The sequence below is a fragment of the Pseudomonas sp. NPDC089428 genome, from assembly GCF_044749325.1.
Classification (GTDB): domain Bacteria; phylum Pseudomonadota; class Gammaproteobacteria; order Pseudomonadales; family Pseudomonadaceae; genus Aquipseudomonas.
In genome coordinates this window covers 1-55,421 of sequence record NZ_JBIVHT010000022.1, presented here as the reverse complement: position 1 = coordinate 55,421, position 55,421 = coordinate 1, and the positions used below count along the sequence as shown (strand labels likewise).

General features: G+C 64.1%; 55 protein-coding genes and 1 riboswitch (1 of these 56 running past the window's edge). Of the genes, 38 read left to right on the top strand and 17 right to left on the bottom strand.

Annotated features, from left to right (window positions below; genetic code table 11):
* Positions 1-2,144 carry the 5' portion of a ribonucleoside-diphosphate reductase subunit alpha gene (locus tag ACIPZ5_RS25635; RefSeq protein WP_261941256.1) on the bottom strand. Its footprint begins 736 nt before the window's first position, so 2,144 of the gene's 2,880 nt are visible here — the first part of the coding sequence; the start codon lies at positions 2,142-2,144; the stop codon falls past the left edge of the window.
* A 660-nt stretch (positions 2,145-2,804) separates the two neighbouring features.
* Between ACIPZ5_RS25635 and ACIPZ5_RS25630 the strand changes: the two genes are divergently transcribed.
* Together ACIPZ5_RS25630 and ACIPZ5_RS25625 are read left to right on the top strand one after the other, a co-directional pair.
* Complete coding sequence (locus ACIPZ5_RS25630; protein ID WP_400811310.1) at positions 2,805-3,503, top strand: response regulator; 699 nt, start codon at positions 2,805-2,807, stop codon at positions 3,501-3,503.
* Positions 3,500-5,101: an ATP-binding protein gene (locus ACIPZ5_RS25625; protein WP_400811308.1), complete on the top strand. Its 1,602-nt coding sequence runs from the start codon at positions 3,500-3,502 to the stop codon at positions 5,099-5,101. Before ACIPZ5_RS25630 ends, ACIPZ5_RS25625 begins: the two co-directional genes overlap by 4 nt.
* A gap of 3 nt (positions 5,102-5,104) precedes the next feature.
* Here the strand turns inward: ACIPZ5_RS25625 and ACIPZ5_RS25620 are convergent, their stop codons facing one another.
* Positions 5,105-5,806: a 4'-phosphopantetheinyl transferase gene (locus ACIPZ5_RS25620; RefSeq protein WP_400811306.1), complete on the bottom strand. Its 702-nt coding sequence runs from the start codon at positions 5,804-5,806 to the stop codon at positions 5,105-5,107.
* Positions 5,807-5,973: 167 nt separating this feature from the next.
* Positions 5,974-6,768 carry a dienelactone hydrolase family protein gene (locus ACIPZ5_RS25615; RefSeq protein ID WP_400811304.1) on the bottom strand — a complete coding sequence of 265 codons (795 nt, stop codon included), beginning with the start codon at positions 6,766-6,768 and terminating at the stop codon, positions 5,974-5,976.
* Positions 6,769-6,897: 129 nt separating this feature from the next.
* On the opposite strand from ACIPZ5_RS25615, the gene ACIPZ5_RS25610 reads away from it, so the two are divergent.
* The 4 genes from ACIPZ5_RS25610 (at position 6,898) to ACIPZ5_RS25595 (ending at position 11,386) form a co-directional block, all read left to right on the top strand.
* Positions 6,898-7,503 (top strand): porin family protein, encoded by a 606-nt coding sequence (locus ACIPZ5_RS25610; protein ID WP_261941250.1) that lies wholly within the window; start codon positions 6,898-6,900, stop codon positions 7,501-7,503.
* A gap of 124 nt (positions 7,504-7,627) precedes the next feature.
* Positions 7,628-8,305: a response regulator gene (locus ACIPZ5_RS25605; protein ID WP_343599943.1), complete on the top strand. Its 678-nt coding sequence runs from the start codon at positions 7,628-7,630 to the stop codon at positions 8,303-8,305.
* Positions 8,302-9,648: an ATP-binding protein gene (locus ACIPZ5_RS25600; RefSeq protein ID WP_400811303.1), complete on the top strand. Its 1,347-nt coding sequence runs from the start codon at positions 8,302-8,304 to the stop codon at positions 9,646-9,648. The genes ACIPZ5_RS25605 and ACIPZ5_RS25600 overlap by 4 nt, the downstream gene beginning before the upstream one ends.
* Before the next feature lie 415 nt (positions 9,649-10,063).
* A complete protein-coding gene (locus ACIPZ5_RS25595; RefSeq protein WP_060509215.1) occupies positions 10,064-11,386 on the top strand; it encodes a dicarboxylate/amino acid:cation symporter in 1,323 nt (440 codons plus the stop codon).
* Between the two features lie 57 nt (positions 11,387-11,443).
* On the opposite strand, the gene ACIPZ5_RS25590 is transcribed toward ACIPZ5_RS25595, so the two are convergent.
* Positions 11,444-11,938, bottom strand: coding sequence for a SprT family zinc-dependent metalloprotease (locus ACIPZ5_RS25590; protein WP_261941246.1), 495 nt, complete (start codon positions 11,936-11,938; stop codon positions 11,444-11,446).
* Between the two features lie 144 nt (positions 11,939-12,082).
* Positions 12,083-12,682: a Yip1 family protein gene (locus ACIPZ5_RS25585; RefSeq protein WP_186602180.1), complete on the bottom strand. Its 600-nt coding sequence runs from the start codon at positions 12,680-12,682 to the stop codon at positions 12,083-12,085.
* A gap of 263 nt (positions 12,683-12,945) precedes the next feature.
* On the opposite strand from ACIPZ5_RS25585, the gene ttcA reads away from it, so the two are divergent.
* Complete coding sequence (gene ttcA, locus ACIPZ5_RS25580) at positions 12,946-13,770, top strand: tRNA 2-thiocytidine(32) synthetase TtcA (RefSeq protein ID WP_027918067.1); 825 nt, start codon at positions 12,946-12,948, stop codon at positions 13,768-13,770.
* A gap of 4 nt (positions 13,771-13,774) precedes the next feature.
* The gene (locus ACIPZ5_RS25575; protein WP_261941244.1) at positions 13,775-14,446 is read left to right on the top strand and encodes a DNA-3-methyladenine glycosylase I; all 672 of its coding nucleotides are present in this window, start codon (positions 13,775-13,777) and stop codon (positions 14,444-14,446) included.
* Between the two features lie 41 nt (positions 14,447-14,487).
* Here ACIPZ5_RS25575 and ACIPZ5_RS25570 read toward each other — a convergent pair whose 3' ends face one another.
* The 3 genes from ACIPZ5_RS25570 to arsC are packed head-to-tail and all read right to left on the bottom strand — an operon-like array spanning position 14,488 to position 15,849.
* The gene (locus ACIPZ5_RS25570) at positions 14,488-14,901 is read right to left on the bottom strand and encodes a DUF2069 domain-containing protein (protein WP_400811300.1); all 414 of its coding nucleotides are present in this window, start codon (positions 14,899-14,901) and stop codon (positions 14,488-14,490) included.
* On the bottom strand, positions 14,894-15,499 hold the full coding sequence (gene wrbA / locus ACIPZ5_RS25565) for an NAD(P)H:quinone oxidoreductase (RefSeq protein ID WP_400811298.1): 606 nt from the start codon (positions 15,497-15,499) through the stop codon (positions 14,894-14,896). Before wrbA ends, ACIPZ5_RS25570 begins: the two co-directional genes overlap by 8 nt.
* Positions 15,496-15,849 (bottom strand): arsenate reductase (glutaredoxin), encoded by a 354-nt coding sequence (arsC, locus tag ACIPZ5_RS25560; protein ID WP_400811297.1) that lies wholly within the window; start codon positions 15,847-15,849, stop codon positions 15,496-15,498. The genes wrbA and arsC overlap by 4 nt, the downstream gene beginning before the upstream one ends.
* Before the next feature lie 85 nt (positions 15,850-15,934).
* Between arsC and ACIPZ5_RS25555 the strand changes: the two genes are divergently transcribed.
* On the top strand, positions 15,935-16,399 hold the full coding sequence (locus ACIPZ5_RS25555; RefSeq protein ID WP_261941241.1) for a TlpA disulfide reductase family protein: 465 nt from the start codon (positions 15,935-15,937) through the stop codon (positions 16,397-16,399).
* Positions 16,400-16,435: 36 nt separating this feature from the next.
* Here ACIPZ5_RS25555 and ACIPZ5_RS25550 read toward each other — a convergent pair whose 3' ends face one another.
* The 4 genes from ACIPZ5_RS25550 to ACIPZ5_RS25535 all read right to left on the bottom strand — a co-directional run bounded on the left by ACIPZ5_RS25550 (position 16,436) and on the right by ACIPZ5_RS25535 (position 21,364).
* Positions 16,436-16,840, bottom strand: coding sequence for an META domain-containing protein (locus tag ACIPZ5_RS25550; protein WP_313712619.1), 405 nt, complete (start codon positions 16,838-16,840; stop codon positions 16,436-16,438).
* Positions 16,837-17,274, bottom strand: coding sequence for a hypothetical protein (locus tag ACIPZ5_RS25545; protein ID WP_400811295.1), 438 nt, complete (start codon positions 17,272-17,274; stop codon positions 16,837-16,839). The genes ACIPZ5_RS25550 and ACIPZ5_RS25545 overlap by 4 nt, the downstream gene beginning before the upstream one ends.
* Positions 17,275-17,305: 31 nt before the next feature.
* On the bottom strand, positions 17,306-18,295 hold the full coding sequence (locus ACIPZ5_RS25540) for a 2-hydroxyacid dehydrogenase (RefSeq protein WP_313712621.1): 990 nt from the start codon (positions 18,293-18,295) through the stop codon (positions 17,306-17,308).
* A gap of 309 nt (positions 18,296-18,604) precedes the next feature.
* The gene (locus ACIPZ5_RS25535) at positions 18,605-21,364 is read right to left on the bottom strand and encodes a response regulator (RefSeq protein ID WP_343599962.1); all 2,760 of its coding nucleotides are present in this window, start codon (positions 21,362-21,364) and stop codon (positions 18,605-18,607) included.
* Positions 21,365-21,557: 193 nt separating this feature from the next.
* Here ACIPZ5_RS25535 and ACIPZ5_RS25530 point away from each other — a divergent pair, with 193 nt between their 5' ends.
* From ACIPZ5_RS25530 to ACIPZ5_RS25500, 7 genes are all read left to right on the top strand, one after another.
* Positions 21,558-22,274 carry a response regulator transcription factor gene (locus tag ACIPZ5_RS25530; protein WP_400811294.1) on the top strand — a complete coding sequence of 239 codons (717 nt, stop codon included), beginning with the start codon at positions 21,558-21,560 and terminating at the stop codon, positions 22,272-22,274.
* A 3-nt stretch (positions 22,275-22,277) separates the two neighbouring features.
* The gene (locus ACIPZ5_RS25525) at positions 22,278-23,672 is read left to right on the top strand and encodes a sensor histidine kinase (protein WP_400811292.1); all 1,395 of its coding nucleotides are present in this window, start codon (positions 22,278-22,280) and stop codon (positions 23,670-23,672) included.
* A gap of 115 nt (positions 23,673-23,787) precedes the next feature.
* Entirely contained in the window at positions 23,788-24,687 is a 900-nt protein-coding gene (cysM, locus tag ACIPZ5_RS25520; RefSeq protein ID WP_400811291.1) for a cysteine synthase CysM, read from the top strand.
* Positions 24,688-26,046, top strand: coding sequence for a 23S rRNA (uracil(1939)-C(5))-methyltransferase RlmD (rlmD, locus tag ACIPZ5_RS25515; RefSeq protein ID WP_343599970.1), 1,359 nt, complete (start codon positions 24,688-24,690; stop codon positions 26,044-26,046). It abuts the gene before it with no gap.
* A gap of 96 nt (positions 26,047-26,142) precedes the next feature.
* Positions 26,143-28,383 carry a GTP diphosphokinase gene (gene relA, locus ACIPZ5_RS25510; RefSeq protein ID WP_261941233.1) on the top strand — a complete coding sequence of 747 codons (2,241 nt, stop codon included), beginning with the start codon at positions 26,143-26,145 and terminating at the stop codon, positions 28,381-28,383.
* 105 nt (positions 28,384-28,488) lie between these two features.
* Positions 28,489-29,322, top strand: coding sequence for a nucleoside triphosphate pyrophosphohydrolase (gene mazG / locus ACIPZ5_RS25505; RefSeq protein ID WP_085675337.1), 834 nt, complete (start codon positions 28,489-28,491; stop codon positions 29,320-29,322).
* A 26-nt stretch (positions 29,323-29,348) separates the two neighbouring features.
* Positions 29,349-29,888 carry a DUF2058 domain-containing protein gene (locus ACIPZ5_RS25500; protein WP_261941231.1) on the top strand — a complete coding sequence of 180 codons (540 nt, stop codon included), beginning with the start codon at positions 29,349-29,351 and terminating at the stop codon, positions 29,886-29,888.
* Between the two features lie 52 nt (positions 29,889-29,940).
* On the opposite strand, the gene ACIPZ5_RS25495 is transcribed toward ACIPZ5_RS25500, so the two are convergent.
* From ACIPZ5_RS25495 to purM, 4 genes are all read right to left on the bottom strand, one after another.
* Positions 29,941-30,123: a hypothetical protein gene (locus ACIPZ5_RS25495; protein ID WP_085675339.1), complete on the bottom strand. Its 183-nt coding sequence runs from the start codon at positions 30,121-30,123 to the stop codon at positions 29,941-29,943.
* A 204-nt stretch (positions 30,124-30,327) separates the two neighbouring features.
* Positions 30,328-31,038 (bottom strand): DUF3108 domain-containing protein, encoded by a 711-nt coding sequence (locus ACIPZ5_RS25490; RefSeq protein WP_400811289.1) that lies wholly within the window; start codon positions 31,036-31,038, stop codon positions 30,328-30,330.
* 8 nt (positions 31,039-31,046) lie between these two features.
* Positions 31,047-31,700, bottom strand: a complete 654-nt coding sequence (gene purN, locus ACIPZ5_RS25485) for a phosphoribosylglycinamide formyltransferase (protein ID WP_400811288.1) — start codon at positions 31,698-31,700, stop codon at positions 31,047-31,049.
* The gene (gene purM / locus ACIPZ5_RS25480) at positions 31,700-32,758 is read right to left on the bottom strand and encodes a phosphoribosylformylglycinamidine cyclo-ligase (protein WP_261941228.1); all 1,059 of its coding nucleotides are present in this window, start codon (positions 32,756-32,758) and stop codon (positions 31,700-31,702) included. The genes purN and purM overlap by 1 nt, the downstream gene beginning before the upstream one ends.
* Positions 32,759-33,013: 255 nt before the next feature.
* Here purM and ACIPZ5_RS25475 point away from each other — a divergent pair, with 255 nt between their 5' ends.
* The 6 genes from ACIPZ5_RS25475 to ACIPZ5_RS25450 all read left to right on the top strand — a co-directional run bounded on the left by ACIPZ5_RS25475 (position 33,014) and on the right by ACIPZ5_RS25450 (position 40,138).
* Positions 33,014-34,084, top strand: coding sequence for a DUF2066 domain-containing protein (locus ACIPZ5_RS25475; protein ID WP_400811286.1), 1,071 nt, complete (start codon positions 33,014-33,016; stop codon positions 34,082-34,084).
* A gap of 12 nt (positions 34,085-34,096) precedes the next feature.
* The gene (locus tag ACIPZ5_RS25470; protein WP_343599979.1) at positions 34,097-35,170 is read left to right on the top strand and encodes an AI-2E family transporter; all 1,074 of its coding nucleotides are present in this window, start codon (positions 34,097-34,099) and stop codon (positions 35,168-35,170) included.
* Between the two features lie 153 nt (positions 35,171-35,323).
* Positions 35,324-36,031, top strand: a complete 708-nt coding sequence (gene hda / locus ACIPZ5_RS25465) for a DnaA regulatory inactivator Hda (protein ID WP_008092169.1) — start codon at positions 35,324-35,326, stop codon at positions 36,029-36,031.
* Positions 36,032-36,158: 127 nt separating this feature from the next.
* Positions 36,159-36,797: a C40 family peptidase gene (locus tag ACIPZ5_RS25460; RefSeq protein WP_261941225.1), complete on the top strand. Its 639-nt coding sequence runs from the start codon at positions 36,159-36,161 to the stop codon at positions 36,795-36,797.
* Between the two features lie 138 nt (positions 36,798-36,935).
* The gene (locus ACIPZ5_RS25455; RefSeq protein WP_261941224.1) at positions 36,936-37,469 is read left to right on the top strand and encodes a C40 family peptidase; all 534 of its coding nucleotides are present in this window, start codon (positions 36,936-36,938) and stop codon (positions 37,467-37,469) included.
* Between the two features lie 122 nt (positions 37,470-37,591).
* The gene (locus tag ACIPZ5_RS25450) at positions 37,592-40,138 is read left to right on the top strand and encodes a dermonecrotic toxin domain-containing protein (protein WP_400811284.1); all 2,547 of its coding nucleotides are present in this window, start codon (positions 37,592-37,594) and stop codon (positions 40,136-40,138) included.
* Positions 40,139-40,150: 12 nt separating this feature from the next.
* On the opposite strand, the gene ACIPZ5_RS25445 is transcribed toward ACIPZ5_RS25450, so the two are convergent.
* Positions 40,151-41,068: a LysR family transcriptional regulator gene (locus tag ACIPZ5_RS25445; protein WP_261941222.1), complete on the bottom strand. Its 918-nt coding sequence runs from the start codon at positions 41,066-41,068 to the stop codon at positions 40,151-40,153.
* Between the two features lie 124 nt (positions 41,069-41,192).
* Between ACIPZ5_RS25445 and ACIPZ5_RS25440 the strand changes: the two genes are divergently transcribed.
* From ACIPZ5_RS25440 to ACIPZ5_RS25365, 16 genes are all read left to right on the top strand, one after another.
* The gene (locus ACIPZ5_RS25440) at positions 41,193-42,254 is read left to right on the top strand and encodes a tartrate dehydrogenase (protein WP_343599987.1); all 1,062 of its coding nucleotides are present in this window, start codon (positions 41,193-41,195) and stop codon (positions 42,252-42,254) included.
* Between the two features lie 144 nt (positions 42,255-42,398).
* Positions 42,399-42,621: riboswitch (cobalamin riboswitch) on the top strand.
* Positions 42,622-42,739: 118 nt separating this feature from the next.
* Positions 42,740-43,351, top strand: coding sequence for a cob(I)yrinic acid a,c-diamide adenosyltransferase (gene cobO, locus ACIPZ5_RS25435; protein ID WP_343599989.1), 612 nt, complete (start codon positions 42,740-42,742; stop codon positions 43,349-43,351).
* A complete protein-coding gene (locus ACIPZ5_RS25430) occupies positions 43,348-44,643 on the top strand; it encodes a cobyrinate a,c-diamide synthase (protein ID WP_400811282.1) in 1,296 nt (431 codons plus the stop codon). Before cobO ends, ACIPZ5_RS25430 begins: the two co-directional genes overlap by 4 nt.
* Entirely contained in the window at positions 44,640-45,290 is a 651-nt protein-coding gene (gene bluB, locus ACIPZ5_RS25425) for a 5,6-dimethylbenzimidazole synthase (protein ID WP_261941219.1), read from the top strand. The genes ACIPZ5_RS25430 and bluB overlap by 4 nt, the downstream gene beginning before the upstream one ends.
* On the top strand, positions 45,287-46,195 hold the full coding sequence (gene cbiB / locus ACIPZ5_RS25420) for an adenosylcobinamide-phosphate synthase CbiB (protein ID WP_261941218.1): 909 nt from the start codon (positions 45,287-45,289) through the stop codon (positions 46,193-46,195). The genes bluB and cbiB overlap by 4 nt, the downstream gene beginning before the upstream one ends.
* Positions 46,188-47,180, top strand: coding sequence for a threonine-phosphate decarboxylase CobD (gene cobD / locus ACIPZ5_RS25415; RefSeq protein WP_400811279.1), 993 nt, complete (start codon positions 46,188-46,190; stop codon positions 47,178-47,180). Before cbiB ends, cobD begins: the two co-directional genes overlap by 8 nt.
* Positions 47,177-48,631 (top strand): cobyric acid synthase, encoded by a 1,455-nt coding sequence (locus tag ACIPZ5_RS25410; protein ID WP_400811277.1) that lies wholly within the window; start codon positions 47,177-47,179, stop codon positions 48,629-48,631. The genes cobD and ACIPZ5_RS25410 overlap by 4 nt, the downstream gene beginning before the upstream one ends.
* A 1-nt stretch (position 48,632) precedes the next feature.
* Positions 48,633-49,154 carry a bifunctional adenosylcobinamide kinase/adenosylcobinamide-phosphate guanylyltransferase gene (gene cobU / locus ACIPZ5_RS25405; RefSeq protein ID WP_400811275.1) on the top strand — a complete coding sequence of 174 codons (522 nt, stop codon included), beginning with the start codon at positions 48,633-48,635 and terminating at the stop codon, positions 49,152-49,154.
* Positions 49,151-50,206 (top strand): nicotinate-nucleotide--dimethylbenzimidazole phosphoribosyltransferase, encoded by a 1,056-nt coding sequence (gene cobT, locus ACIPZ5_RS25400; RefSeq protein WP_400811274.1) that lies wholly within the window; start codon positions 49,151-49,153, stop codon positions 50,204-50,206. Before cobU ends, cobT begins: the two co-directional genes overlap by 4 nt.
* The gene (gene cobC, locus ACIPZ5_RS25395; protein WP_400811273.1) at positions 50,203-50,760 is read left to right on the top strand and encodes an alpha-ribazole phosphatase family protein; all 558 of its coding nucleotides are present in this window, start codon (positions 50,203-50,205) and stop codon (positions 50,758-50,760) included. The genes cobT and cobC overlap by 4 nt, the downstream gene beginning before the upstream one ends.
* Before the next feature lies 1 nt (position 50,761).
* Positions 50,762-51,490 (top strand): adenosylcobinamide-GDP ribazoletransferase, encoded by a 729-nt coding sequence (locus tag ACIPZ5_RS25390; protein ID WP_400811271.1) that lies wholly within the window; start codon positions 50,762-50,764, stop codon positions 51,488-51,490.
* A 212-nt stretch (positions 51,491-51,702) separates the two neighbouring features.
* Positions 51,703-52,815, top strand: coding sequence for a glycoside hydrolase family 5 protein (locus tag ACIPZ5_RS25385; protein ID WP_400811330.1), 1,113 nt, complete (start codon positions 51,703-51,705; stop codon positions 52,813-52,815).
* A 42-nt stretch (positions 52,816-52,857) separates the two neighbouring features.
* On the top strand, positions 52,858-53,262 hold the full coding sequence (locus ACIPZ5_RS25380) for a MarR family winged helix-turn-helix transcriptional regulator (protein WP_400811269.1): 405 nt from the start codon (positions 52,858-52,860) through the stop codon (positions 53,260-53,262).
* Positions 53,263-53,325: 63 nt separating this feature from the next.
* Positions 53,326-54,528: an MFS transporter gene (locus ACIPZ5_RS25375; protein ID WP_400811267.1), complete on the top strand. Its 1,203-nt coding sequence runs from the start codon at positions 53,326-53,328 to the stop codon at positions 54,526-54,528.
* Positions 54,525-54,647, top strand: a complete 123-nt coding sequence (locus tag ACIPZ5_RS25370) for a hypothetical protein (protein ID WP_343600009.1) — start codon at positions 54,525-54,527, stop codon at positions 54,645-54,647. Before ACIPZ5_RS25375 ends, ACIPZ5_RS25370 begins: the two co-directional genes overlap by 4 nt.
* Positions 54,648-54,693: 46 nt before the next feature.
* Positions 54,694-55,245, top strand: coding sequence for a glutathione peroxidase (locus tag ACIPZ5_RS25365; RefSeq protein ID WP_261941208.1), 552 nt, complete (start codon positions 54,694-54,696; stop codon positions 55,243-55,245).
* The last annotated feature ends 176 nt before the right edge of the window (positions 55,246-55,421 follow it).

Genomic DNA, 55,421 nt, shown 5'->3' with positions numbered 1-55,421 from the left:
CCCTGGAAGGTCTCGTAGGCGCCGCGCTCGTCGGCCAGGTCGCAGGAAGCCTGGATCGCGTAGTAGCTGACCGCTTCCATCGACTTGTCGGCGAACTCGACGGCAGCGTCGGAGCCGTACGGGATGTGCTGCAGGTACAGCGCGTCCTGGAAGCCCATGATGCCGAGGCCGACCGGGCGGTGCTTGAAGTTCGAGTTACGCGCTTGCGGCACCGAGTAGTAGTTGATGTCGATCACGTTGTCGAGCATGCGCACGGCGGTGTTCACGGTGCGTTGCAGCTTGGCGGTGTCCAGCTTGCCATCGACGATGTGGTTCGGCAGGTTGATCGAGCCCAGGTTGCAGACCGCGATCTCGTCCTTGTTGGTGTTCAGGGTGATCTCGGTGCACAGGTTCGAGCTGTGGACCACGCCCACGTGCTGCTGCGGCGAACGCAGGTTGCACGGGTCCTTGAAGGTCAGCCATGGGTGGCCGGTCTCGAACAGCATCGACAGCATCTTGCGCCACAGGTCTTTGGCCTGGATGGTCTTGAACACCTTGATCTTGTTGTACTCGGTCAGGGCTTCGTAGTACTCGTAACGCTCTTCGAAGGCCTTGCCGGTCAGGTCGTGCAGATCAGGCACTTCCGATGGCGAGAACAGGGTCCACTTGCCGTCATCGAAGACGCGCTTCATGAACAGGTCAGGGATCCAGTTGGCGGTGTTCATGTCGTGGGTACGACGACGATCATCACCGGTGTTCTTGCGCAGCTCGATGAATTCTTCGATGTCCAGGTGCCAGGTTTCCAGGTAGGCACATACGGCACCTTTGCGCTTGCCACCCTGGTTCACGGCTACGGCGGTGTCGTTGACCACTTTCAGGAACGGTACCACGCCCTGGGACTTGCCGTTGGTGCCCTTGATGTAGGAGCCCAGTGCGCGCACAGGGGTCCAGTCGTTGCCCAGGCCACCGGCGAATTTCGACAGCATGGCGTTGTCGTGGATCGCGTGGTAGATGCCCGACAGGTCATCCGGCACGGTGGTCAGGTAGCAGCTCGACAGCTGCGGACGCAGGGTACCGGCGTTGAACAGGGTCGGGGTCGAAGCCATGTAGTCGAACGACGAGAGCAGGTTGTAGAACTCGATCGCACGGGCTTCTTTGTCTTTCTCTTCCAGCGCCAGGCCCATGGCCACACGCATGAAGAACACCTGCGGCAGCTCGAAGCGTACGCCATCCTTGTGGATGAAGTAACGGTCGTACAGGGTCTGCAGGCCCAGGTAGGTGAACTGCTGGTCGCGCTCGTGGTTGATCGCCTTGCCCAGTTTTTCCAGGTCGAAGTCGGCCAGTGCCGGGTTCAGCAGCTCGAACTCGATACCTTTGGCGACGTAGGCCGGCAGGGCCTTGGCGTACAGGTCGGCCATCTCGTGGTGGGTGGCGCTGTCGGCGACGTTGAGGAAGCCCAGGCCCTCGGCGCGCAGGGTGTCCATCAGCAGGCGGGCGGTGACGAACGAGTAGTTCGGTTCACGTTCGACCAGGGTACGGGCGGTCATCACCAGGGCGGTGTTGACGTCCTTGATGGCCACGCCGTCGTACAGGTTCTTCAGGGTTTCGCGCTGGATCAGCTCGCCATCGACTTCGGCCAGGCCTTCGCAGGCTTCGCTGATGATGGTGTTCAGGCGCGCCATGTCCAGCGGCGCCAGGCTGCCGTCGGCCAGGGTGATGCGGATGCTCGGGTGCGGCTCGACCACGGACTCGGTGTTGACGCGGGTGGCACGCTCCTTGGCGCGCTGCTCGCGGTAGATCACGTAGTCACGGGCGACTTTCTGCTCGCCGGCACGCATCAGGGCCAGTTCGACCTGATCCTGGATTTCTTCGATGTGGATGGTGCCACCCGATGGCATGCGACGCTTGAACGTGGCGGTGACCTGCTCGGTCAGGCGCGCGACGGTGTCGTGGATGCGCGACGAGGCAGCGGCGGTGCCGCCTTCAACTGCGAGGAACGCCTTGGTGATGGCAACGGTGATCTTGTCGTCGGTGTAGGGGACGACAGTGCCGTTGCGCTTGATCACGCGCAGTTGGCCCGGAGCGGTGGCGGCCAGATCCTGGTTGGAATCGGCGGCCTGCGGCGCCTTGGCCTGCGGGTTCTCGCGAGTTGTGTCGGTTTGCATGGGTGGGTGTCTCCACAGTTTCTATAGTGTTCAGGCGCCTTTTGGGCGCCCACCGTTCCGTCCGCTTGCTCGATGGCCTTCACGGGGATGCGGCATGCACGCGCATCCGCCCGCTCGGGCGTACCGACTTCGGGACAGATCAGGAATATGGGGCAATAACCTGCCGCTCCCTGGCCGAAGTCAAATGCTCAAGGGGCTGACCCCTAAAGCTGTTGCTCTCAATGCTTCCGCTGGAGCGGTTTGGCTGATGAAACCACGTAAAGTTCTGCCAGAAATTTCGCTTGAATTTCTGCGCTGACTCGTGTTGGAGACTGGAGGTCAAACCCAACATCTAGTGGTTCGTTGCGATGGGGATACAAGATAATGCGGTATCAGGCCCTTTGCAAGGCGATCGCCTGTGGATAAGTTGTGCGTACTTTGTGAGTGAATAGTGGGTATTCGCTGTAGGCCTTGTGCCAAGAGGTTTGCACTATTTTTCACAGGGCTGCAGGCCCTAGGCAGAAATTTTCGGGGGCGCACCTTATCACAAGAATCGCTTCAGTCGAGGCTGTGCCAGGCAGGTTGGCAGTGCCCAGGGGCGGCACGTAGTATCCGGGGGTGGTGTTGCCTTTTGGTTAAAGGCCGGTACCGACAGAAAAACAACAAGCAAAGGCAGGGGCCATGGACCAACCCAGCAACCGCATCCTTATCGTCGAAGACGACCAGCGCCTGGCTGAACTCACCGCCGAATACCTGCAGGCCAACGGCTACGAGGTCGCCGTGGAGGGCGATGGCGCCCGGGCCGTCCGGCGCATCATCGACAGCCAGCCGGACCTGGTGATCCTCGACCTGATGCTGCCCGGCGAAGATGGCCTGAGCATCTGCCGCCGCGTCCGCGGCCAATACCCCGGCCCGATTCTGATGCTGACGGCCCGTAGCGACGAACTCGATCAGGTCCAGGGCCTGGACCTGGGTGCCGACGACTATGTGTGCAAGCCGGTGCGCCCGCGCTTGCTGCTGGCGCGGATTCAAGCCCTGCTGCGGCGCAGCGAAAGCCCGGACAGCAAGCGCCACGACCTGGCCTTCGGCCCGCTGCGCATCGACAACCGACTGCGCGAAGCCTGGCTCGACGCGCAGCAGATCGACCTCACCGGCGCTGAATTCGACCTGCTCTGGCTGCTGGCCAGCAACGCCGGGCGGGTGCTGTCGCGCGAGCAGATCTTCACTGCATTGCGCGGGGTCGGCTACGACGGCCAGGACCGCTCCATCGACGTGCGCATTTCCAGGATTCGCCCGAAGATCGGCGACGACCCGATCCACCCGCGGCTGATCAAGACCCTGCGCAGCAAGGGCTACCTGTTCGTTGGCGATGCCCCATGAACCACTCGATCTTCCTGCGCATTTACGGCGGCATGCTGGCCGTGCTGGTGCTGGTGGCCCTGCTGGGCGTGCTCAGCCTGCACCTGGTCAACGAAGTGCGCGCAGCCCAGCACCGCGAGCGCTTGGCCCAGGGCACGTTCAGCCTGATGGCCGACAACCTGGCGCAGCAGAACGACACCGAGCGCAAGCGTTCATTGCTGATGTGGGAGCGTTTGCTGGGCGTGCCGCTGGCGTTGCAGCCCATGTCGGCCCGCTCGCTGGAGGGTGGCCAGCGCGCGCGCCTGTACCGCGGCCTGGTGGTGGTGGAGAAGACCGGGCCGCACGCCGCCCAGGTGCTGCGCAAGGTCGGCCAGGAAGACCTGTTGCTGGTGGCCCAGGTCAAGCAGATCAGCGAGCAGCTGGCGCGTGCCACGCTTTATCTGCTGGCCGATGAACTGGTGCGCTACCCGGTGACCGAGCAGCAGCAGCGCCTGGCGCAAATCACCCAGAGCAAGGGCTTCGGCTTCGGCGTTGCCCTGCAGCGTATCGAGCGGGTCGGCCTGGACGATGACCAGCGGCGCCGGGTGGAGGAGGGCGACACAGTGATGGCGCTGGGCGGCGACGGTGACTCGATCCGTGTGTTCGCCGGTCTGCCGGGCTCGCCGCTGGTGCTGGAGATTGGCCCGCTGTATCAGCTCAACCCCTATCCGCCGCAGTTGCTGATCCTGATCGCCTTCCTCGGCCTGTGCCTGATCGGCCTGGTGGTGTACCTGCTGGTGCGCCAGCTGGAGCGGCGCGTGTCGGGCATGGCAATCGCCGCCACACGCATCGCCCAGGGCAGCCTGGACACGCGCGTGCCGGCCGGTGATGCCGATTCGGTGGGGCGCCTGGCCGCGGCGTTCAATGGCATGGCCGAGCACCTGCAGCGCTCGCTGAACATGCAGCGCGAACTGGTGCGCGCGGTGTCACACGAACTGCGCACCCCCGTGGCACGCCTGCGCTTCGGCCTGGAGATGATCGAAAGCGCGACCACCGAGCAGGCCCGCGCCAAGCACCTGGCCGGCATGGATGGCGATATCCAGGACCTGGACAAGCTGGTTGACGAGATGCTGACCTACGCACGCCTGGAGCAGGGCGCCCCGGCGTTGAAGTTCCAGCGTGTCGAACTGGATGCCTTGTTCGACCGGGTGATCGAAGAGCTGGCGCCGCTCAACAGCAAGGTCCGCTTGTTGCGTGGGGCGTGCCAGGGCAACGATGGCTGCTGGGTCGAGGCCGAACCGCGTTACCTGCACCGCGCGCTGCAGAACCTGGTGAGCAACGCCCTGCGCCATGCCGGCAGCGAGGTGCGCCTGAGCTACCAGCTGGGCCAGCAGCGTTGCCGTATCGATGTGGAAGACGATGGGCCGGGCATCCCGGAAGGTGTCTGGGATCGCATCTTCACCCCCTTCACCCGGCTCGACGACAGCCGTACCCGCGCTTCCGGCGGGCATGGCCTGGGCCTGTCGATCGTGCGGCGGATCATCTATTGGCACGCTGGCCGCGCTACGGTGGGGCGCAGCGAGGCGCTGGGCGGGGCCTGCTTCAGCCTCAACTGGCCGCGCGAGCAGGCGCCGCAGTAGGGCTCAGACGCTTATCAGGCTGAGCAGGTGGCCGTCTTGCAGGCAGAACTGGCCTTCGACTTCGGCGCCGTGTCGCCATTGCGGTGACAGGTCGGTGAGCAGGCGCAGGCGCGCCAAGCCATCGGCGGACCACGCCAGTACCTCGGCGTGCTCGAAATAGAAGCGCTGCCGGGTCAGTGGGTAGAGCGCCTTGAACAGGCTTTCCTTGAGTGAGAAGGTCAGGGTGACTGTCAGGCCAAGCTGGCTGCGGTCCAGGCGCTCGCGTTCGGCGGGCGTCAGGATCTCGCCCATCAGCCGTTCGGCGCGCGCGTCATCGAGCAGCGCTTCCTGATCCAGGCCCAGGCTGCGGCACGCGCCATCGGTTGCCACCACAGCCGCAGCCCAGCCTTTGCCATGGGTGATCGAGCCATGGATGCCTGGGGGCCAGATCGGCGAGCGGTCCTCGTGGGTGCCGGGAACGTAGTCGCGGCCATCCAGGCGCTGCAGCGCAGCACGGGCGCAGACCCGCCCGGCCAGGTATTCCGCCTGGCGTTTGGCCACCGAGCGCTGCAGGCTGGCGCTGGGCACGATGCCAGCTCGCTGAAAGTCATCGGCGTCCAGGTGGGCGGGGTCGAAGGCACAACTGACCAGCACCGCACCGGGTAGCGGGCGGGGCAGGGGCCAGTGGTGCTGGAGCGGGGCGCAGCAGGCGGGGAGTCTGTTCATGGCGGGTATTGTGCCAGCCGTGAGTCCTGTGTGGGAGCCGGGGCTGCTTCGCACCCCATCGCCGGCAAGCGCGGCTCCCACAGGTACTGCATCATGCCTGGGGTCGGTGATCCCCTGTGGGAGCCGCGCTTGCCGGCGATGGGGTGCGAAGCAGCCCCCGGCGTTCGTCACTTGAACACTTGCTTGAAGAACGCCTGCATGTCCGCCCAGGAACTTTTGTCTGCCGCCTCGTTGTAGCCAATGTCAGGCCCACCATGTTCGCCATGGCTCAGGCGGTCCGCATCCGGGTTGGTGAACCCGTGCTTGGCCCCAGGAATACTGACGAACTGATAGTTGACCTTGGCCGCGTCCATCTCTTTCTTGAATGCGTCCACCTGCTGCGGGGTGACCATGCTGTCTGCAGCACCGTGTTCGACCAACACGTAGGCTCGCACAACGCCTGGCTTGGTGACCGGTGTCTGGGTGGCCAGCGCGCCATGGAAGCTCACCACGCCATCAAGCCTGGCGCCGCGGCGTGCGGCATCGAGCACCACCTTGCCGCCGAAGGAGTAACCCACTGCGCCGAGCTTGTGCTTGTCGGTGTAGGGCTGTTTCTTCAACAGGTCCAGCCCGGCGTCGAAGCGCTTGGCCGATGCTGCCGCATCCTTCATCGCCTCGGCCATGAACTTCTGGGCATCCTGTGGATGCTCGGTGTGCTTGCCATCGCCATACATGTCGATGGCCAGCGCGCTGTAGCCCAGCGCGGCAAGGTCGCGGGCACGGCGTTTGGCATAGTCGTTCAGCCCCCACCATTCGTGCACCACCAGTACGCCTGGGCGCTCGCCCTTCACGGCATCGTCGTAAGCGTAGTAGCCGATCAGCGCGGTGCCGTCGGCATCCTGGTAACGAATTTCACGGGTCTGCACTGCCGCTTGGGCGAGGGCGGCGCTGCACATCAGGGTCAGGGCCAGCAGGGCGCGCATGTTCACTACTCCTTGTTTTGCAAACAGATCGTTCAGCCGCGGTTCAGCCAGGGTTCAGCCGCGGTTCAGGGCACCCTGCTTACTCTAGCTTCCAGACCGCAACAGTGCCTTCATCTGGAGTATGACAGCATGAAAACCTTCAATTCCCTGCTCGCTGCCATGGCCGTGTGCGCCGCTGGCATGACCACCGCCCAGGCCGCCGATGACAACTTCGCCAGCCTGACCTACGGCCAGACCAGCGACAAGGTGCGCAAGTCTGGCTTGCTGCAGCGCAACACCGACCACCTGAACGCCGACGGGATCATCGGCAAGGACGATACCTGGGGCGTGCGCCTGGGCAAGGTCAACGACCAGGGCCGCTACTACATGACGTATGACAACGTTTCTGGCGACCACAGCGGCCTCAAGCTGCGCCAGGAAAACCTGCTTGGCAGCTACGACCTGTTCCTGCCGGTGGGCGACACCACCAAACTGTTCGGCGGTGGCAGCCTGGGCATGACCAAGTTGACCCAGGATTCGCCAGGGGCCAGCCGTGATACCGACTACGGTTATGCAGTGGGCCTGCAGGCCGGGGTGATTCAGGAAATCACCGATAATGCTTCGATGGAGCTGGGGTACCGTTACCTGCGCACCAATGCCGCCACTGAAGTGGGTGCCAGCGGCGGGCCGAAGGAAGGTACCCTGCGCCTGACCAGCAGCGCCCAAACTTACCTGGCCGCAACCTACAAGTTCTGACCGGCGAGCCGAGTTATCCTGTACTGGCCTCTTCGCGGGTAAACCCGCTCCCACAGGGACTGCTGTGGAAGCGGGTTTACCCGCGAACGGGCCAGCACAGGCAATACATGAATAGGAGTTCTACATGAAACTGCTGGTGGTCGAGGACGAAGCCCTGCTGCGGCACCACCTCCACACGCGCCTGGGCGAAAGTGGCCATGTGGTCGAAGCCGTGGCCGACGCTGAAGAAGCCCTGTACCAGTCCGAGCACTTCCATTTCGACCTGGCCATCGTCGACCTTGGCCTGCCCGGCATCAGCGGGCTTGAGCTGATCGGCCGCCTGCGCAGCCAGGGCAAGGCGTTCCCCATCCTCATTCTTACTGCCCGCGGCAACTGGCAGGACAAGGTCGAAGGCCTGGCCGCCGGTGCCGACGACTATCTGGTCAAGCCGTTCCAGTTCGAAGAGCTCGAAGCGCGCCTGAACGCCTTGCTGCGCCGCTCCAGCGGTTTCACCCAGTCGACCATCGCCGCCGGCCCCCTGGTCCTGGACCTCAACCGCAAGCAGGCGACCCTGGGGGAGCAGCCGCTGGCGCTGACTGCCTACGAGTACCGCATCCTCGAATACCTCATGCGTCATCACCAGCAGGTGGTGGCCAAGGACCGGCTGATGGAACAGCTCTATCCCGGTGACGAGGAGCGCGACCCCAATGTCATCGAAGTGCTGGTCGGCCGCCTGCGCCGCAAGCTGGAAGGCGAGAGCGGTTTCAGACCGATCGACACGGTACGCGGCCTGGGCTACCTGTTCACCGAGCGCTGCCGATGATCCGCTCGCTGCGGGTGCGCCTGATGCTCGCGGCGGCCGTGCTGGCGCTGCTGTTCATGCTGGCCCTGCTGCCGGCCTTGCAGAAGGCCTTCAGCCTGGCGCTGAAGGAATCGATCGAGCAGCGCCTGGCCTCGGACGTGACCACGCTGATCTCCGCCGCGCGCATCGAACATGGCCAGCTGCAGATGCCCGAATTGCTGCCGGACGAACGCTACAACCTGCCGTATACCGGCCTGCTGGGTTACATCTTCGACCGTGACGGCAACCTGGTCTGGCGCTCGCGCGCCACTGCCGACCGGCACATCAATTACCACCCGCGCTACGACGGGCTCGGCAACGAGTTCGCCCGAATCCATCAGAACGATGGCGAAGAGTTCTTCGTCTATGACGTCGAGATCAAGCTGCTCGGCGGCCAGAGCGCGGCTTACAGCATCGTGGCGCTGCAGCCGGTGAGTGAATACAAGGCCACCCTCGATGGCCTGCGCGAAAAACTCTACCTGGGATTTGGCGCGGCCCTGCTGGCCTTGCTGGCGCTGCTCTGGGCCGGCCTGACCTGGGGGCTGCGCTCGTTGCGTCGGTTGAGCCTTGAGCTGGATGAGGTGGAGTCTGGCGCACGTGATGGCCTCAGCGGCGAGCACCCGCGCGAACTGCTGCGCCTGACCCGCTCGCTGAACCGGCTGCTGAGCAGCGAACGCGAGCAGCGCACCCGCTATCGCGATTCGCTGGGCGATCTGGCGCACAGCCTGAAAACGCCGCTGGCGGTGTTGCAGGGGGTGGGCGAGAGCATGCAGCAGCGTGCTGGCGAGCGCGAGCAGGCACGGGTGCTGCAAAGCCAGATCGAGCGCATGAGCCAGCAGATCGATTACCAGTTGCAGCGCGCCAGCCTGCGCAAGAGCGGCCTGGTGCGCCACAGCGTGCTGTTGCTGCCGGTGCTGGAGAGCTTGTGCAGTACCTTGGCCAAGGTCTATCGCGACAAGCAAGTCGAAGTTGAGTTGGACGTGCTTGCGCAGTCGCGTGTGCCGATGGAGCAGGGGGCGTTGCTGGAACTATTGGGTAATCTGCTGGAAAACGCCTACCGGCTGAGCCTGGGGCATGTGCGGGTGAGCCTGCAGGAGGCGCCCGGCACGCTGGCGCTGTGTATCGAGGATGATGGCCCCGGGGTGCCGGCCGACCAGCGTGAGCGGATCCTCGAACGCGGCGAGCGACTGGACCGGCAGCATCCGGGGCAGGGAATCGGGCTGGCGGTGGTCAAGGATATCGTCGACAGCTACGGCGCTGGGTTGAGCCTCGAGGATTCGCCATTGGGGGGCGCAGCGTTCCGCATCATTTTTCACCTTGATTGATCCGTAACCCGCACCGGGCCTTTTCGCGGGCAAGCCCGCTCCCACAGGTGTCCACAAGATTCAGCATCTGCAGGTGCCCCTGTGGGAGCGGGCTTGCCCGCGAAAGGGCCGGTACAGGAGCGTAATGACAGGGCGGATTCCCGCCATATCCCTTGTACATTTCCCGCCACCGGGCGGAAATCCGCCACCTTTCCTCAGAATATTCGCCCCGTCGTTGGGCATTAAACCCCCGTAAATATTAGCGCTGCACTCAATATGGGCATTTTGGCATCGCCCTTGCTATCTCAGTTGGCAGAGGCCTGCCCAGGCAGCTCGAACACAACGACAAATCCCTCCAGGTGCAGGAGGGTTAGCGATTCAGGTGCCCAAACACCCTGGGAAGGGTGAAGCTGGCACACTTGAGGAAAAATGAGCCATGACGACACGTCAGCCGCTGTACAAATCCCTGTATGTCCAGGTGTTGGTCGCCATCACCATCGGCATCCTGCTCGGCCACTTCTACCCCGAGACCGGCGTCGCCCTTAAGCCTTTGGGTGATGGTTTCGTCAAACTGATCAAGATGGTCATTGCGCCCATCATCTTCTGTACCGTGGTCAGCGGCATCGCCGGCATGCAGAGCATGAAGTCGGTCGGCAAGACTGGCGGCTACGCGCTGCTGTACTTTGAAATCGTCTCCACCATCGCCCTGATCATCGGCCTTGTGGTCGTCAACGTGGTTCAGCCGGGCGCTGGCATGCACATCGACGTCAGCACCCTGAACGCCAGCAGCGTGGCCGCCTACGCCGCCGCCGGCGCGCAGCAGACCACTGTCGGCTTCCTGCTCAACATCATCCCCAACACCGTGGTAGGTGCCTTCGCCAACGGCGACATCCTGCAAGTGCTGATGTTCTCGGTGATCTTCGGCTTCGCCCTGCACCGCCTGGGCAGCTACGGCAAGCCGGTGCTGGACCTGATCGATCGCTTCGCCCACGTGATGTTCAACATCATCAACATGATCATGAAGCTGGCGCCTGTCGGTGCCTTCGGCGCCATGGCCTTCACCATCGGCCAGTACGGCGTGGGTTCGCTGGTGCAGCTGGGCTACCTGATGGCGTGCTTCTACATCACCTGCCTGCTGTTCGTGCTGGTGGTGCTGGGCGGTATCTGCCGTGCCCACGGCTTCAGTGTCCTCAAGCTGATCCGCTACATCCGTGAAGAGCTGATGATCGTGCTGGGCACTTCTTCCTCGGAATCGGCCCTGCCACGCATGCTGGCCAAGATGGAGCGCCTGGGTGCCAAGAAGTCGGTCGTCGGCCTGGTAATCCCGACCGGTTACTCGTTCAACCTCGACGGTACCTCGATCTACCTGACCATGGCTGCGGTGTTCATCGCCCAGGCCACCGACACGCACATGGACATCACCCACCAGATCACCCTGCTGCTGGTGTTGCTGGTGGCATCCAAAGGCGCTGCGGGCGTTACCGGTTCGGGCTTCATCGTTCTGGCTGCCACCCTGTCGGCGGTCGGCCACCTGCCGGTTGCCGGCCTGGCGCTGATCCTCGGTATCGACCGCTTCATGTCTGAAGCCCGCGCACTGACCAACCTGGTCGGCAACGCCGTGGCCACCGTGGTCGTGGCCAAGTGGGTGAAAGAGATGGACGACGACAAGCTGGCCTCGGAACTGGCCTCCGGTGGCGCACCGCTGGAATTGTCGGTACCTACCGATGACCTGGGTGTCGCAGAAACCCCGGTTCGTTGAGCCTGATGCGGTAATAAAGAAGGCGACCCTCGGGTCGCCTTTCTTTTGCCTGGCTCTTTATTCGACGCGGGTTTCGCCGCTGTATACCAATATCTCCCGGCAGCGCCGGCACAGGTAGCGCCGCCCCTGGCGCACCAGTTTGTGCCGCTGCGCGGTGAACGGGAAATCACCTTCCGGACATGGGCAGCGGTAGATGTAGCGGGTTACCACCCGCCGCTGCACTGCATAGTTGTGGCAGCGATTGGGCGGCAGTTCATACACCCCGCGCATGATCAGCTGCCATTCCTCGCCATGGGCCTGGATCCGCTCGCCAAACAACTGATGGGCCACCAGGTGTGCCACTTCATGGGCCACGGTCTGGCGCAGGAAGTCGTCCTGGTTCTCGCGATACAGTTGCAGGTTGAAGCGCAGCAGGTTCTCGTGCAGGTGGGCGACGCCGGCCTTCTGGCCGCGCAGCTTGAAGCTGATTTCCGGGCGTGGGAAGGGGCGTTTGAAGAAGGCTTCGGCTTGCTGGTAACAGGTTTCGACGCGTTGTTTGAGCAGCTCGGGCATGGCGGGGTGGTTCTCCTGACCGGGCATTATGCCGCAAGCATGGCGCAGCTGCCGAGCCGCCGGTCAGCAGGCGGTATCAGCTGGCAGACAAAGGCCGCCTTGCGGCGGCCTCTGGCTTGATGCCCTATGTTGGCTGGATCTGATCTAGTTGGTGTATACGGGCCCCACGCCCAAACCCCAGATGATCACGGTTGCGGCCATGATCGCCACCAGTACCACGAGGCCCACCGCCAGCACCGAGCTGGAGAACAGGAAGCCTTCATCTGACGGTATGTTCATGAAGGTCGGCAAGCCGACATACAGCAGGTACACGGTGTAGCAAATGGCAGCGGTCCCCACCAGCATGCCCAGCCACAGGTGCGGATAGAGCGCCGCCAGGCCGCCGAGGAACAGCGGGGTGGCGGTATAGGTGGCAAAGGCGATGCATTGCGCCATGGATGGGTTGGCGTCGTAGGTGCGGGCCATCCAGTGAATGAATGCCCCCATTACCGCGACGCCGGCGAGCATCGCCAGGTAGGACATGATGCTCATCCAGATCGCGCTATCCATGGTCAGCATCACCGCCGGTCGGCCGCCGATCACCCAGCCTACCTGGGTGGTGCCGATAAAGGCCGAAATGGCGGGAATCGCCGCCAAGATGAGGGTATGAGTCAGGTACATGTGGCTGATGCTTTCTTCTTCGCCACGAATCTCCCGCCATTCCTGGTCGGGATGGGTAAACAGCCCCACAACGTGATGAATCATGCCGGTCACTCCTCTCAATATTGCCAATCGCCCCCCACATGGAGCGCAAGCGGCCCGAGGCCAAGGCACCGAAGCAGAACGGTAATGTGGCCTTATGTCGCAGTATAGGAAGCCAGTCCCCGCACAAAGCCGGCTTTTTAGAGCAAATTGCGCTGTCAGGGCCGTTGTTGATTACCTTGAAGTCTTTATCGGAATCCCTACAGGTGCGCGTCGTTTGTGCGTAAAATAGCCGGCTTTTGTCACACCTCGCGGATCCAAGCGCTATGGGCACCCTCTCGGTCAACCAGAACAAACTGCAAAAACGCCTGCGTCGTCTCGCTGGCGAAGCCATCACCGACTACAACATGATCGAGGATGGCGACAAGGTCATGGTCTGCCTGTCCGGCGGCAAGGACAGCTACACCATGCTCGACGTTCTGTTGCACCTGCAGAAGGTGGCACCGATCAAGTTCGAGATCGTCGCGGTGAACATGGATCAGAAGCAGCCAGGCTTCCCCGAGCATGTGCTGCCGGCCTACCTCAAGGAACTGGGCGTCGAGTACCACATCGTCGAGAAGGACACCTACTCGGTGGTCAAGGAGCTGGTGCCCGAGGGCAAGACCACCTGCTCGCTGTGCTCGCGCCTGCGCCGTGGCACCCTGTACACCTTCGCCGATGAAATCGGTGCGACCAAGATGGCCCTGGGGCATCACCGCGACGACATCGTTGAAACCTTCTTCCTCAACATGTTCTTCAACGGCGCGCTCAAGGGCATGCCGCCAAAGCTGCGCGCCGACGATGGCCGCAACGTGGTGATCCGCCCGCTGGCCTACTGCAGCGAGAAGGACATCCAGGCCTACTCGGACATGAAGGAATTCCCGATCATCCCGTGCAACCTCTGCGGCTCGCAAGAGAACCTGCAGCGCCAGGTGGTCAAGGACATGCTGGTGGAGTGGGAGCGCAAGCACCCGGGCCGTACCGAGAGCATCTTCCGCGCCATGCAGAACGTGGCGCCGTCGCAACTGGCCGACCGCAACCTGTTCGACTTCACCAGCCTGAAGATCGACGAGAACGCCACCCCGCGCTTCCTCGACGTGGTGAACATCTGAGGCCATGCGCGATTACCAGTGGCTGCACGCGTATTGCCTGAACCGCTTCGGCTCGGCCCAGGCGCTGGAGGCGTTCTTGCCGCAGCCGCGCACGCCGGCGCAGTTGCGCGAGATCGCTGACGACCGCTATCTGTCGACCTTGGCCCTGCGCGTGTTCCGCGCCGGGCTCAAGCACAGCCTGGTGGATGCCAAGTGGCCGGCGTTCGAGCAGGTGTTCTTTGGCTTCGACCCGGAAAAGGTCGTGCTGATGGGCGCCGAGCATCTGGAGCGGCTGATGCACGACGAGCGCATCATCCGCCACCTGGGCAAGCTCAAGAGCGTGCCGCGCAACGCGCAGATGATCCTGGACGTGGCGAAGGAAAAGGGCAGCTTCGGTGCGTTCATCGCCGACTGGCCGGTGACCGATATCGTGGGGTTGTGGAAATACCTGGCCAAGCACGGTAACCAGCTGGGTGGGTTGTCGGCGCCGCGCTTCCTGCGCATGGTCGGCAAGGACACGTTTATCCCTACCGAAGACATGGCGGCGGCGTTGATCGCGCAGAAAGTGATCGACAAGCAGCCGACCAGTCAGCGCGACCTGGCTTTGGTGCAGCAAGCGTTCAATCAATGGCACGAAGAGAGCGGTCGGCCGCTGTGCCAGTTGTCGGTGATGCTGGCGCATACCGTCAACCATTGAGTTTTTGCAGTGCTTTCTTCGCGGGCAAGCCCGCGAAGAAGTTAACTGCCTTCGCCTGCCATGCGCCGTTCGAACTGGAACTTCCAGCGCACATACAGCAACCCGGCAATGAACAACCCCAGGCTCACCAGCACTTCGACCCATCCAAACACCGCCCGCGCCGGGTCGAACGCCGCCAGCACACCCTTGATGAAATAGATATTCACCACGAAGCAGGTCCAGGCATGTGCCCGGGCGCTGCCCATCAGCATGCCCGGCAGCAACAGCAGCAGCGGCACCAGTTCGATTGCCAGGATCACTTCGACCCGTGCCCCATGCAGGTTGGCGAACCACAGGTTGTTCACCACCAGCAGGGCGATCAGGCCGAGGAAGAACGCCAGGCTCAACGCCCGCGTCAGGCGCAGACGCGGCACCAGCCATTCGAGTGGCGGCAACACCTTGGGCTTTTTAGCCACGCGCGGCCTCCAGGGCCTTGGCGGTGGTCGCCAGGCGTTGGCCAAGGGCACGGCACAAAGCGATTTCATGTGGGTCCAGCTCGCGCTTGCCATCGGCGCCGGCATGGTGGCTGGCACCGTATGGGGTGCCGCCTCCACGGGTCTCCAGCAGCGCCGATTCACTGTACGGCAGGCCCATCACCAGCATGCCGTGGTGCATCAGCGGCAGCATCATCGACAGCAGGGTGGTTTCCTGGCCGCCGTGCAGGCTGGCGGTGGAGGTGAACACGCCAGCCGGCTTGCCGACCAGTTCGCCACCCAGCCACAGGCTGCTGGTGCCATCGAGGAAGTACTTCAGCGGTGCGGCCATATTGCCAAAGCGGGTCGGGCTGCCCAGCACCAGACCGGCGCAGTGGCGCAGGTCGTCGAGGGTGGCGTACAGCGCACCACTGGCCGGGATGTCCGGGGCCACCGCTTCGCACTCGGTAGAGATCGCCGGTACCGTGCGCAGGCGCGCTTCCATGCTGGCCAGCTCGATGCCGCGGGCGATGTGCCGGGCCATCTCGCTGGTCGAGCCATGGCGGCTGTAATACAGCACCAGAATATACGGCGCGCTCACGGCAGGATCTCCAGCACCTTCTCCGGCGGGCGACCGATGACGGCCTTATCGCCGGCGATCAGGATCGGCCGTTCGATCAGCTTGGGGTGCTGGACCATGGCGTCGATCAGCTGCGCGTCGGTCAGCGCCGGGTTGGCCAGGTCGAGGGTCTTGTATTCGTCCTCGCCGCTGCGCAGCAGCTGACGCGGGGCGATGCCCAGCTTGCCGAGCAGGGCCTTGAGGGCGGTAGCGTCGGGCGGGGTTTCCAGGTAGCGCACGATGGTCGGTGCCAGGCCGCGTTGTTCGAGCAGTTCCAGCGCGCCGCGGGATTTCGAGCAGCGCGGGTTATGATAGAGCGTCAAGTCAGTCATGTCGGGTCGCATCCAGCTGGGTGTGGCGGCTATTCTAACCGCAGCGACTGACCTATTTGCTTGAAACTTCGAGAAGGATTGACCCATGGCAAGGCGTCTGGCAGCAGTACTGGCCATCACCGCGAGCCTTTTGCTCGGTGGTTGCGGTGCCGATTACGGCGTAGACCAAGATGGCAAGACGGTAAAGGCGGAGCAGCTCGACGGGCACTGGGTAGTGCTCAATTACTGGGCCGAATGGTGTGGCCCGTGCCGAACCGAGGTCCCTGAACTGAACCAGGCGGCCAAACAGTGGGCGGGCGATGGCATCAAGGTGGTCGGGGTGAACTTCGATGGCCTGCAGGGCCCGGAGCTGAAACAGGCGGCGCAGGCCCTGGGCATCGGTTTCACCGTGCTGGCCCAGGACCCGGCCGAGCGCTATGACCTGCCACGCAGCGAGGCGCTGCCGGTGACCTACATCATCGATGACAAGGGCAAGGTGCGTGAACAGTTGATGGGCGAGCAGACCCTGGAAGGGTTGCAGGCCAAGATCAAGGCCCTGAAAGGCGCCTGATGCATTTGGGGCCGCCATGTGGCGGCCCCAAGGTCTTCAGCCTTCTTCAGGCCAGAAGCGCAGCGGTTTGCCTTCGGCCGGCCAGAAGCGCAACTGCTCGATGGGCGACACATCCCAGCGCTGCACGGTTTCCAATGCCTGCAGGAAATGCTTTTCCTGCTCCATCAGTGCTGGCGCGCACAGCTTGCGGGTCTTGCCGACCTTGCCGAAGCTCAGGTGCTCGCCGTCCAGCGTGTAGGGCGCAAACCAGTGGTTGCAGCCGGCATTGCCGTAGGCGCGGCCATCACTGGCTAGGGTCAGGGTCAGGTGGCTGTAGTCGATCAGCGGGCGCTCGCCAATCCACTCCAGCACATAGCTGCGTTCCTGCTGCAGCTTCGAAGGTTCCGCGGCACAGCCGAGCAGGCCGGTGGCAATCAGCACGCCGGTCAGCAGATTCTTCACTCGGCGCTCTCCTGGCAACGCGGGCACAGGTGCTTGTCGCCACGGCTGGCCCAGCCCAGCTCGGCGATACGGGCGATGGCTGCCGGCTGACGGGCCGCCTTGCCGAGTTTGGCGTCGACGGCGAACTCGAAGTCCAGCACTGCGTCGCAGCTGTCGCACTCGACCTTCCAGGTAAGAATCTCCAGCTCGTTGAACACCGGGCCGCTGGCCACGGCAACCCACTGGCCGCGTGGGTTGATCAGGTGGCGCACGCTCTCCACGGTCAGGCGCATGGCCAGGTCCTTGCTGCCCTTGAGGGTCACGATCAGGACGTCGCCTTTGTGCATCGAGCCGCCGTTGCCGGTCACCTGGTAACGGCCCGGAACCAGGGCGCGGCACTCGATCAGGGTGTGTTGCGGGTTGAAAAGGGTGTAGCGGAAATCGTGCTCGACCATGGGTCCTCCAGAAATGCCGCGTATCCTAGCATCAACCGCTGACCAGATTCTGCGGTTTACCCGCCGCCCAGCGGATGATGTTGTCCAGGGTGGTGGCAGCGATTGCGTCCAGTGCCTCGCGGGTCAGGAATGCCTGGTGGGCGGTGATGATCACGTTGGGGAAGGTCAGCAGCCGTGCCAGCACATCATCCTGCAGCGGCAGGTCGGAACGGTCCTCGAAGAACAGCTGGGCTTCCTCTTCATACACGTCCAGGCCCAGGTAGCCGAGCTGGCCGCTTTTCAGGGCATCGATCAGCGCCGGCGTGTCGACCAGTGCACCGCGGCCGGTGTTGATCAGCATCGCGCCCGGTTGCAGCTGGTTCAGGCTTTGCGCATTGATCAGGTGCCGGGTGTGCTCGGTCAGCGGGCAGTGCAGGCTGATGATCCGCGCCTCGCGTAGCAGTTCGGGCAGGTCCATGTAGCGGGCCCCCAGGGCCAGCAGCTCCGGGTTGGGGTAGGGGTCGTACGCCAGCAGCTGGCAGCCGAAGCCGGCCATGATACGGGCGAAGGCCGCGCCGATCTGGCCAGTGCCGACCACGCCGACGGTCTTGCCATGCAGATCGAAACCGGTCAGCCCGTGCAGTGTGAAGTCACCTTCGCGGGTGCGGTTGTAGGCGCGGTGCAGGCGGCGGTTGAGCGCCAGGATCAGGGCCACGGCGTGCTCGGCCACGGCATGGGGTGAATAGGCTGGCACGCGCACCACCGCCAGGCCAAGACGCTGCGCGGCGGCCAGGTCGACGTGGTTGTAGCCGGCCGAGCGCAGGGCGATCAGCCGCGTGCCGCCAGCGGCCAGGCGCTGCAGCACCTGGGCATCGAGTTCATCGTTGATGAAGGCGCAGACCACTTCGTAGCCCTGGGCCAGGGCGGCCGTGTCGAGGGTCAGGCGGGCGGACTGGAAGTGCAGGTCCAGGGCGCTGTCGCTGGCGGCCTGGGTGAAGCTTTCCTGGTCGTAGTGCTGGCTGCTGAACAACAGAACGCGCATGGTGAGGGTTCCTTTGTGGTGCATGTCTTGGATTATATGGCGCCTGTGAGATCGAGCGCCGCCCGCGCGGCGCATCGCGGATAAATCCGCTCCTACATCTGTTGCAACGTGGCCATGTCTGTGAGGCCATGGTTGTCAGCCGGTTTGCATGGCTCAAGACCTACGCCAGGGCTGGCAACCATGGCGTGACAGGTTCGGCACGTTGCAACAAATGTAGGAGCGGATTTATCCGCGATGCGCCGCGCGGGCGGCGCTCGATCTCAAAGGCGCCGAATCTATCCAGCCAGGCGCCCGGTGGCCCTGACTCGGTCAGGCGCTCAGTCGCGCCTGTGCCGCCAGCCGGTTGATCGCCGCATCCAGCTCATCCAGCGCCTGCCTGGCCAGCGGGCTGTCCTGCTTGAGCAAGGTCTCGCTGCGCTGGCACGCCGCACGCAACTGCGGCACGCCGCAATAGCGCGACGCACCGTTGAGCCGGTGCACCTGCTCGATCAATGTCGACGGGTCATCCGCCTCGCGTGCGGCGCGAATCGCCTGGCGGTCGCTTTCCAGCGATGCCAGCAGCATGGCCAGCATGTCGGCAGCCAAGTCTGGTTTGCCAGCGGCCAGGCGCAAGCCTTCGTCCGGGTCCAGTACCGGCAGCTCATGGCTGTCGCCTTGCTGCTCGCTGGCCTGCTCCAGCGGCGACGCGCCCAGGCTCAGCCCGGTCCACTTCATCACCACCTGGGCCAGCTGCCGCTCGCTGATCGGTTTGGTCAGGTAGTCGTCCATGCCGCTGTGCAGCAGGGCGCGTTTCTCGTTGGCCATGGCATGGGCGGTCAGGGCGACGATCGGCAGCGCGCTGCCACTCTGGGTCTTTTCCCACAGGCGGATCTGCTCGGTGCAGGCGCGGCCGTCCATGCCAGGCATCTGCACGTCCATCAGCACCAGGTCGAAGGGCTCGGCCTGTACCGCCTGCACGGCAGCATAGCCGTTGTCGACCGCCAGCACGTCGGCCCCCAGGTCTTCGAGCAGCGTCTGCACCAGCAGCAGGTTGGCGGCATTGTCGTCGACGCAGAGTATCTTTGCCTTGCGTTGGCCGCTGCTGGCCAGGCCCGGCTCGGCCAGTGGCCGGCGCGGCTGCACCAGCTCCAGCAGCAGGCGGCGCAATTTGCGCGTGCAGGTCGGTTTGGACAGCAATTGACCATGGCCGTTAGGCAGGAAGGGGTGGTACAGCGCCTGTTCGGTAGTCGGGCACAGCACCACGCACTGGCAGTGCAAGCGCTCCAACTGCTGGTTGTACTGGCCGAGCTGTTCCGGCGAAAGCGTGCCGAGGTTGGCGCCGAGTACCGCGAACTCGAAGGGCATGCCTGCCTGCAAGCCTGCCTGCACACCTTGCAGCAACTGGTCGTAGGAGGCGAACAGGCTGACGCTCAGGCCGCAATCCTCAAGTTGGTGCTCCAGGGCCTGGCGCGCCAGCTCATGGCCATCGACGATTGCCGCTCGGCGGCCCAACAAAGGCTGCAGCGGCTGCTCCTCGATGTCGTCGTGGGCCTTGGGCAGGCTGAGGCTGATCCAGAACTGCGAGCCTTCCCCCGGTGTGCTGTCGACGCCGATCTCACCGCCCATCTGCTCGATCAGGCGCTTGGAAATCACCAGCCCCAGGCCGGTGCCACCGGGCTGACGGGCCAGCGAATTGTCGGCCTGGCTGAAGGCCTGGAACAGGGTGCGCACGTCCTGCGGCGACAGGCCGATGCCGGTGTCCTGCACGCTGATGCGCAACTGGGCGCTGTCTTCCTGTTCGTCATCGAGCATGGCCCGGACGACGATGGTGCCTTCGCGGGTGAACTTGATCGCGTTGCTCACCAGGTTGGTGAGGATCTGCTTCAGTCGCAGCGGGTCGCCGATCAGTGATGACGGCGTGTCGCGGTAGATCAGGCTGAGCAGTTCGAGCTGTTTGGCGTGGGCGGCGGGGGCGAGGATGGTCAGGGTGTCCTGAACCAGGTCGCGCAAGTTGAACGGGATGCTGTCGAGCACCAGCTTGCCGGCTTCGATCTTGGAGAAGTCGAGGATCTCGTTGATGATCCCCAGCAGGTTGTCGGCAGACTTCTCGATGGTGCTCAGGTAGTCCAGCTGCCGCGGGGTCATCTCGCTTTTCTGCAGCAGGTGGGTGAAACCCAGGATGCCATTGAGCGGGGTACGGATTTCGTGGCTCATGTTCGCCAGGAACTCCGACTTGATGCGGCTGGCCTCCAGGGCCTCCTTGCGCGCCATGTCCAGCTCGATGTTCTGGATCTCGATGGTTTCCAGGTTCTGGCGTACATCCTCGGTGGCTTGGTCGATGCTGTGCTGCAGCTCCTCGTGGGCGCCATGCAGGGTCTCGGCCATGCGGTTGATGCCGCGGGCCAGTTCGTCCAGTTCATGGCTGCCCATGGCCGGCAGGCGTTCGTCGAGGTGACCGTCCTTGAGCTGGTTGACCGCATGCTTGATACGTGCGATCGGGTCATTGATGGTGCGGCTCATGCGCATCGCCAGCAGGCCGCTGAGGGCCAGGCAGGCGAGGATCAGCAGCACGCTGGTGAACAGGTTGCGGTAGCCGCGCAGCAAGGTGCCGTCGTGGGACAGCTCGATCTCGACCCAACCTAGCAGGCGCTCGGCTTCGGCCGGTACGGCATCGGTGGCCAGGTCGCGGTGGTGGCCGAACACTGGCATCAGGTAACGGGTGGCGTCGTTGCCGGTGCGCTGCAGCAACTGCGTGCCGGTACCGCCACTGGGGGCCTGGTTGATCATGCTCGGGCCGGCGTGGGCCAGGCGGCTGCGGTCGGGGGCGAGGAAGGCCACGGCGCGCACGTCGGCCTGCTCCAGGGTCTGCGCGGCAATCCGCTCCAGCTGGGCCGGCGTCTGCCGTGCCAAGGCCGGCGCGGCCAGCGGCGCCAGTTGCTCGGCGAGCATCTTGCCACGCTGCAGCAGCTGGGTGCGCAACTGGTCTTGCTGCAGCCAGGTGAAATAGCTGCCCAGCACCAGTGCCATCAGGCTGGCCGGCAGCAGTGCCAGCAGCAGTACCCGGCTTCTGATTCCCAAACGATCGAGCACACTCGCCTCCTGTGATGTGCCTGGACGCCGTCATCATCGCGACGGAACAAAGCGGAAAGTTACTCCGCTGGCTGCGCTAATGCACCCTTTGTATGTGATTTCATTGCCTGGCCAAGGCGTTGGTCGCAGGGCGGTTGCCTGGAAAGTGAGCATGCACAATAATTGCGCAACTGAGAATGAATGGCAGTTGCTAATGAATCCTGTAGCTAATTACGCCTCCCACATCCTGGCCATCGAGGACGATCCAGTCCTGGGTGCCTACCTGCACGAAGAGCTGCAGCGTGGCGGCTTCCGGGTCACCTGGTGCCGCAATGGCCTGGAAGGCCTGGAGGCGGCCGGTCGGCAAGCCTTCGATGTGGTGCTGATGGACATCCTGCTGCCTGGCCTCAGCGGCCTGGAGGCCTTGGCCCGGCTGCGTCAGCGCAGTGCCACCCCGGTGATCCTGATGTCGGCGCTGGGCGCCGAGGCCGACCGCATCAGCGGCTTCCAGCGCGGTGCCGACGATTACCTGCCCAAGCCCTTCAGCATGGCCGAACTGCAGGTGCGGATCGAGGCGATCCTGCGCCGGGTTGCCCTTGAGCGCCGCCATCAGCCGCCGCTGGAGGCTGCTGGCGGCGAGTTGCAGTTCGACGAAGGCCTGTGCGACATCAGCCTGGGTGGTCATCCAGCCGGCATGACCCCCAGCGAATACCGCCTGTTCGACATCCTCTACCGCAATGTCGATGAGGTGCTGAGCAAGCCCTTCCTTTATCAGCAGGTGCTGCAGCGTGGCTACTCGCGGCACGACCGCAGCCTCGACATGCACGTCAGCCAGATCCGCCGCAAGCTCAAGGGTATCGGCTACCACGAGCGGCAGATCCGCACCGTGTGGGGCAAAGGCTACGTGCTCAGCGCCAGCGAAGCGGAGTAAACCGTGCTTGATCGCCATTCGCTTTTCTGGAAGCTGGCCATCCTGCTGGTGGGCTTCTGCCTGTTGATGATTGGCCTGAGCTACACCTGGGGCCGCCACATGGAAACCCAGAACGCCTTTCTCGACGAGCCGGCGCGCCAGGTGCTGCGGGACTATGCCAGCGAGGCTGAACAGGCCTGGCGCGACGGCGGGCGTGAGGGCCTGAACCGCTGGGTGGCGGCGATGCACGCGCGCGAGCGCGGCTGGATCGGTGTGCTCGACCTCAACCTGAGGCCCCTGGACAGTGCCATTCTCGGCCCCGAGATCATGCAGCGGCTCACCCGCCTGCGTGGCGTCGACTGGCCCATGAGCCAGCGCAGCGTCGGCCAGCCGTGGTTGCGCATTCCGTTCCCCGGCGCGCCGGAGCAGGGCATGCTGGTGATCGAGCTGCCGCAGCGGCTCAATCCTGGTCGCTATCGGGTGTTCTGGCAGATCGTCACCAACGGCATCATCCCCGGCCTGTTCACCTTGCTGCTGTGCGTTGGGCTGTACCGCATGCTGATCGTCCCGCTCAACCAGCTGCGCGAGCAGGCCAATGCCTGGCGCGCCGACCAGCTTTGCGCACGCCTGGATTCCCGTACCACCGCCCGGCACGACGAGCTGGGCGAACTGGCCCGAGCCTTCGATCAGATGGCCGAGCGCCTGCAGGGCACGGTGATGATGCAGCAGCAACTGCTGCGCGACCTGTCCCACGAAATGCGCACGCCGCTAAGCCGCCTGCGCGTGGCCTGCGATGGCGAGACCGACCTGGCGCGCCTGCGTGAGCGCCTGGGCCGTGAGGTGGACTGCATGCAGCAGCTGGTCGAGAACACGCTGCAACTGGCCTGGCAGGATGCCGAACGGGCGCCGATGAACCTTGAGCCAATCCAGGTTCAGGCGCTGTGGGACCTGCTGAGCGAAGACGCCAGCTACGAAAGCGGCTGGTCGCCCGAGCGCTTGCGCTGCGAACTGCCGGGCCATTGCTGGGTGCAGGGCAACCTCAACTACCTGGCCCAGGCGGTGGAGAACATGCTGCGCAACGCCATCCGCCATTCGCCGGAGAACGGCCTGGTGCGCTTGGGTGGGCAGCGCGAGGGTGGTTATTGGCACTTGTGGCTGGAAGATGAGGGCAGCGGTGTGGCCGATGAAGACCTGGAGCGGATCTTTGCACCGTTTTCCCGGCTCGATGGTTCACGACCTGGGGATGGTGGATTTGGCCTGGGCTTGAGCATCGCCAGAAGCGCTATCCAGCGCCAGGGTGGAACCCTGTGGGCAGAAAACGGCAAGCGGGGGCTGCGACTGTGCATGAGGTTGCTGATTCATGTGCCGGCCTCTTCGCAGGACAAGCCCGCTGCCACAGGGCCATTGCTCACTTCATGATCAATGCCTGGCTTCTTATAGCCTGTAGCTATACCGACCACAGATTGCGTGATATGGCCGCGAAGGGTTTGCCGGTATGATAGGCACCCCTGCCGTCCGGATTGTGAAATACGCCATGACCTTGCAGTACCCAACCATCGCCGATTGCGTCGGCAATACGCCTCTGGTTCGCCTGCAGCGTATCGCTGGCGAAACCAGCAATACCCTCCTGCTCAAGCTCGAAGGTAACAATCCCGCCGGCTCGGTGAAGGACCGCCCGGCACTGTCGATGATTACCCGCGCCGAACTGCGCGGCCAGATCAAGCCAGGCGACACCCTGATCGAGGCCACCTCCGGCAACACCGGCATCGCTCTGGCGATGGCGGCGGCGATCAAGGGTTACAAGATGATCCTGATCATGCCCGACAACTCCACCGCCGAACGCAAGGCAGCGATGACCGCCTACGGCGCCGAGCTGATCCTGGTGACCAAGGAGCAGGGCATGGAAGGCGCCCGCGACCTCGCCGAGAAACTGCAGGCCGAAGGCCGCGGCCTGGTCCTCGACCAGTTCGCCAACGGCGACAACCCGATCGCCCACTACAGCAGCACCGGCCCGGAGATCTGGCAGCAGACCCAGGGTACCATTACCCATTTCGTCAGCTCCATGGGCACTACCGGCACCATCATGGGCTGCTCGCAGTACCTCAAGGAGCAGAACCCCGACGTGCAGATCGTCGGCCTGCAGCCGATGGAAGGCTCGGCCATTCCGGGTATCCGCCGCTGGCCGGAGGAATACCTGCCGAAGATCTTCGATGCCACGCGAGTCGATCGCGTGATGGACATGTCCCAGGAAGAGGCCGAGGACACCACTCGCCGTCTCGCTCGCGAAGAGGGCATTTTCTGTGGTGTGTCTTCCGGTGGTGCGGTGGCTGCCATGCTGCGCCTGTCCCGCGAAGTGGAAAACGCCGTGATGGTCGCGATCATCTGTGACCGCGGCGACCGCTACCTGTCCACCGGCCTGTTCGACCCGAGCTAAATGTCCAAGAAAAAGATCAACAGCGGCCTGCGCTTTCAGCCGGCCGGTGGCAACCGCACGCCCCAGGTCCCCGTGGGCAAGAAGCAGCGCCTGGAGATCGAGCGCCTGGCCGGTGACGGCCGCGGCATCGCCTTCCTTGAGGGGCGCACCTGGTTTGTCAGTGGCGCCCTTGCCGGTGAAGCCGTCGAAGCTCGCGTGCTCAATGCTCGCGGCAAGGTGGTCGAGGCGCGCCTGGAGCGGGTGCTGCAAGCCAGCCCCGAGCGCCGCCAGGCGCCGTGCCGTCACTACGACCGTTGCGGCGGCTGCAACCTGCAACACCTGCCGCACGACGCCCAGCTGGCGCTCAAGCAACGCACTCTGGCGGAACAGTTGCAGCGGGTGGCCGGCGTGCAGCCAGAAGAATGGGCCGCGCCCCTCAGCGGGCCGGAGTTCGGCTACCGGCGCCGGGCGCGGGTGGCGGTGCGCTGGGACGTCAAGGCCAAGCACCTGGATGTCGGTTTCCGCGCTGAAGCCAGCCAGGAAATTGTCGCCATAGATGACTGCGCCGTGCTGGTACAGCCTTTGCAAACTATTCTTCGGCACTTGCCGACGGTGTTGCGCTCGCTGGGCAAGCCGCAGGTCATCGGCCACGTGGAGCTGTTCAGTGGCACCGCCGAAGCCGTACTGGTGCGCCATGTGGCGCCGCTGCCGGCGGACGACCTGGCGCGCCTGAAGGCATTTTGCGACGAGGCCAGGGCGCAGCTCTGGCTGCAAGGCGAGGGTGAGCCGGCCCCCGTCGATGCCGAGGCGAAACTGGGCTTTGCCCTGGAGCCTTGGCAGCTGGAGCTGGCCTGGCGCCCGGGCGATTTCGTCCAGGTCAACGCCCAGGTCAACACGGCGATGATCGAGCAGGCCCTGGCCTGGCTCGCACCGCAGGCTGACGAGCGTGTGCTGGACCTGTTCTGCGGCCTGGGCAACTTTGCCCTGCCGCTGGCGCGCCAGGCACGTGAAGTGGTGGCGGTAGAAGGTGTGCAGGCCATGGTCGATCGGGCCGCGGCCAATGCCCGGAACAACGATGTGCATAACGCCGCGTTTTTTCAGGCCGATTTATCGCAGCCTTTGGCAGGTGCCGGATGGGCCGCCGAAGGCTTTTCTGCGGTACTCTTGGATCCACCGCGCGACGGTGCTTATGAGGTGGTGCAAGGCATCGCCCGCCTCAATGCCAAGCGGTTGGTGTATGTATCGTGCAACCCGGCCACGCTGGCGCGAGACGCCCAGGTGCTGGTTGGCCAGGGGTACCGGTTAAAAAGGGCCGGGATTCTTGACATGTTTCCTCAGACGGCGCATGTCGAAGCCATGGCGTTATTCGAAGCGGGCTAGCAGGCTGGCCCCTTGGTGCGGCTTCCACGGAAGCGAAGTCGCACGGTGATTGCCAGTGCACCCGTGTGGTGCGCTGTATGGAAAGGTAAAACAAAGATGGTACAGGTGAGAGTGCACCAGCCGGTCAACACAGACGGCAGTATCAATCTCGAAGCATGGCTGGATCATGTGGTGAGCGTCGATTCGGCACTGGATCGCGTGGCGCTGAAAGAAGCCTGCGAGTTCACCCAGGAAATCGAAAAGAAGGGCAACCCGGCCAAGCATTCATGGGCCGATGGTACGTCCAGTTTTCAGGCCGGCCTGGAAATCGCCGAGATCCTTGCCGACCTCAAGCTCGACCAGGATTCGCTGGTCGCGGCGGTGATCTACCGTTCGGTCCGTGAAGGCAAGGTGACCCTGGCCGAAGTCGGCCAGCGCTTTGGCCCGGTGGTGTCCAAGCTGATCGACGGCGTGCTGCGCATGGCCGCCATCAGCGCCAGCCTCAGCCCGCGCCAGTCGCTGGTGCTGGGCTCGCAGGCGCAGGTCGAGAACCTGCGCAAGATGCTCGTGGCCATGGTCGACGACGTGCGCGTGGCGCTGATCAAGCTGGCCGAGCGTACCTGCGCGATCCGTGCGGTCAAGTCTGCCGATGACGAAAAACGCCTGCGCGTGGCGCGCGAGGTGTTCGACATCTATGCGCCGCTGGCCCACCGTTTGGGCATCGGCCATATCAAATGGGAGCTGGAAGACCTGTCCTTCCGCTACCTGGAGCCCGACCAGTACAAGCAGATCGCCAAGCTGTTGCACGAGCGCCGGCTGGACCGTGAGCGCTTCATCAGCGATGTGATGAACCAGCTGCAGAACGAGTTGCTGGCCACCGGGGTCAAGGCCGACATCAGCGGCCGGGCGAAGCATATCTATTCGATCTGGCGCAAGATGCAGCGCAAAGGCCTGGAGTTCAGCCAGATCTACGACGTGCGTGCGGTGCGCGTGCTGGTACCAGAAGTGCGCGATTGCTATACCGCGCTGGGTATCGTGCACACCCTGTGGCGGCACATCCCCAAGGAATTCGACGACTACATCGCCAACCCCAAGGAAAACGGCTATCGCTCGCTGCACACCGCGGTGATCGGCCCCGAGGGCAAGGTGCTGGAAGTGCAGATCCGGACCCACGGCATGCACGAGGAGGCCGAGCTCGGCGTTTGTGCCCACTGGCGTTACAAGGGCACCGACGTCAAGCCGAGTTCCAACCACTACGAAGAGAAGATCTCCTGGCTGCGCCAGGTACTCGAATGGCATGAAGAGCTGGGCGACATCGGTGGCCTGGCCGAGCAGCTGCGGGTCGATATCGAGCCCGATCGGGTCTACGTGTTCACCCCCGATGGCCACGCCATCGATCTGCCCAAGGGTGCCACGCCGCTGGACTTCGCCTACCGCGTGCACACCGAGATCGGCCACAACTGCCGTGGCGCCAAGATCAACGGGCGCATCGTGCCGCTCAACTACAGCCTGCAGACCGGCGAGCAGGTGGAGATCATCACCAGCAAGCACGGCAACCCGAGCCGCGACTGGCTGAACTCCAACTTGGGCTATGTCACCACCTCGAGGGCCCGGGCCAAGATCGTCCACTGGTTCAAGCTGCAGGCGCGGGACCAGAACGTCGCCGCCGGCAAGACCTTGCTCGAGCGCGAGCTCAGCCGCCTGGGCCTGCCGCAGGTGGACTTCGAGCGCCTGGCCGAGAAGACCAACGTCAAGACCGCCGAGGACATGTTTGCCTCGCTCGGTGCCGGTGACCTGCGCCTGGCGCACCTGGTCAACGCCGCTCAGCAGCTGCTCGAGCCCGAGCGCATCGAGCAGATCGAGCTGGTGCCGCGCAAGCCTACCGGCCCGCGTACCGGCAAGCGTGGCGACATCCAGATCCAGGGCGTCGGCAACCTGCTCACGCAGATGGCCGGCTGCTGCCAGCCGCTGCCGGGCGATGCCATTGTCGGCTACATCACCCAGGGTCGCGGCGTCAGCATCCACCGCCAGGACTGCGCTTCGGCGCTGCAACTGGCCGGCCGCGAGCCGGAGCGGATGATCCAGGTAAGTTGGGGCCCGATTCCGGTGCAGACCTACCCGGTCGACATCGTCATCCGTGCCTACGACCGCCCGGGGTTGCTGCGCGACGTGTCGCAGGTGCTGCTGAACGAGAAGATCAACGTGCTGGCGGTCAACACCCGCTCGAACAAGGAAGACAACACTGCGCTGATGTCGCTGACCATCGAGATTCCGGGCCTGGATGCGCTGGGGCGCTTGCTGGGGCGGATTTCGCAGTTGCCGAACATCATCGAGACGCGGCGTAATCGAACGCCTTGAGACTGCGGGGCCTGCATCGCGGATGAATCCGCTCCTACAGAAATGGCGCAGTGCCTATAGGAGCGGATTTATCCGCGATGAAGGCACCCCCGAAGGACCTGCCAAATGACCTACACCCTCGAAGACCTGCTGCACCTCATGGCCCGCCTGCGCGACCCGCAGTACGGCTGCCCGTGGGACCTCAAGCAGAACTACGCGAGCATCGTCCCGCATACCATCGAAGAGGCGTACGAAGTCGCCGACACCATCGAGCGCGGCGATTTCGAGCACCTGCAGGGTGAGCTTGGTGACCTGTTGTTCCAGGTGGTCTACTACAGCCAGCTGGCCCGGGAAGAGGGGCGTTTCGAGTTCGATGGCGTGGTCGACAGCATCACCCGCAAGCTGATCCGCCGTCACCCCCATGTATTCCCGACTGGCGAGCTCTACGCGCCGCTGGACACCCCCAGCCTGAACGAGGCCCAGGTCAAATCACGTTGGGAGGAGATCAAGGCAGAGGAACGCGCCGAGAAAAGCACCCCTGAACAGTTGTCGCTGCTCGATGACGTGCCGGCGGCATTGCCGGCGCTGTCGCGGGCGGCCAAACTGCAGAAGCGTGCGGCCACCGTCGGTTTCGACTGGCCAGCGGCACTGCCGGTGCTGGACAAGGTGCGCGAGGAACTCGACGAAGTGTTGCAGGCCATGGCCGACAACGACGCCGACGCCCTCGAGGACGAAGTCGGCGACTTGCTGTTTGCCGCCGTGAACCTGGCCCGCCACCTCAAGCAAGACCCGGAAAACGCCCTGCGCCGCGCCAACCGCAAGTTCGAGCGGCGTTTCCGCTTCATCGAACAGGCATTGCGCGACAGCGGTCGGCCGATTGAAGATTGTAACCTTGACGAGCTGGACGCCCTCTGGGGCGAAGCCAAGCGTCAGGAAAAGAACCTGCCCAGCTGCGGCTGAGCTGTTGCATAAGTGAGTGAACATTCATGAGCCTTTCCCTTCGCGACCAATTGCTCAAAGCCGGTCTGGTCAACCAGAAACAGGTCTCGCAGACCAACAAAGCCGAGAAGAAACAAAAACGCCTGGAGCACAAGGGCCAGGTCGAGGTCGACGACAGTCAGCAGCGCATGGCCAAGGAAGCCATGGCCGAGAAGGCCAAGCGTGACCAGGAACTGAATCGCCAGCAGCAGGAAAAGGCCGAGCAGAAGGCCCGTGTGGCGCAGATCAAGCAATTGATCGAAGCCACCCGCTTGCCCAAGCTGACCACCGAGGATTACTACAACTTCGTCGACGACAAGAAGGTCAAGCGCATTGCCGTCAACGCCCTGATGCGCACCCGCCTGAGCAACGGCGCGCTGGCCATCGTGTCGCATGCCGGCGGCTACGAAGTGATCCCGCGCGAGGCGGCGGTGAAGATTCAGGAGCGCGACCCGAGCCGCATCCTGCTGCTCAATACCCATGTCGAGGAAGCCGACGAGGACGATCCGTACGCGGCCTACAAGATCCCTGACGATCTGATGTGGTAAACACGAAAAACCCCGCTCAGGCGGAGTTTTTTATTGAAGGCTGTGTCATTCGTCATTGGGTAGTGCGCTGGTTTTCCAGGTCTTCCAGCTCTGCCCGATACTGGTGGGCTTCGTGTTCATTGTGGAACATCCCGACCAATTGGCCCTGCTGGTGCACATCCCAGATCCGCACGCCAGCGGCCAGGCCTTCGTGGGACATTTTCGATTCGTCACGTTCGGTTACTTGGACTGTCATCGGTAAACTCCACTGCTAGGGTTTGCTGCGACACTCTGTCGCACACCCCCTTTATAGAGTTTGTTAGCAGGCTAAGTAAATAAAATGGCCATGAAACAAGTTTCATCAAGATCCGAATGCGGTCATTTTTGTAGGAGCGGCCATCATCCGGGCACAAAAAAGCCCCGCACTGGCGGGGCTCCGGATATTGCGGGCTGTAGCGGATCAGTTACCCTTCACCGACTTGCCATCGACCGTGCCATCCTGCAGCACGATGATGTATTCCTTGCCATCGGTTTCGACCTGGCGTAATTGCACCAGCAAGTAGTCCCAGTCCTTGGCGAACCAAAGCTCGGTTATGCGCTTGCTCTGGCTCGGATCGCGCACGCGCTCGACCTTCACCGCGTCGACCTGGCCGGTCTTGGTGGTGACTTTCTCGGTACCCAGTACGCGGAAATCGTAGGCGTCGATCTCGTCACCATCGACCACCTGATAGGTCATGCTCTTCTTGCCAGCAGCCACATCGTGTTGCAGGGCCAGCTGGTAGGACGACTTGTCCAGCACGCCGCGGTTGAGCGGCAGGTTGATGGGGTCCTTGCGGTCGGTGCCGGTGATTTTCTTGCTGTTCCAGTCGAAGGTCAGGTCGACAGTCTTCGCCTTGCCCAGGCCACCACGCTCGAAGTGGTACTTCTGCGGCAGCAGGGTGTCGTTGTCCAGGCGCAGGGTGCTTTGCTCGGTCAGGCTGGCGATCATCATGGAAGCCTTGAAATTCAGGTCCCAGGTACCGTTGGCATTCTTGACCAGGCTGCGCTCGGCAGTACCGCTCATGGGCAGTTGCTTCCAGTCGGCGGTGTAGCTTGCCGAGAACGGCTTCAGGTCAGCTGCCTGGAGGGGCAGGGCGAGCACGGTGAGAGCCAATAGCAGGGCGCGACGCATAAGTTCTCCTAGGGTCGAATCAAGTGACCACTGGCCGGCAGCGGCTGTTCGTCCAGTAACGCACCCTGTTCACCCAGGCGCAAGCGACCTTGGGCAAACCAGTGCACCGCCAGCGGGTAGATCTGGTGTTCCTGATGGTGGACCCTTTGGGCCAGGCTTTCCACCGTGTCATCAGACAGCACCGGGACCACAGCCTGTACGACCAGAGGCCCGCCATCGAGTTCCTCGGTGACGAAGTGTACGCTGCAGCCATGCTCGGCGTCGCCTGCCTCCAGTGCCCGGCGGTGGGTATGCAGGCCCTTGTAGCGGGGCAGCAGCGACGGGTGGATGTTGAGCAGGCGGCCCTGGTAGTGGCGAACGAAGTCGCCACTGAGGATGCGCATGAAACCGGCCAGCACCACCAGGTCTGGGGTGAAGCCGTCGATGCGCGCCATCAGCGCGGCATCGAAGGCTTCACGGCCGTCGAACTGGGTGTGGTCGAGCACCACGGTGTCAATGCCGGCCGCCTGGGCCCGTTGCAGGCCATAGGCATCGGCGCGATTGGAGACCACCGCGGCGATGCGCACTTGGCTGTCCTGCGCGTGGCAACTGTCGATCAAGGCTTGCAGGTTGCTGCCGGAGCCCGACAGCAGTACCACTACATTGCAGGGCTTGCTCGGCATCAGTGTGCCTTGAGGTTCTGCAGTTGGACCTGGGCAGCGCCTTCGGCGGCTTCGGCGATGTGGCCGATGACCCAAGGCTGCTCACCGGCGGCGCGCAGTTCGTTCAGGGCGGCTTCGACCTGATCCTGGGCAACGCAGATGACCATGCCGACGCCGCAGTTCAGGACGCGGTGCATTTCGTGCTCGTCGACGTTGCCTTTTTCCTGCAGGAAGTCGAACACCGCCGGGCGCTGCCAGCTGGCCACGTCAACCACGGCCTGGGCATTCTTCGGCAGTACGCGCGGGATGTTGTCCAGCAGGCCGCCACCGGTGATGTGGGCCATGGCCTTGACAGCACCGGTGTTCTTGATCAGTTGCAGCAGTGGCTTGACGTAGATGCGGGTCGGCGCCATCAGCAGGTCGGTCAGTGGCTTGCCATCGAGCTGGGTGTTCTCGATGTCGGTGCCGGACACTTCGAGGATCTTGCGGATCAGCGAGTAGCCGTTGGAGTGCGGGCCGGAGGACGGCAGGGCGATCAGCGCGTCACCGGTGGCAACCTTGGAGCCGTCGATGATCTCGGCCTTTTCCACCACGCCGACGCAGAAGCCGGCCAGGTCGTAGTCTTCGCCTTCGTACATGCCTGGCATTTCGGCGGTTTCGCCGCCGACCAGGGAGCAGCCGGCCAGTTCACAGCCAGCGCCGATGCCGGTGACCACGGTCGCGGCGACGTCGACGTTCAGCTTGCCGGTAGCGTAGTAATCGAGGAAGAACAGCGGCTCGGCGCCGCAGACCACCAGGTCGTTGACACACATGGCGACCAGGTCCTGGCCGATGCTGTCGTGCTTGTTCAGGTTCAGTGCCAGGCGCAGCTTGGTGCCGACGCCATCGGTGCCGGAGACCAGCACCGGCTGCTTGTAGCCGGCCGGGATCTCGCAGAGGGCGCCGAAGCCGCCCAGGCCACCCATGACTTCAGGGCGTGCGGTGCGTTTTGCCACGCCCTTGATGCGTTCGACCAGTGCTTCGCCGGCGTCGATGTCTACACCGGCGTCCTTGTAGCTCAGGGAGGGTTGCTTGCTCATTGATCCAGGCCTTTAAGAGGGAGGGATTCGTAAAAACGACCATGACGGCCAAGGCCGGCTTGGAAGCGGCGGCTGCCTGAAACGTCAGTGGTCTGTGAAGGCGCGCGATTTTATCAGGGTTGCCGTGCAGCGGCCATCCTCAGGCCGACGGGCAGGGCGGTAAATTGCTGAAAAAGGTGTGCGGGTGGTTGATACGCCGCCTTCTGTATAAGCTGCAAACCACATGCTTCATGCGCAATTGGACAGGAATCCCCCATGCGACTTCTCAATTATCTGGCAGCAGGGTGCCTTGCACTGGCCAGCCTCACTGCGCAGGCCGAAACCGTCTCCGGGCTCTATCAAGTGCGCGAACCAGTCGAAGGGCAGGGCGCCGAAGCCCGTACCGCAGCCACTGCCAAGGCCTTCGATACCTTGGTGCTGCGCCTGACCGGCGACCCCAAGGCGGCGCAGAACCCGGCGCTGGCCGAGCTGCGCAAAGACCCGCAACAGATCATCAACCAGGTCGGCACCGAAGCCGGGCCGCCGGAGTCGGTGCTGGTCGAGTTCGACCCCGGCAGCACCGATCGTGCCTTGCGCAAGGCTGGCCTGGCGTTGTGGGGCAGCAACCGGCCATCCATCCTCGGCTGGTGGCTCAACGACAGCGCCGAAGGCAGTAACCTGGTCGGTGACGGCCAGGCCAGCGCCCAGCCGCTGCGCCGTGCTGCCCAGCACCGGGGCTTGCCGCTGCGCTTGCCACTGGCCGATCTGCAGGAGCAACTGCTGGCCAACGCCAAGCAACTCGAAGGCAACGACCCGGCACCGTTGCGCGATGCCGCCGAGCGCTACGGCGCCGATGCCATGCTGGCGGTGCACGCCCAGGAAGCCGATGGCAAATGGCAAGGCAAATGGCAGCTGTGGCTGGGCGGCCAGCGCGAGCAGGGCAACGCCGAGGGCGCTGACCAGGCTGCCCTGGCGGACGCTGTCATGCTGGCGGTCAGCAGCCGCCTGGCGCCGCGCTACGTGATCAAGGCCGGTGCCAGCAGCCAGTTGCAGTTGCAGGTGCAAGGCATGAACCTGCAGCGCTATGCCGAGCTGAGCCGAGTGCTGGAACCCTATGGCCCGCGCCTGCAGCTGGCCGATGGCGGCACGTTGACCTATGCGGTCACCGGCAATCGCGAGCAACTGCGTGCCCAACTGGGCCTGGCCAAGCTGCAGGAGATGCCGGTCGAGCAGGTGCCGGCTACCCCGGTCACACCCGCGCCCGGCGCAGGTGCAGCGCCGGGCCAGCCAGCCGCGCCTGCACCTGTTGCAGCCAAGCCGTTCGACGGCCTGCGATTCCGTTGGTAAGGGGCGCTAACGATGACTGACATGCGTCGCTGGATCGGCTGGGGGGCTGCACTGCTGATCGCCGTGCTTCTCTATAGCCTGCACAATATTCTTACGCCGTTCCTGGTCGGCATCTTGCTGGCCTACCTGGCCGACCCGCTGGTCGACCGCCTGGAGCGCCTGGGCCTGTCGCGTACCTGGGGTGTGGTCGTGGTGTTCGGCCTTTTCACCCTGCTGCTGCTGGCCTTGCTGCTGGTGCTGGTGCCGTTGCTGGCCAAGCAGTTGCTGCGCCTGTACGAACTGGCGCCACAGATGCTCGACTGGCTCGAACATGTGGCGCTGCCCTGGGTGCAGGGCCGGCTGGGCCTGGCCGACGGGTTCTGGAAGTTCGACAAGATCAAGGCCGCCATCGGCGCGCACATGGGGCAGACCACCGATATCGTCGGCATGCTGCTGTCCCATGCCACCGCTTCGAGCCTGGCGCTGATTGCCTGGCTGGCCAACATGGTGCTGATCCCGGTGGTTGGCTTCTACCTGCTGCGCGACTGGGACCTGATGATGGCCAAGCTGCGTGGCCTGCTGCCGCGCCAGCGTGAGCCGCAGGTTGTAGGGCTGGCTGGCGAATGCCATGAAGTGCTGGGGGCATTTGTCCGTGGCCAGCTGATGGTGATGGTCGCGCTGGGCGTCATCTATTCCGTCGGCCTGATGTTGGTCGGGCTTGAGCTGGGCCTGCTGATCGGCATGCTCGCGGGCCTGGCCGCCATCGTGCCGTACATGGGTTTCATCATTGGTATTGGCGCGGCTTTGGTGGCGGGGCTGTTCCAGTTCGGGGGAGACCTGTACCCGATGCTCGGCATCGTCGCGGTGTTCATGGTCGGGCAGGCGCTGGAAGGCATGGTGCTGACACCGCTGCTGGTCGGCGACCGTATCGGCTTGCATCCGGTGGCGGTGATCTTCGCCATTCTCGCTGGCGGCGAACTGTTCGGCTTCACGGGTGTATTGCTGGCGTTGCCGGTGGCTGCAGTGATCATGGTCCTGCTGCGGCATGTGCATGACCTGTACAAGGAATCGGACATGTACGCCGGGGATGTCGATCCGGATCTGTGAGCGTTGAGGGCTGCAGTGCAGCCCGGCAACAGCGCAACTCGTTGATTTTACTTGTGCTATCCGCCTGCATGATTGTGCGCCCTGCGATGCGGGTATAGACTTTGCAGATTGTTCACCAAAGGCCCCCTGCGGTCCCGCCGACCGCCCGCGAGCATGAAACCACCGATCCAGTTGCCCTTGGGTGTGCGCCTGCGCGATGACGCCACCTTCATCAACTACTATCCGGGCGCCAATGCCGCGGCGTTGGGCTATGTCGAACGGCTTTGCGAGGCCGACGCCGGCTGGACCGAGAGCCTCATCTATCTGTGGGGCAAGCAGGGCGTCGGTCGCAGTCACCTGCTGCAGGCGGCCACCCATCGCTTTCAGCAGCGTGGCGAGCCCGCTGTGTACCTGCCGCTGGCGCAATTGCTCGATCGTGGCGTGGAACTGCTCGATTACCTGGCGCAATACGAACTGGTGTGCATCGACGACCTGCATGTGATCGCCGGCAAGGCAGATTGGGAAGAGGCGATGTTCCACCTGTTCAACCGCCTGCGTGATAGCGGCCGCCGCCTCTTGCTGGCTGCCTCGGCCTCGCCCCGCGAATTGCCGATCAAGCTGCCCGACCTCAAGTCACGCCTGACCCTGGCCCTGGTCTTCCAGATGCGCGGCCTTTCCGACGAAGACAAGCTGCGTGCCCTGCAATTGCGGGCCTCGCGCCGCGGCTTGCACCTGACCGACGAAGTCGGCCATTTCATCCTGACCCGCGGTACGCGCAGCATGAGCGCGCTGTTCGACCTGCTCGAACGCCTCGACCAGGCCTCCCTGCAGGCTCAGCGCAAGCTCACGATCCCTTTCCTGAAGGAAACCCTCGGCTGGTAAGCCCCGTAAACACTGGGCTTTGAAGGGCAAAACAAAAAAGTCACATCTTTTTCGATAAAATTTGCAAATGGCCATGATAGAGGGCATAGTTTCACCCTTCTAAAGGATTACAGACACGGTCGTGCCCATGCTGAAGCGCTTCGCACCCCTCGTGCCACTCGCACTCGTGACCCTGCTTATTGGCTGCGCGGCTCAAGGCCCGGTTTCCCAGCCCCAGGATCACACCCCGGTTGCCTCGCAATCGGTCAACAAGGCCAAGGCTTCGCCTTCGTCGGTCTTCGGCGAAGAAGAACAGGCCACTGAAGATGACCTGGAGGCCTTCTCCAGCAGCAAGCCTTATCAGCTCCCGGTGCTGGCAGACAGCATCCTTGAGCGCGGCATGTCGCTGATCGGCACCCGCTACCGCTTCGGTGGTACCTCGGAAGCCTCCGGTTTCGATTGCAGCGGTTTCATCGGCTATCTGTTCCGCGAAGAGGCCGGCATGAACCTGCCGCGCTCGACCCGCGAAATGATCAACGTCGATGCACCCAAGGTGGCTCGCAACAAGCTCAAGCCAGGTGACCTGCTGTTCTTCAGCACCAATGGCCGTGGCCGTGTCAGCCATGCCGGCATCTACCTGGGTGACAATCAGTTCATCCACTCCAGCAGCCGCCGCAGCGGTGGTGTGCGCATCGACAGCCTCGGTGATCGCTACTGGAGCAAGACCTTCATCGAAGCCAAGCGTGCCTTGGCCATGGCGCCGACCACTAATATCGCGCGCAACTGATATCAAAATGATGTACCCTGCCACGGCGGCGTAGCTTGAAAAAAGCTCGCCGCCGTGCGCATTTACAGAAAGCGTCTAATCTAAATTCTCAACTATTTTCGGCTGCGGCCGTTCGGTCTCAGACAGGAAGTTCTGGCCATGGCGATGATGGCGCGCTTCGCATTCCTTTCCCTGGTGGCATTGCTTGCCGCCTGCTCCAGCCGTGCCCCGGCACCGGTTCCTGTGGTGCAGCCGCAGATTACCTTCAGCCAGCCCGAAGGCTCGCCGCTCGCCGATGACGTGTTGATGCGCGCGATCGGCCTGGTCGGCACACCGTATCGCTGGGGCGGCAACACGCCGGACTCCGGCTTCGACTGCAGCGGCCTGATCGGTTATGTGTACCGCGATGCCGCAGGCATCAGCCTGCCGCGCTCCACGCGCGAAATGATCGTCATGCGCGCGCCCACCGTGGACATCAACTCGCTGCAGTCGGGTGACCTGGTGTTCTTCGCCACGGGTGGCGGTTCGCAGGTCAGCCATGCTGGCATCTACGTCGGCGAAGGGCGCTTCGTGCATGCGCCCCGCACAGGCGGTACGGTTCGCCTGGATTACCTGTCCAACAGCTACTGGTCCAAAGCCTACCTGCAGGCCAAGCGGGTCATCCCGCAGGGGAATCTGGCGCAGAACCGCTGAGCCTCGTGCCACGCCCCGCTGTCCTGGGCGGCTGATTGCGCCGACGGCAGCATACATCTACCTCTGCGCTCTCGCTCGGCGGTGCCAGGCTGGTTGCCCGAATGCAACCGCCTGGAGAGACCATGAGCACAATCGATCAACGCATGAAACGCAGCCTTGCGGCGCTGGACGCTGGGCGCCCGTTGGTGCGCCTGGTAGACAAGCTGCTGGGTGATTACCCTGATCCTTATCTGCTGGCGAGCGAACATGCGCAGCAGATCATGCTCAAGCACACCGGCAAAAAGATGGATCCCCGGTTCGTCTGGTGGCACCAGTTCAACACGGCAGTCTCCAGCAGTACCAGCTTCACGGGCTGGCGTCACAGTGGGCCACCGCAGAAGTCGATGGTGATGACCGAACTGGTGATCGAGCGATTCGACCTGTATTTCCAGGACGCGTCCGACCAGCTCGATCAGGTGGGTGGCTTTTATTTCCAGGGGCCGCATGCCGCTGCGTACGACCAGCGAAACGAAGTCCGGATGCTGGGCAGCGATGTGCAGAAGGACTTGTGGCAGCTGGATTTCGCGGTGCTCTACCGTGACCAGGTGGAACGGTTCTGGTCCGTCAATGTTGCCCGTTTTGCCGTGATTGCCAAGATCAACCTGCTGGGGCAAGGTGCGAAAGCACTGCGCGACGGCAACATCAGCAGGCTCGATTGGCAGCGTCTGCGCGCCTTGGTGGCTGACGATCTCAGCGAAGATGAACTGCCGACCCTGGCCAAGCTGCAACGTGATAGCTCGAGCAATGCCCTGGCCGTAGACCGTTATGTGTTCGCCGATAGTGACAGGGGAGGGCTGTTCACCTTGCAGGCCGAGGATGGCCGAACCTTGGTCTACATGCCCTGGGCCAGCGAGGCGCTCATGGGGTTCGATTCCGGGCTGGCGATGGCACGTTGGCTGCGAGTGCAACTGCAGTCTGCGGCGACACTGGAGGCGTTCATCGAGGGCTGCCACAGCAACCCGCGTGACAGGGCCATCAACCAGCTGATTCGCGTTCACCTGCAAGGTATTGCCGACAGCCGAACGGATCAGGCTGGGTTGATCGCCTTGTCTCTTTTCAAGCGCCGGCTGGGCACCGATCTCTTCGCCTGGGTGGCCAGCCAGGCCGCCGAGGAAATGCGCCGCAATGCCCTGCTGCTGCAGGACAACAGCAGGCTGCGCAAGGCGATGTGCAGCAGTTATCTGTCGGCGTTTCTCGGCGTTTTTGGCGGGCTTGCCCCATTGGGTTGGCCCATGTCGCTGATCCTGCTGGGCGCCAGCATCAGCAAGGTTGGGCTGGATGTCGATGAAGCGTTGCATGCCGTCGACGAGCAGGGGCGCCAGGACGCCCTGCGCTCGGCCATGGTCGAAAGCATCTTCGCCACCTTGAACATGATCGATATCGGCTTCCAGTCGACCTTGGCTGCCCTGGCCTACCCGACACCGCCCCATGAGCAAGGCGTCGTCGTGGAGGACTGGGAGGTCGTGGAGTCCGCGACCTTGGCTGTGCAGGGGCAGGAAAGCAATGCACTGCCCGATACCGTGGCGGCGACTAGCGGGCGCTTGCAAGGCATCAGGGTCCGAGCGGACGGCAGCTGCTGGATCGACCTAAACGGTTTTACCTACCGGGTGCGATACAGCCACGAACTCGAAGTCTGGCTGGTGATTCCGGCAGACAATCCGTTTGCTTTCGGGCCGTTGCGGCCTGTGCGCCTGAATCAAGGGGGGGAGTGGGAGCTGCTGCAATCGCCACGGCTGGCTGGTGGTACGCCACCGGCCGTGGAAGGCATGGGCAGCACATCCTCTTCGTTCTGGGATACCTACACATCCATCAATGCAGAGCAGAGCAAGCGCCTTTCAAGCCGTGCCCTGCAACGGCAGAAGGCGTTGCTCAAGCACTGGTCGGTGGCCGAGCTCCAGCTCGGGCAAGCACCTGCCAGCGATGCCAATGGGCTGGAGTGCGTCATGGTGGATGGCCGCCCCAGCTACTCCTATCGCTACGGGAATGAATACTTCAACGTCCTGATCGAGTACTACACCAGTGATGAATCAAGGGTAAACGACGTTTTCCGTTCAGGTATCTATAGATACGGCGATGAAGACAGCTATATAAACAATCTGGCCGATAGCCTGGGGCAACTGCCCAAGAGCAACGAAGTCACGCTCTATCGCGGTGGGCACCGCTCGCGCGGAACCAGCGGTGAGTTCTATCGCAATGGCCATCTGCGGCTCGGTGATGTGCTAGTGAATACCGATTTCACTTCATTTACCGAAAACCCCTACAAGGTCGCCGAGTTCGCCTCCTTGCCTTTCGCCGAGGCTCCGGGCGGATTGCCGGGGTTGTTCGATGACAGTTCAGTGGTGTTCGAGCTGCCAGCCGGGGCTTATCGCGAAGCGACGCCGGTCAGCGCATTCTCCATCTACTGGGACGAAGCCGAGTCGATGTTCATGCCCGGCAACTACTTCTGCATCGAAGGCCTGGAGCAGGTCTATGGTGAGCATTACCGCTTCATCAAGGTCACGCTCAGGCAGATCAGCGCGCCTGCTTCTGGCGCGGTTCATGATCTGCGCACCGGGCTTGCCTTCGACCTTGCTGCCTATCGCGCACGGTTCAAGTCGGCGCAACTGCCTCAGCGATTCTTCCCGGCATGACCGCGCAAGCGCTCAAGGCACGTCTTCCAGGTCGAGATGGTCGATGCGTTCGAAACGTTCGATGAGGAAGTCGATCAGGCGCCGAACACGCGCCGAGAGGTGCAATTGCTGCGGGTAAACCGCATAGACATCGGCGCGGGTGGGTGTCTGGTCCTCCAATAGCAGGCGCAGGCGCCCGCTGCGCACGTAGCGGGCGATGTCCCATTCGGCGCGCAGCAGAATGCCGTGGCCCTGCAATGCCCAGTTCAACGCCACCTCGCCGTCATTGCAGCTTAATGCGCCACGCACCTTGATGTTCTGGGTGCGGCCGCCATTGGTGAAGGTCCACACGCCATAGGGCGATTCGTTCTGGCGCAGGAAAATGCAGTTGTGCTGGCTCAGGTCCGTCAGCTTCTGCGGCGTGCCGTGCTTCTCCAGGTACAGCGGGGAGGCGCACAGCAAGCGGCGGTTGGAGGCGATCTTGCGGGCGTGGAAGGACGCATCCGGCAGGCTGCCGAAACGAATGCCCAGGTCGAAGCCATGGCTGGCCAGGTCCAGCGGATGATCGCTGATCTCCAACTGCACCTCGATGTCGGGGTGGCGGGCATAGAAGTCGGCCAGTGCCGGGCCGATGTAGCGGCGGCCGAAGCCCAGCGACGCGTTGACCCGGATCAGCCCCTTGGGTTCGGCACGGTGCTGGCCGATCAACTGTTCCACTTCGTCGACCTGGGCGAGGATCCGCGCGGCATGGGCGAAGTACAGCTCGCCCTCGGCGGTCAAGCTCATGGAGCGGGTGGTGCGGTTGACCAGGCGGATGCCCAGGCGTGCTTCCAGCGTGGCCAGGCGCTTGCTCACTGCCGGTGGCGTCACGCCCAGCTCACGGGCCGTGGCGGCCAGGCTGCCTTGCTTGGCCAGCAGATGGAAGAAGCCCAGGTCCTGTGTCGGATTCATCATTAACCCATGGTTACTTAAGAGGTGATCCAGGGTTAACTGCTGCCCTGATTTCACTACATATACTCGCCCCATCCCCGCAGGCACAAGCCCGGCGGGCCACAGCAAGCATGGGAGTCGAGACATGAACAACTACAAGATAGCCGCCATCCCGGGTGATGGCATCGGGGTCGAAGTGATTGCGGCGGGAGTGGAAGTGCTGCAGGCCCTGGCAGCCCGGCGCGGTACCTTCGGCATTGATTTCCAGCACTTCGACTGGGGCTCGGAGCGCTACCTGCGTGAGGGCCAGTACATTCCCGAGGGTGGCCTGGAATCGCTCAAGGCCTTTGACGCCATCTTCTTCGGCGCCGTGGGCAGCCAGCAAGTGCCCGATCATGTGTCGCTGTGGGGCCTGCGCCTGCCGATCTGCCAGGGCTTCGACCAGTATGCCAACGTACGCCCGGCGCGCGTGCTGCCTGGCATTGCCAGCCCGCTGGCCAAGGGCAAGGCAATCGACTGGGTGATCGTGCGCGAGAACTCCGAAGGCGAATACTCCGGCAGCGGTGGCCGGGTGCACCAGGGGCTGCCGATCGAGGTGGCTACCGAGGTCTCGACCTTCACCCGCGTGGGCGTGGAGCGCATCCACCGCTTCGCCTTCGAACTGGCCCGCACTCGCCCGGCGAAGCACCTGACCCTGGTGACCAAGTCCAACGCCCAGCGCCACGGTATGGTGCTGTGGGACGAAGTGTTCGCGGACGTGGCCAAGGATTACCCGGATGTGCGCACCACCCGTGAGCTGGTGGACGCGGTGACCACCACCATGGTGCTCAAGCCCGAGCAGCTGGATGTGGTGGTGGCGACCAACCTGCATGCCGACATCCTCTCGGACCTGGCCGCCGCACTGTCTGGCAGCCTGGGTATCGCGCCCACTGCAAACCTCAACCCGAGCCGCGAATTCCCGTCGATGTTCGAACCGATCCACGGCTCGGCCTTCGACATCACCGGCAAGGGTGTTGCCAACCCGATCGCGACCTTCTGGACGGCGGTGATGATGCTTGAACACCTGGGCGAGGCCGCCGCTGCGCGCGAGCTGATGGCGGCTATCGAAGCGGTGACCGAAAGTGGCCTGCATACACCGGATCTGGGTGGCAGGGCAACCACTCGCGAGGTGACCGACGCAGTGCTGGCGTTGCTCCGCCGGGGGTAGTGTCTGTCGGTGTTTTTGTAGCGCCTGTGAGATCGAGCGCCGCGCGGGCGGCGCTCGATTTATGCCCCCCCAAAAAACCAAGCCTGGCACTGGATATCCTCGCCATCTCAATGTCGATTTGACGCTCCCGGTGCAACCCTCTAACCTTCGCGGCGTGTTTCAGGTGCCCTGCCAGCCCCGACTGGGCAGGGTGAAACTGGGAAGCCGGTGGTCGCCAACAAGGCGCGATTCCGGCGCTGCCCCCGCAACGGTAGGTGAGTAACGGCCGCGCAGGGCCACTGGGTACAGGTATCCGGGAAGGCGCGCAGGCTTGGGCCGGATGGCTCGCTCACAAGCCCGGAGACCGGCCTGATACTGCCAACGGCATCACGGAGGGTGATGCGCGGTGCACCGTGGCTCCGGCCATGGCTCCTGCGCGTTCTCCGTCTGCCCGCCTATTACCTGTCGCCGCTGTTCATGTGGTGCCAGCCTGCGGAGAACCCTTCATGAGCGAATCCACCGAACGCGACGAACGCCACCTGGCGCGCATGCAGCGCAAGAAGGCGGTCATCGACGAACGCATCGCCAATTCCCCCAACGAATGCGGGCTGCTGCTGGTGCTCACCGGCAACGGCAAGGGCAAGAGCAGCTCGGCCTTCGGCATGCTCGCCCGGGCTCTGGGCCATGGCATGCAGTGCGGTGTGGTGCAGTTCATCAAGGGCCGCAATAGCACCGGCGAGGAGCTGTTCTTCCGCCGCTTCCCCGAGCAGGTGCGCTACCACGTGATGGGCGAAGGCTTCACCTGGGAGACCCAGGACCGCCAGCGTGACATCGCAGCCGCCGAAGCGGCCTGGGCGGTATCGCGCCAGCTGCTGCAAGACCCGAGCGTGCAGTTCGTGATACTCGACGAGCTGAACATCGCCCTCAAGCACGGCTACCTCGACCTCGACCAGGTGCTGAGTGACATTCAGGCCCGGCCACCGATGCAGCATGTGATCGTCACCGGTCGCGCAGCCAAACCTGAAATGATCGAACTGGCCGACACCGTCACCGAGATGGGCATGCTCAAGCACGCCTTCCAGGCCGGTATCCGTGCGCAGAAGGGCGTCGAACTGTGAGTGAAACACGCAGCTGCCCGGCGGTGCTGATCGCGGCACCCGCTTCTGGCCAGGGCAAGACCACCGTGACTGCAGCCCTGGCCCGCCTGCACCGCAACCTTGGGCGTAACGTCCGGGTGTTCAAGTGCGGCCCCGACTTCCTCGACCCGATGATCCTTGAGCGAGCCAGTGGCGCGCCGGTGTACCAGCTCGATCTGTGGATGATCGGCGCCGAAGAAAGCCGCCGGCTGCTCTGGCAAGCCGCAGAAGAAGCCGACCTGATTCTGATCGAAGGGGTGATGGGGCTGTTCGACGGCACCCCATCGAGCGCCGATCTGGCTCGCCACTTCGGCGTGCCGGTGCTGGCGGTGATCGACGGCACGGCCATGGCCCAGACTTTCGGTGCCCTGGCCCTGGGCCTGGCGCGTTACCAGGCCGACCTGCCGTTCGCCGGGGTGCTGGCCAACCGGGTCGGTAGCCTGCGCCACGCGCAACTGCTCGAAGGCAGCCTGACCGAGGGCCTGCGCTGGTATGGCGGGCTGTCGCGCGAGCGCGGTATCGAGCTGCCCAGCCGCCACCTGGGGCTGGTCCAGGCCAGCGAACTGAACGACCTGGATGCCCGCCTGGACGCTGCCGCCGAAGCCCTCGGCGCCAGCTGCGATGCCACCTTGCCGCCGCCGGTGGCCTTTGCCGCGCCCGAGCCACAGCCGCGCGCTGCGTCGCTGCGCGGTGTGCGCATTGGTGTGGCGCGTGACGAAGCGTTCGCCTTTACCTACGGCGCCAACCTCGATCTGTTGCGTGATCTGGGCGCACAGCTGGCGTTCTTCTCGCCGCTGCATGATCAGGTGCTGCCGGCCGTGGACAGCCTATATCTGCCGGGGGGGTATCCTGAGCTGCATCACCAGGCACTGGCTGCCAATACGCCGATGTGCGAAGCGATCCGTGCCCATCATGCCCAGGGCAAGCCGTTGCTGGCCGAGTGCGGCGGCATGCTGTACCTGCTCGATGCACTGACCGATGTCGCTGGCGAGCGTGCCGGACTGCTCGGTCTGCTGCCAGGCGAGGCAACCATGCAGAAGCGCCTGGCGGCCCTGGCCTTGCAGGCCGTGGACTTGCCGGAAGGCACCCTGCGCGGGCATACCTACCACCACTCGCTGACCAGCACCGAGTTGGAGCCGATCGCGCGAGGCCTGAGCCCCAATGGCGGGCGCGGCAACGAAGCGGTGTATCGACTGGGCCGGCTGACTGCCTCTTACGTGCACTTCTACTTCCCGTCCAACCCTGATGCGGCGGCGGCGCTGTTGCGGCCATGAGCGATCACGCCTACAGCGCTGCCGAGCGCGCCGCTATCTACCGCGCAATCGGTGAGCGCCGCGACATGCGCCATTTTGCCGGCGGCACGGTCGCCCCTGAGCTGCTCGGCCGCCTGCTGGCCGCCGCGCATCAGGCGCCGAGTGTCGGCCTGATGCAGCCGTGGCGTTTCATCCGCATCAGCCAGCGCGAGCTGCGTGTGCGTATTCAGGCCTTGGTCGAAGAGGAGCGGGTGCGTACTGCCGACGCGCTGGGCGAGCGCTCTGATGAGTTCATGAAGCTCAAGGTCGAAGGCATCAGCGATTGCGCCGAAGTGCTGGTAGCAGCCCTGATGGACAACCGCGAGTCGCACATCTTCGGCCGCCGCACCTTGCCTGAGATGGACCTGGCTTCGCTGGCCTGCGCGATCCAGAACCTGTGGCTGGCCGCCCGTGCCGAGGGCCTGGGGCTGGGCTGGGTCTCGTTGTTCGACCCGCAAGCCCTGGCCGCGCTGCTGGGCATGCCGGCCGGGGCCAAGCCGGTGGCGGTGCTGTGCCTGGGGCCGGTCACCGCGTTCTATGCACAGCCAATGCTGGTACAGGAAAACTGGGCCGAGGAACGTCCCTTGAGTGACATGCTGTTCGAGAATCAATGGGGAGAACGCCCATGAGCGTCGCTTTGCTGACCGTGGCCGGCGTGGCCCTGGACGCGCTGCTGGGTGAGCCGCAACGTCGGCACCCGCTGGTGGGTTTCGGCAACCTGGCGTCGAGCCTGGAGCGCCGCTTGAATGCCGGTGGGCGCGGCTGGCGCAGCCACGGCGTGAGCGCCTGGTTTCTGGCTGTCGTGCCCTTGACCCTGGTGGCGCTGATTCTGTCCTGGCTGCCCTATGTAGGCTGGCTGGTGGACGTGCTGGCGCTGTATTGCGCCCTCGGCTTGCGCAGCCTCGGCGAGCATGTGCTGCCGGTGGCCAACGCCTTGCGCCAGGGTGATCTTGAGCAAGCGCGGCGCCGCGTGGGTTATCTGGTCAGCCGGGAAACCCGCGAGCTGGACGCGCCAGCGGTCGCCCGAGCAGCCACCGAATCGGTGCTGGAGAATGGCAGCGATGCGGTGTTCGCCGCGCTGTTCTGGTTCGTGGTGGCCGGTGCGCCGGGTGTGGTGCTGTACCGCCTGAGCAATACCCTGGACGCCATGTGGGGTTATCGCAACGAACGCTTCGAGCGCTTTGGCTGGTGCGCGGCGCGCATCGACGATGTGCTGAACTATATTCCCGCCAGGCTGGTGGCGTTGACTTACGCACTGCTTGGCAAGACGCGCCTGGCCTTGGCCTGCTGGCGCAAACAGGCGCCACTGTGGGACAGCCCCAACGCCGGGCCGGTGATGGCCTCCGGTGCCGGTGCGCTGGGTGTCGAACTCGGCGGCCCTGCGGTTTACCACGGTGAGTTGCACGAGCGCCCGCGCCTGGGTGAAGGGCCAATGGCCGATGCCGATGCCATCGAGCGCGGCTGGAACCTGGTGCAGCGTGGCGTATGGCTGTGGCTATTGCTGATCTGCGTGGGGGCCTATCTGAATGCTTGAACACGGTGGCCGCCTGTTGCGGGCGGTACGGCAATACGGGATCGCCCGCGAAGACTGGCTCGATCTGTCTAGCGGTATCGCCCCTTGGCCATACCCGATTCCGTCGATTCCACTGGACGCCTGGGCCCGGCTGCCGGAAGCCGAGGACGGTCTGGAAGACGCCGCGCGGCGCTATTACGGCGTGCCGCAACTGTTGCCGGTGGCGGGGTCACAGGCGGCGATCCAGGCCTTGCCCATGCTGCGCCCGCTTGGGCGCGTTGGCGTGCTGACGCCATGCTACGCCGAGCACCCGCATGCCTGGCGGCGAGCGGGGCACCAGCTGATCGAACTGGACGAACGCCAGGTCGAGGCGCAGCTCGACCAGCTCGACGTGTTGGTGCTGGTCAATCCGAACAACCCGACCGGGCGGCTCGTGTCGCCTGAGCGGCTGCTGGCCTGGCATGCGCGCCTCGCGCAACGCGGTGGCTGGCTGGTGGTGGACGAAGCGTTCATGGACAACACGCCCGAACACAGTGTGGCGGCTTGCGCCGAGCGCCCAGGGCTGATCGTGCTGCGTTCGTTCGGCAAGTTCTTCGGCCTGGCCGGTGTGCGCCTGGGCTGCGTGGTGGCCGAACTGCCGCTGTTGCAGCGCCTTGCCGAGCTGCTCGGCCCCTGGACAGTCAGTGGCCCGACCCGGGTGCTGGCGCAAGCCTGCTTTGCCGACCACACGGCGCATCGAGCGCAGATCGAGCGCTGCGCCCAGGCCAGTCAACGCCTGGCTACGCTACTGCAGGCCTGTGGCCTGGCCCCCAGCGGTGGCTGCGACCTGTTCCAGTACGTGCGCAGCGCGCGCGCAGCCCACCTGCATGACTATCTCGCCCGTCGGGGCATCCTCGTGCGCCTGTTCGAGCAGCCTGCGGCCGTGCGCCTTGGGCTGCCGGCAAATGCCGCAGACGAGCAGCGCCTGGCCCAGGCCTTGGCCGATTATCAGAAGGAAACGGCATGACCACCCTCATGGTGCAGGGCACCACCTCCGATGCCGGCAAGAGCACACTGGTCACCGCCTTGTGCCGCTGGCTGTTGCGTCAGGGCGTCAGTGTGGTGCCGTTCAAGCCTCAGAACATGGCACTCAACAGCGCCGTCACCGCCGACGGTGGCGAAATCGGCCGCGCCCAGGCGGTACAGGCCCAGGCCTGCCGGCTGGCGCCGCACACCGACATGAATCCGGTCCTGCTCAAGCCCAACAGTGACACGGGCGCCCAGGTGATCATCCAGGGTCGAGCCGTCACCAGCATGAACGCGGTGGCCTATCACGACTACAAGGCCATCGCCATGCAAGCGGTGCTGGCCTCGCACCAGCGCCTCAGCGCGGCCTACCCGGTGGTGATGGTCGAAGGGGCGGGCTCGCCGGCCGAAATCAACCTGCGCGCGGGTGACATCGCCAACATGGGCTTTGCCGAGGCGGTCGACTGCCCGGTGATCCTGGTTGCCGACATCAACCGTGGCGGGGTGTTCGCCCACCTTGTCGGCACCCTCGAGCTGCTTTCGCCGAGCGAGCAGGCGCGGGTCAAAGGCTTTGTCATCAACCGCTTTCGCGGCGACATCGCGCTGCTGCAGCCTGGCCTGGACTGGCTGGAGCAACGCACCGGCAAACCCGTGCTGGGTGTGTTGCCCTATGTCACCGACCTGCACCTGGAGGCAGAGGATGGCATCGACATCCGCCAGGGCGCCAAGCAGGATCGCCTGCTCAAGGTGATCGTCCCGGTGCTGCCGCGCATCAGCAACCACACCGATTTCGACCCGCTGCGCCTGCACCCGCAGGTCGACCTGCAGTTCATCGGGCCAGGCCAGCCGATCCCGGCCGCCGACCTGATCATCCTGCCCGGCTCGAAAAGTGTGCGCGGCGACCTGGCGCAGCTGCGCGAGCGTGGCTGGGACAAGGCCATCGCGCGGCACCTGCGCTATGGCGGCAAGTTGATCGGTATCTGCGGTGGCCTGCAGATGCTGGGGCGCGAAGTACACGACCCGCTCGGCCTGGAGGGGGCCGCCGGCTCTAGCCCGGGGCTGGGCCTGTTCGATTACGTCACAGTGCTCGAAGCCGACAAGCAACTGCGCAACGTTGCCGGGACCCTTAACCTGGAAGCCGCACCGGTCGCTGGTTATGAAATTCATGCCGGCGTTACCGCAGGCCCTGCGCTGGAACAGCCTGCCGTGCAGCTTGCCGATGGCCGCTGTGACGGCGCGGTCAGCGCCGATGGCCAGATCCTCGCTACCTACCTCCATGGCCTGTTCGAGGGCAGCCAGTCATGTGCCGCGTTGCTGCGCTGGGCGGGGCTGGAGAACGCGCAGGCCATCGATTACGAAGCCCTGCGCGAACGTGATATCGAGCGCCTGGCTGACCTTGTGGAAGCGCATCTGGATACCGCGCACCTGCGAAGCCTGTGTGGAGTCGCCTGACATGCTCAACCTGATCCTCGGCGGCGCCCGTTCGGGCAAGAGCCGCCTGGCTGAACAACTGGCCAGCGACAGCGGCCTGCCCGTCACCTACATCGCCACCAGCAAGCCGCTCGATGGCGAAATGAACCAACGCGTGCGCCTGCACCGTGAGCGTCGGCCAGCCGACTGGGGGCTGATCGAGGAGCCCCTGGCGCTGGCCGACGTGTTGCGCGCAGAAGCCGCCGAAGGCCGCTGCCTGCTGGTGGACTGCCTGACCCTGTGGCTGACCAACCTGCTGATGCTCGAAGATCAGCAGCGCCTGGCCGCAGAGCGCGATGCGCTGCTCGACTGCCTGGAACAGTTGCCCGGCACCCTTATTCTGGTCAGCAATGAAACCGGCCTGGGCGTGGTGCCCATGGGCGAGCTGACCCGCCGTTACGTCGACCTGGCCGGCTGGTTGCACCAGGCGGTTGCCGAGCGCTGCCAGCGTGTGGTGCTGACCGTGGCCGGCCTACCTCTCATGCTCAAAGGACCCGCTCTATGAACCAAGCCTGGTGGCGTGATGCCTGCCAACCTGTCGACAACGCCGCCAAGGACCAGGCCCGCGCCCGTCAGCAGCAGCTGACCAAACCTGCCGGCTCGCTCGGCCAGCTCGAAGGCCTGGCCGTGCAACTGGCCGGCTTGCAAGGGTGTGAGCGGCCAACCCTGGATCAGGTCGCCATCACGATTTTCGCGGGCGATCACGGTGTGGTCGAGGAGGGCATTTCGGCCTATCCGCAGGCGGTCACCGGGCAGATGCTGCGCAACTTCGTCGGCGGTGGCGCGGCGATCAGTGTGCTGGCGCGCCAACTGCAGGCCAGCCTCGAAGTGGTCGACCTGGGCACCATCGACCCAACGCTGGAACTGCCTGGGGTGCTTCACCTGCGCCTGGGCGCTGGCACTGCCAACTTTGCCCGCCAGCCGGCAATGACCGATGCACAACTGCAGGCTGCCTTGCAGGCTGGCCGTGAAAGTGCCCTGCGTGCGGCGGCCAAGGGGGCGCAACTGTTCATCGGTGGCGAAATGGGCATCGGCAACACCTCTGCCGCTGCCGCCCTGGCCAGCGCCTTGCTGGCCTGCCCGGCACGTGAGCTGAGCGGTCCGGGTACCGGCCTGGACAGCGCAGGTGTTCGCCACAAGGCCGAAGTGATCGAGCGCGCCCTGGTGCTGCACGGCCTGCGCGCCGATGCGCCGCTGCAGGCGCTGGCTTGTGTCGGCGGCTTCGAGATCGCCGCGCTGACCGGTGCCTACCTCGCCTGTGCCCAGCAGGGTATCGCGGTGCTGGTGGATGGCTTCATCTGCAGCGTCGCCGCACTGCTGGCGGTGCGCCTCAATCCGCAGAGCCGTGACTGGCTGCTGTTCGCTCATCAGGGCGCGGAGCCTGGGCACAAGACCCTGCTCGCCGCGTTGCAGGCCGAGCCGCTGCTGGCCCTGGGGCTGCGCCTGGGTGAGGGCAGTGGAGCCGCCTTGGCGGTGCCGCTGATACGCCTGGCCTGTGCCCTGCACGGGCAAATGGCAACCTTCGCCGAAGCGGCGGTGGCGGATCGCCCGGCATGATCCTCGACCTGCTGCGCCACGGTGAAACCGAGCTGGGCGGCGGCCTGCGCGGCAGCCTGGACGATGCCTTGACCGACAAGGGCTGGGGCCAGATGCGTGAAGCCCTGGCAGATGCTGGCCCCTGGGATGTGCTGGTCAGCTCGCCGTTGCAGCGCTGTGCGCGCTTTGCCGCGCAGCTGGGCATGCCGGTACAGCTCGAAGCTGACCTGCAAGAGCTGCATTTCGGCGAGTGGGAAGGTCGCAGTGCCTTGCAGATCATGCAGACGCAGGCTGACGAGCTGGGGCGTTTCTGGGCCGATCCTTACAGTTACACACCGCCTGCAGGGGAGCCTGTCGCGGCCTTCGCCGAGCGTGTGCTGGCCGCCATCGACCGCTTGCGCCAGCAGCATGCCGGCAAGCGCGTGCTGCTGGTCACCCATGGCGGCGTCATGCGCCTGCTGCTGGCACGTGCCCGTGGGTTGCCCAGGGAGCAGTTGCTGCAGGTCGAGGTCGGCCATGGCGCGCTGATGCGCCTGGCGGTGGATGAACATGGCGCGCTGCTCGAGGTGCTTTGACATGCTGCCGTTCTGGATTGCCTTGCAGTTTCTCAGCAGCTTGCCGGTGCGTTTACCGGGGATGCCGGAGCCTCGGGAGATGGGGCGTTCGCTGCTTTGCTATCCACTGGTGGGTGTACTGTTCGGTCTGTTGCTGTGGCTGGCCAGCCACTTGCTGCAAGGTGTCGCGGCGCCGTTGCACGCGGCCTTGCTGCTGGCATTGTGGGTGCTGCTCAGTGGCGCGCTGCATCTGGATGGCCTGGCCGACAGTGCCGATGCCTGGCTGGGCGGCTTCGGTGACCGCGAGCGCACGCTGCAGATCATGAAGGATCCGCGCAGCGGGCCGATTGCCGTGGTTACTCTGGTGCTGGTGTTGCTGCTGAAGTTCTGTGCCTTGTGGGTGCTGGTCGAACAGGGTGCGGGCATGGCATTGCTGCTGGCACCAGTGGTGGGGCGAGCGGCGATGCTTGGGTTGTTTCTCGGTACCCCCTACGTGCGCCGCGGGGGCCTGGGGCAGGCGCTGGCCGAGCACTTGCCGCGGCGTGCGGCCGGGTGGGTTTTGCTCGCCAGCGTGCTGTTGTGTGTGCTGTTGGGCGGCATGCGCGCGATATTGCCGATGCTGGCGGCGTTCGCCGTGTTCATCGGGTTGCGCCGGTTGATGTGCAAGCGCCTGGGGGGAACCACGGGTGATACGGCAGGGGCGATGCTGGAGCTTCTTGAACTTACGGTGCTATTGGGATTGGCGGTTTAGGAATGCTCCTACAAAGCGCGGTGAGTTTTCCATTGCCCTAATCCGGTCGAGAATTCTCTGCAAATTCCTGCAAATGTTCGGCAAATGACGAAGTTCTCGCATTTTCCTAAGCTCGCGGTTTCTCCTTCATTGCCAAGGCATAGAGCATGCGAGCTTTCCTGATGGCCCTCTTGCTGGCCACCGCCAGTGGCCCCCTTGCGGCAGCCGATCTGATCGAGTTCTGGAGCATCCCGCGCCATGGCGGCAATAGTTTCAACCGCTTGCCGCCGGACCAGTCCTATTTCGATGCGTTGCGAGGCTATGGCGCGAGCTGGGTGCGGCTGTCCTATGACAAGTGGAAGCCGGCGCAGCGTGATTTCCTGTTGGGCAGTGCGGACCACTACGAGCAAATCCCCGCGGCCGATCTCAAGCAGTTGCGCGATGCCCTCGATCGCGCGCACAGGGCAGGGCTCAAGGTGGTCATTGCACCGCTATCGCTACCTGGCATGCGCTGGTCGCAAAACAACCAGGGGCAGTTCGATGACCGTCTGTGGCAAGGCAACGGTTACGCCCAGCAAGCGGCGCGCTTTTGGCGAGACCTGGCCCAGGCGCTGAAAGACCACCCTGCCATCGCCGCCTACAACCTGGTCAACGAGCCTGCCCCCGAGAAATTTGGCGGCCTGGCCGAACATGCGTCGGCTGAGCGCATGCAGCAATGGTACGCACTGCAGCGGGGTGGTGCGCGTGACCTGCCCGCGCTCTACACGCAATTGATAGCCGCGATTCGCGAAGTGGACGCCAAGACCCCGGTCATGGTCGATGCAGGTTGGTACGCCAGCGCCGACGCTTTCGGCTATTGGCAGGCGCCATTGCAGGATGACCGCGTGCTTTACAGCGTGCACATGTACGAGCCCTACTCGGCCACCAGTGCGCCGAACCTGTTGCGCAAAGACCCCATCCTTTACCCCGGCCCGGCGCCGTTCGGTGGTGAGGTCGAGCAGTGGGATGCCGAACGGGTGCGGCAATACCTGAACTTGCCGTTGGCCTGGATGGCGCGCATGAAGCTGCCGCCTTCCCGGCTGGTCGTTGGCGAGTTCGGGTGCATGCGCCGGTTGCCTGGTTGCAGCGAATATCTGGAGGATGTGCTTTCGGTCATGGATCGTCATCGCCTGCACTGGGCGTTCTACAGCTTCCGTGAAGACAACTGGGATGGCATGGACTACGAAATGGGATCGGCCAAGGTGCCATGGCGTTACTGGCAAGCAATCGAGCAAGGCACTCCCGACCCGCTGGCGCGCAAGGCCACGGCGGAATTCGAGCCGATTCGGCGTCGGTTGGCAGACTGAAATTTCTTGCTACAACCCTGGTGCGGGTATATACACGTATCCATGTTGACCAGTGAATGCATCTGCACCCACCTGCGTCGCGCCGCCCGAGGGGTGAGCCGGCACTACGACGAGGCCCTTGCCGGCTTCGGCATCAATGTCGCCCAGTTTTCCCTGTTGCGCCACCTGCAGCGGCTCGATCGCCCCAGTATCACCACGCTGGCCGAGGCCATGGGGCTGGAGCGCAGCACCTTGGGCCGCAACTTGCGGGTGCTGGAGGCCGAAGGCTTGGTAGCACTGGCTGACGGCGATGACCAGCGCAACCGCGTGGTGTTGCTGACCAAGGCGGGCGCGGCTCGCTTGCACGCGGCACATCCAGCCTGGGAGCAGGCGCAGTTGACGCTGGTCGAGCAGCTTGGCGAAGGGCAGCGTGACGAGCTTGTGCGTTTGCTGGAGCGGCTTGCCTGATTCATTACGACTAAAAGCGGGTATATACCCGTACAACCTTGCGATGTGCTGGAGATAACGACAATGACATCGGTGTGGCGAACCAGCGGGTGGGTACTTGTGGGGGCTGCGTTGATCCTGGCGCTGTCCTTGGGTGTACGGCATGGTTTCGGCCTGTTCCTGGCGCCGATGAGCGCCGATTTTGGCTGGGGCCGTGAAGTGTTCGCCTTTGCTATCGCCCTGCAGAACCTGATCTGGGGGTTGGCGCAGCCGTTTGCCGGTGCCCTGGCCGACCGCCTTGGCGCCGCGCGGGTGGTGATTATCGGCGGCATACTCTATGCCGCTGGTCTGCTGCTGATGAGTACCGCAGATTCGGCCTGGTCACTGTCGCTCAGCGCAGGCCTGTTGATCGGTATCGGTCTGTCAGGCACCTCATTCTCGGTCATCCTCGGTGTGGTCGGCCGTGCCGTTCCGGCGGAAAAACGCAGCATGGCCATGGGTATCGCCAGCGCTGCCGGTTCCTTCGGCCAGTTCGCCATGCTCCCCGGAACCCTCGGCCTGATCGAATGGCTCGGTTGGTCCTCGGCGCTGCTGGTGCTTGGCTTGCTGGTAGCGCTGATCGTGCCCTTTGTCGGCCTGCTGCGTGACCGGCCGCTGTCCAGTCATGGTGCGGAGCAGACGTTGGGCCAGGCTCTGCGTGAGGCGTGCTCGCACTCCGGTTTCTGGCTGCTTGCCTTGGGCTTCTTCGTCTGCGGTTTCCAGGTGGTATTCATTGGCGTGCATCTGCCTGCTTACCTGGTCGACCAGCATCTGCCCGCGACCACTGGCACCACGGTGCTGGCACTGGTCGGGTTGTTCAATATCGTCGGAACCTATACCGCTGGCTGGCTGGGAGGGCGCATGTCCAAGCCGCGCCTGCTCACCGCGCTGTATTTGCTGCGTGCTGTAGTGATCGTACTGTTCCTGTGGGCGCCGGTGACTCAGGTCAGTGCTTACCTGTTTGGTATTGCCATGGGCCTGCTGTGGCTTTCCACCGTGCCTTTGACCAATGGCACCGTGGCAACGGTATTTGGCGTGCGCAACCTGTCGATGCTGGGTGGCATCGTCTTCCTGTTCCACCAGCTGGGTGCATTCCTGGGTGGCTGGTTGGGTGGTGTGGTGTACGACCAGACCGGCAACTATGACCTGGTCTGGCAGATTTCGATTCTGCTCAGCGTGCTGGCTGCCGCGCTCAACTGGCCGGTACGTGAACGCCCGGTCGCCCGTTTGCAGGCGCAAGCAGCATGAACCGCTACCTGGTCCGCGGGCTGTTGCTGGCGGCCGTGGTGGTGTTGCTGGCATTGGTATGGTGGGGCTGGCAGCGGGGCGGGTTGGCGTTGATGCAGCTGGGCATGAGCGTTTGTTAAGCGCTACCCTGCAAGTTCAAGGATTGTCTTGCAGGAGGTATGAACAATGCGTGCTCATTGGTTGACGATGCCGTTGCTGGCGCTGCTGGCTGTCAGTTCCAGCTGGGCTGCCGATTGCCCGGCGCTGTTGCAGGGCAGCTTGCCCGAATTGCGTGGCAAGGAGCAGGTCGACTTGTGCCAGCGCTTCGCCGGCAAGCCGCTGGTGGTGGTCAATACGGCCAGCTATTGCGGTTTTGCGCCGCAGTTCGAGGGGCTGGAGGCGACCTACAAGGAGTATCACGAGCAGGGCCTGGAGATGCTCGGTGTGCCCTCCAACGATTTCAAGCAGGAAGACGCCGATAGCGAGAAGACGGCCAAGGTCTGTTACGCCAACTACGGTGTGACCTTCACCATGACCAAGACCCAGGCGGTGCGCGGCAAGGATGCGATACCGCTGTTTGCCGAGCTGGCGCAGCAGAGCAGCGCGCCGAAGTGGAATTTCTACAAGTACGTGGTGGATCGCAAGGGTAAGGTTATCGGCAACTTCTCGAGCCTGACCAAGCCCGATGATCCCGCCTTCAGGGCCGCTATCGAGAAAGCGATAGCTTCACACCCATAGTAACGCCGGCTTTTCGCTTTTCGCTTTTCGCTTTTGCTCTGCTTTTGCTTCTAAGCGCGCGATAGTTCAGGCGACGCAGATTGCGACTTCAGGAGGCCGAACGCAGGCGTCTGGAGGGCCAGGGTGCGCAGCACCCCTTCGGCGTAGCCGAAGGCGCGAGATGTAGACTTGCGCAG

Coding starts and splice junctions, on each gene's coding strand:
- ACIPZ5_RS25630 (WP_400811310.1), top strand. CDS start 2,805: ATGGACCAACCCAGCAACCGCATCCTTATCGTCGAAGACGACCAGCGC.
- ACIPZ5_RS25625 (WP_400811308.1), top strand. CDS start 3,500: ATGAACCACTCGATCTTCCTGCGCATTTACGGCGGCATGCTGGCCGTG.
- ACIPZ5_RS25620 (WP_400811306.1), bottom strand. CDS start 5,806: ATGAACAGACTCCCCGCCTGCTGCGCCCCGCTCCAGCACCACTGGCCC.
- ACIPZ5_RS25615 (WP_400811304.1), bottom strand. CDS start 6,768: ATGCGCGCCCTGCTGGCCCTGACCCTGATGTGCAGCGCCGCCCTCGCC.
- ACIPZ5_RS25610 (WP_261941250.1), top strand. CDS start 6,898: ATGAAAACCTTCAATTCCCTGCTCGCTGCCATGGCCGTGTGCGCCGCT.
- ACIPZ5_RS25605 (WP_343599943.1), top strand. CDS start 7,628: ATGAAACTGCTGGTGGTCGAGGACGAAGCCCTGCTGCGGCACCACCTC.
- ACIPZ5_RS25600 (WP_400811303.1), top strand. CDS start 8,302: ATGATCCGCTCGCTGCGGGTGCGCCTGATGCTCGCGGCGGCCGTGCTG.
- ACIPZ5_RS25595 (WP_060509215.1), top strand. CDS start 10,064: ATGACGACACGTCAGCCGCTGTACAAATCCCTGTATGTCCAGGTGTTG.
- ACIPZ5_RS25590 (WP_261941246.1), bottom strand. CDS start 11,938: ATGCCCGAGCTGCTCAAACAACGCGTCGAAACCTGTTACCAGCAAGCC.
- ACIPZ5_RS25585 (WP_186602180.1), bottom strand. CDS start 12,682: ATGATTCATCACGTTGTGGGGCTGTTTACCCATCCCGACCAGGAATGG.
- ttcA (WP_027918067.1), top strand. CDS start 12,946: ATGGGCACCCTCTCGGTCAACCAGAACAAACTGCAAAAACGCCTGCGT.
- ACIPZ5_RS25575 (WP_261941244.1), top strand. CDS start 13,775: ATGCGCGATTACCAGTGGCTGCACGCGTATTGCCTGAACCGCTTCGGC.
- arsC (WP_400811297.1), bottom strand. CDS start 15,849: ATGACTGACTTGACGCTCTATCATAACCCGCGCTGCTCGAAATCCCGC.
- ACIPZ5_RS25555 (WP_261941241.1), top strand. CDS start 15,935: ATGGCAAGGCGTCTGGCAGCAGTACTGGCCATCACCGCGAGCCTTTTG.
- ACIPZ5_RS25545 (WP_400811295.1), bottom strand. CDS start 17,274: ATGGTCGAGCACGATTTCCGCTACACCCTTTTCAACCCGCAACACACC.
- ACIPZ5_RS25540 (WP_313712621.1), bottom strand. CDS start 18,295: ATGCGCGTTCTGTTGTTCAGCAGCCAGCACTACGACCAGGAAAGCTTC.
- ACIPZ5_RS25530 (WP_400811294.1), top strand. CDS start 21,558: ATGAATCCTGTAGCTAATTACGCCTCCCACATCCTGGCCATCGAGGAC.
- cysM (WP_400811291.1), top strand. CDS start 23,788: ATGACCTTGCAGTACCCAACCATCGCCGATTGCGTCGGCAATACGCCT.
- rlmD (WP_343599970.1), top strand. CDS start 24,688: ATGTCCAAGAAAAAGATCAACAGCGGCCTGCGCTTTCAGCCGGCCGGT.
- relA (WP_261941233.1), top strand. CDS start 26,143: ATGGTACAGGTGAGAGTGCACCAGCCGGTCAACACAGACGGCAGTATC.
- mazG (WP_085675337.1), top strand. CDS start 28,489: ATGACCTACACCCTCGAAGACCTGCTGCACCTCATGGCCCGCCTGCGC.
- ACIPZ5_RS25500 (WP_261941231.1), top strand. CDS start 29,349: ATGAGCCTTTCCCTTCGCGACCAATTGCTCAAAGCCGGTCTGGTCAAC.
- ACIPZ5_RS25495 (WP_085675339.1), bottom strand. CDS start 30,123: ATGACAGTCCAAGTAACCGAACGTGACGAATCGAAAATGTCCCACGAA.
- ACIPZ5_RS25490 (WP_400811289.1), bottom strand. CDS start 31,038: ATGCGTCGCGCCCTGCTATTGGCTCTCACCGTGCTCGCCCTGCCCCTC.
- purN (WP_400811288.1), bottom strand. CDS start 31,700: ATGCCGAGCAAGCCCTGCAATGTAGTGGTACTGCTGTCGGGCTCCGGC.
- purM (WP_261941228.1), bottom strand. CDS start 32,758: ATGAGCAAGCAACCCTCCCTGAGCTACAAGGACGCCGGTGTAGACATC.
- ACIPZ5_RS25475 (WP_400811286.1), top strand. CDS start 33,014: ATGCGACTTCTCAATTATCTGGCAGCAGGGTGCCTTGCACTGGCCAGC.
- ACIPZ5_RS25470 (WP_343599979.1), top strand. CDS start 34,097: ATGACTGACATGCGTCGCTGGATCGGCTGGGGGGCTGCACTGCTGATC.
- hda (WP_008092169.1), top strand. CDS start 35,324: ATGAAACCACCGATCCAGTTGCCCTTGGGTGTGCGCCTGCGCGATGAC.
- ACIPZ5_RS25460 (WP_261941225.1), top strand. CDS start 36,159: ATGCTGAAGCGCTTCGCACCCCTCGTGCCACTCGCACTCGTGACCCTG.
- ACIPZ5_RS25455 (WP_261941224.1), top strand. CDS start 36,936: ATGGCGATGATGGCGCGCTTCGCATTCCTTTCCCTGGTGGCATTGCTT.
- ACIPZ5_RS25450 (WP_400811284.1), top strand. CDS start 37,592: ATGAGCACAATCGATCAACGCATGAAACGCAGCCTTGCGGCGCTGGAC.
- ACIPZ5_RS25445 (WP_261941222.1), bottom strand. CDS start 41,068: ATGAATCCGACACAGGACCTGGGCTTCTTCCATCTGCTGGCCAAGCAA.
- ACIPZ5_RS25440 (WP_343599987.1), top strand. CDS start 41,193: ATGAACAACTACAAGATAGCCGCCATCCCGGGTGATGGCATCGGGGTC.
- cobO (WP_343599989.1), top strand. CDS start 42,740: ATGAGCGAATCCACCGAACGCGACGAACGCCACCTGGCGCGCATGCAG.
- bluB (WP_261941219.1), top strand. CDS start 44,640: ATGAGCGATCACGCCTACAGCGCTGCCGAGCGCGCCGCTATCTACCGC.
- cbiB (WP_261941218.1), top strand. CDS start 45,287: ATGAGCGTCGCTTTGCTGACCGTGGCCGGCGTGGCCCTGGACGCGCTG.
- cobD (WP_400811279.1), top strand. CDS start 46,188: ATGCTTGAACACGGTGGCCGCCTGTTGCGGGCGGTACGGCAATACGGG.
- ACIPZ5_RS25410 (WP_400811277.1), top strand. CDS start 47,177: ATGACCACCCTCATGGTGCAGGGCACCACCTCCGATGCCGGCAAGAGC.
- cobU (WP_400811275.1), top strand. CDS start 48,633: ATGCTCAACCTGATCCTCGGCGGCGCCCGTTCGGGCAAGAGCCGCCTG.
- cobT (WP_400811274.1), top strand. CDS start 49,151: ATGAACCAAGCCTGGTGGCGTGATGCCTGCCAACCTGTCGACAACGCC.
- cobC (WP_400811273.1), top strand. CDS start 50,203: ATGATCCTCGACCTGCTGCGCCACGGTGAAACCGAGCTGGGCGGCGGC.
- ACIPZ5_RS25390 (WP_400811271.1), top strand. CDS start 50,762: ATGCTGCCGTTCTGGATTGCCTTGCAGTTTCTCAGCAGCTTGCCGGTG.
- ACIPZ5_RS25380 (WP_400811269.1), top strand. CDS start 52,858: ATGTTGACCAGTGAATGCATCTGCACCCACCTGCGTCGCGCCGCCCGA.
- ACIPZ5_RS25375 (WP_400811267.1), top strand. CDS start 53,326: ATGACATCGGTGTGGCGAACCAGCGGGTGGGTACTTGTGGGGGCTGCG.
- ACIPZ5_RS25370 (WP_343600009.1), top strand. CDS start 54,525: ATGAACCGCTACCTGGTCCGCGGGCTGTTGCTGGCGGCCGTGGTGGTG.
- ACIPZ5_RS25365 (WP_261941208.1), top strand. CDS start 54,694: ATGCGTGCTCATTGGTTGACGATGCCGTTGCTGGCGCTGCTGGCTGTC.